At 72.8% G+C, this 54,517-nt stretch carries 57 protein-coding genes (2 of these 57 only partly in view); 35 read left to right on the top strand and 22 right to left on the bottom strand.

Going from position 1 to position 54,517, the window contains the following annotated elements; genetic code table 11:
- The 6 genes in view from nuoF to NBH00_RS22420 are tightly spaced (at most 50 nt apart) and all read right to left on the bottom strand, a layout consistent with a single transcriptional unit that may run on beyond the window.
- On the bottom strand, positions 1–484 hold the 5' end (the start) of the coding sequence (gene nuoF, locus NBH00_RS22445; RefSeq protein WP_254570797.1) for an NADH-quinone oxidoreductase subunit NuoF. Its footprint begins 842 nt before the window's first position; 484 of the gene's 1,326 nt are visible here — the first part of the coding sequence; the start codon lies at positions 482–484; the stop codon falls past the left edge of the window.
- A 27-nt stretch (positions 485–511) separates the two neighbouring features.
- Positions 512–1,189, bottom strand: a complete 678-nt coding sequence (locus tag NBH00_RS22440; protein WP_254570796.1) for an NADH-quinone oxidoreductase subunit NuoE family protein — start codon at positions 1,187–1,189, stop codon at positions 512–514.
- A complete protein-coding gene (gene nuoD, locus NBH00_RS22435; protein WP_367401354.1) occupies positions 1,189–2,418 on the bottom strand; it encodes an NADH dehydrogenase (quinone) subunit D in 1,230 nt (409 codons plus the stop codon). The genes NBH00_RS22440 and nuoD overlap by 1 nt, the downstream gene beginning before the upstream one ends.
- A 50-nt stretch (positions 2,419–2,468) precedes the next feature.
- Positions 2,469–2,984, bottom strand: a complete 516-nt coding sequence (locus tag NBH00_RS22430) for an NADH-quinone oxidoreductase subunit C (RefSeq protein ID WP_254570794.1) — start codon at positions 2,982–2,984, stop codon at positions 2,469–2,471.
- Positions 2,977–3,663 (bottom strand): NADH-quinone oxidoreductase subunit B, encoded by a 687-nt coding sequence (locus NBH00_RS22425; RefSeq protein ID WP_254570793.1) that lies wholly within the window; start codon positions 3,661–3,663, stop codon positions 2,977–2,979. The genes NBH00_RS22430 and NBH00_RS22425 overlap by 8 nt, the downstream gene beginning before the upstream one ends.
- A complete protein-coding gene (locus NBH00_RS22420; protein WP_254570792.1) occupies positions 3,654–4,013 on the bottom strand; it encodes an NADH-quinone oxidoreductase subunit A in 360 nt (119 codons plus the stop codon). The genes NBH00_RS22425 and NBH00_RS22420 overlap by 10 nt, the downstream gene beginning before the upstream one ends.
- Before the next feature lie 155 nt (positions 4,014–4,168).
- Between NBH00_RS22420 and NBH00_RS22415 the strand changes: the two genes are divergently transcribed.
- The 3 genes from NBH00_RS22415 to NBH00_RS22405 are packed head-to-tail and all read left to right on the top strand — an operon-like array spanning position 4,169 to position 6,368.
- On the top strand, positions 4,169–5,062 hold the full coding sequence (locus NBH00_RS22415; protein ID WP_254570791.1) for an ABC transporter ATP-binding protein: 894 nt from the start codon (positions 4,169–4,171) through the stop codon (positions 5,060–5,062).
- The gene (locus tag NBH00_RS22410) at positions 5,062–5,925 is read left to right on the top strand and encodes an ABC transporter permease (protein WP_254570790.1); all 864 of its coding nucleotides are present in this window, start codon (positions 5,062–5,064) and stop codon (positions 5,923–5,925) included. The genes NBH00_RS22415 and NBH00_RS22410 overlap by 1 nt, the downstream gene beginning before the upstream one ends.
- On the top strand, positions 5,922–6,368 hold the full coding sequence (locus NBH00_RS22405) for a hypothetical protein (RefSeq protein WP_254570789.1): 447 nt from the start codon (positions 5,922–5,924) through the stop codon (positions 6,366–6,368). Before NBH00_RS22410 ends, NBH00_RS22405 begins: the two co-directional genes overlap by 4 nt.
- 187 nt (positions 6,369–6,555) lie before the next feature.
- Here NBH00_RS22405 and NBH00_RS22400 read toward each other — a convergent pair whose 3' ends face one another.
- Positions 6,556–7,008: a hypothetical protein gene (locus NBH00_RS22400; protein WP_254570788.1), complete on the bottom strand. Its 453-nt coding sequence runs from the start codon at positions 7,006–7,008 to the stop codon at positions 6,556–6,558.
- A gap of 42 nt (positions 7,009–7,050) precedes the next feature.
- Here NBH00_RS22400 and NBH00_RS22395 point away from each other — a divergent pair, with 42 nt between their 5' ends.
- The 5 genes from NBH00_RS22395 (at position 7,051) to serS (ending at position 13,639) form a co-directional block, all read left to right on the top strand.
- Positions 7,051–7,482 (top strand): c-type cytochrome, encoded by a 432-nt coding sequence (locus NBH00_RS22395; protein WP_254570787.1) that lies wholly within the window; start codon positions 7,051–7,053, stop codon positions 7,480–7,482.
- Between the two features lie 134 nt (positions 7,483–7,616).
- Positions 7,617–10,493: a peroxidase family protein gene (locus NBH00_RS22390; protein ID WP_254570786.1), complete on the top strand. Its 2,877-nt coding sequence runs from the start codon at positions 7,617–7,619 to the stop codon at positions 10,491–10,493.
- A gap of 3 nt (positions 10,494–10,496) precedes the next feature.
- Positions 10,497–11,852: a cytochrome P450 gene (locus NBH00_RS22385; protein ID WP_254570785.1), complete on the top strand. Its 1,356-nt coding sequence runs from the start codon at positions 10,497–10,499 to the stop codon at positions 11,850–11,852.
- A gap of 49 nt (positions 11,853–11,901) precedes the next feature.
- Positions 11,902–12,351 carry a redox-sensitive transcriptional activator SoxR gene (soxR, locus tag NBH00_RS22380; protein ID WP_254570784.1) on the top strand — a complete coding sequence of 150 codons (450 nt, stop codon included), beginning with the start codon at positions 11,902–11,904 and terminating at the stop codon, positions 12,349–12,351.
- A 28-nt stretch (positions 12,352–12,379) separates the two neighbouring features.
- Positions 12,380–13,639, top strand: coding sequence for a serine--tRNA ligase (gene serS, locus NBH00_RS22375; protein ID WP_254570783.1), 1,260 nt, complete (start codon positions 12,380–12,382; stop codon positions 13,637–13,639).
- Positions 13,640–13,713: 74 nt separating this feature from the next.
- Here serS and NBH00_RS22370 read toward each other — a convergent pair whose 3' ends face one another.
- Positions 13,714–14,313 carry a hypothetical protein gene (locus NBH00_RS22370; RefSeq protein ID WP_254570782.1) on the bottom strand — a complete coding sequence of 200 codons (600 nt, stop codon included), beginning with the start codon at positions 14,311–14,313 and terminating at the stop codon, positions 13,714–13,716.
- A gap of 111 nt (positions 14,314–14,424) precedes the next feature.
- On the opposite strand from NBH00_RS22370, the gene NBH00_RS22365 reads away from it, so the two are divergent.
- The 3 genes from NBH00_RS22365 to NBH00_RS22355 all read left to right on the top strand — a co-directional run bounded on the left by NBH00_RS22365 (position 14,425) and on the right by NBH00_RS22355 (position 17,748).
- Positions 14,425–15,120: a response regulator transcription factor gene (locus NBH00_RS22365; protein WP_254570781.1), complete on the top strand. Its 696-nt coding sequence runs from the start codon at positions 14,425–14,427 to the stop codon at positions 15,118–15,120.
- Positions 15,117–16,481 (top strand): sensor histidine kinase, encoded by a 1,365-nt coding sequence (locus tag NBH00_RS22360; protein ID WP_254570780.1) that lies wholly within the window; start codon positions 15,117–15,119, stop codon positions 16,479–16,481. Before NBH00_RS22365 ends, NBH00_RS22360 begins: the two co-directional genes overlap by 4 nt.
- A 73-nt stretch (positions 16,482–16,554) precedes the next feature.
- Complete coding sequence (locus tag NBH00_RS22355) at positions 16,555–17,748, top strand: PucR family transcriptional regulator (RefSeq protein ID WP_254570779.1); 1,194 nt, start codon at positions 16,555–16,557, stop codon at positions 17,746–17,748.
- Between the two features lies 1 nt (position 17,749).
- Here NBH00_RS22355 and NBH00_RS22350 read toward each other — a convergent pair whose 3' ends face one another.
- The 4 genes from NBH00_RS22350 to NBH00_RS22335 form a co-directional block, all read right to left on the bottom strand.
- Positions 17,750–18,919: a fatty acid desaturase family protein gene (locus NBH00_RS22350; RefSeq protein ID WP_254570778.1), complete on the bottom strand. Its 1,170-nt coding sequence runs from the start codon at positions 18,917–18,919 to the stop codon at positions 17,750–17,752.
- A 49-nt stretch (positions 18,920–18,968) separates the two neighbouring features.
- Complete coding sequence (locus tag NBH00_RS22345) at positions 18,969–20,066, bottom strand: ferredoxin reductase (protein ID WP_254570777.1); 1,098 nt, start codon at positions 20,064–20,066, stop codon at positions 18,969–18,971.
- Positions 20,067–20,346: 280 nt separating this feature from the next.
- Positions 20,347–21,174, bottom strand: coding sequence for an FkbM family methyltransferase (locus NBH00_RS22340; RefSeq protein ID WP_254570776.1), 828 nt, complete (start codon positions 21,172–21,174; stop codon positions 20,347–20,349).
- A 31-nt stretch (positions 21,175–21,205) separates the two neighbouring features.
- A complete protein-coding gene (locus NBH00_RS22335; protein WP_254570775.1) occupies positions 21,206–21,400 on the bottom strand; it encodes a hypothetical protein in 195 nt (64 codons plus the stop codon).
- A 59-nt stretch (positions 21,401–21,459) separates the two neighbouring features.
- Between NBH00_RS22335 and NBH00_RS22330 the strand changes: the two genes are divergently transcribed.
- The 3 genes from NBH00_RS22330 to NBH00_RS22320 all read left to right on the top strand — a co-directional run bounded on the left by NBH00_RS22330 (position 21,460) and on the right by NBH00_RS22320 (position 23,925).
- Entirely contained in the window at positions 21,460–22,311 is an 852-nt protein-coding gene (locus NBH00_RS22330; protein WP_254570774.1) for a transglutaminase-like domain-containing protein, read from the top strand.
- 89 nt (positions 22,312–22,400) lie between these two features.
- Entirely contained in the window at positions 22,401–23,102 is a 702-nt protein-coding gene (locus NBH00_RS22325) for a molybdopterin-dependent oxidoreductase (RefSeq protein ID WP_254570773.1), read from the top strand.
- Positions 23,092–23,925, top strand: coding sequence for a cytochrome b/b6 domain-containing protein (locus NBH00_RS22320; protein WP_254570772.1), 834 nt, complete (start codon positions 23,092–23,094; stop codon positions 23,923–23,925). Before NBH00_RS22325 ends, NBH00_RS22320 begins: the two co-directional genes overlap by 11 nt.
- Here the strand turns inward: NBH00_RS22320 and NBH00_RS22315 are convergent.
- The gene (locus tag NBH00_RS22315; RefSeq protein ID WP_254570771.1) at positions 23,834–26,485 is read right to left on the bottom strand and encodes a penicillin acylase family protein; all 2,652 of its coding nucleotides are present in this window, start codon (positions 26,483–26,485) and stop codon (positions 23,834–23,836) included. The genes NBH00_RS22320 and NBH00_RS22315 overlap by 92 nt on opposite strands.
- 248 nt (positions 26,486–26,733) lie before the next feature.
- On the opposite strand from NBH00_RS22315, the gene NBH00_RS22310 reads away from it, so the two are divergent.
- A complete protein-coding gene (locus NBH00_RS22310; RefSeq protein ID WP_254570770.1) occupies positions 26,734–27,897 on the top strand; it encodes a fatty acid desaturase family protein in 1,164 nt (387 codons plus the stop codon).
- Positions 27,898–27,963: 66 nt separating this feature from the next.
- Here NBH00_RS22310 and NBH00_RS22305 read toward each other — a convergent pair whose 3' ends face one another.
- Genes NBH00_RS22305 through NBH00_RS22290 form a run of 4 tightly spaced genes read right to left on the bottom strand, consistent with a single transcriptional unit; the run spans position 27,964 to position 31,566 of the window.
- Positions 27,964–28,422 carry a GNAT family N-acetyltransferase gene (locus NBH00_RS22305; RefSeq protein ID WP_254570769.1) on the bottom strand — a complete coding sequence of 153 codons (459 nt, stop codon included), beginning with the start codon at positions 28,420–28,422 and terminating at the stop codon, positions 27,964–27,966.
- Positions 28,419–29,084, bottom strand: coding sequence for a lysophospholipid acyltransferase family protein (locus NBH00_RS22300; RefSeq protein WP_254570768.1), 666 nt, complete (start codon positions 29,082–29,084; stop codon positions 28,419–28,421). The genes NBH00_RS22305 and NBH00_RS22300 overlap by 4 nt, the downstream gene beginning before the upstream one ends.
- A gap of 33 nt (positions 29,085–29,117) precedes the next feature.
- On the bottom strand, positions 29,118–30,041 hold the full coding sequence (locus NBH00_RS22295) for a TolB-like translocation protein (protein ID WP_254570767.1): 924 nt from the start codon (positions 30,039–30,041) through the stop codon (positions 29,118–29,120).
- Between the two features lie 7 nt (positions 30,042–30,048).
- Positions 30,049–31,566 carry a flavin-containing monooxygenase gene (locus NBH00_RS22290; protein WP_254570766.1) on the bottom strand — a complete coding sequence of 506 codons (1,518 nt, stop codon included), beginning with the start codon at positions 31,564–31,566 and terminating at the stop codon, positions 30,049–30,051.
- A gap of 138 nt (positions 31,567–31,704) precedes the next feature.
- Between NBH00_RS22290 and NBH00_RS22285 the strand changes: the two genes are divergently transcribed.
- Positions 31,705–32,118, top strand: a complete 414-nt coding sequence (locus NBH00_RS22285) for a hypothetical protein (RefSeq protein ID WP_254570765.1) — start codon at positions 31,705–31,707, stop codon at positions 32,116–32,118.
- On the opposite strand, the gene NBH00_RS22280 is transcribed toward NBH00_RS22285, so the two are convergent.
- A complete protein-coding gene (locus tag NBH00_RS22280; protein WP_254570764.1) occupies positions 32,115–33,161 on the bottom strand; it encodes an SGNH hydrolase domain-containing protein in 1,047 nt (348 codons plus the stop codon). The genes NBH00_RS22285 and NBH00_RS22280 overlap by 4 nt on opposite strands.
- Before the next feature lie 243 nt (positions 33,162–33,404).
- On the opposite strand from NBH00_RS22280, the gene NBH00_RS22275 reads away from it, so the two are divergent.
- The 4 genes from NBH00_RS22275 (at position 33,405) to NBH00_RS22260 (ending at position 37,283) form a co-directional block, all read left to right on the top strand.
- On the top strand, positions 33,405–34,796 hold the full coding sequence (locus NBH00_RS22275; RefSeq protein ID WP_254570763.1) for an MBOAT family O-acyltransferase: 1,392 nt from the start codon (positions 33,405–33,407) through the stop codon (positions 34,794–34,796).
- 13 nt (positions 34,797–34,809) lie between these two features.
- The gene (locus tag NBH00_RS22270) at positions 34,810–35,841 is read left to right on the top strand and encodes a DUF459 domain-containing protein (protein ID WP_254570762.1); all 1,032 of its coding nucleotides are present in this window, start codon (positions 34,810–34,812) and stop codon (positions 35,839–35,841) included.
- A gap of 107 nt (positions 35,842–35,948) precedes the next feature.
- Entirely contained in the window at positions 35,949–36,818 is an 870-nt protein-coding gene (locus NBH00_RS22265; protein WP_254569017.1) for an IS982 family transposase, read from the top strand.
- Positions 36,819–36,902: 84 nt separating this feature from the next.
- On the top strand, positions 36,903–37,283 hold the full coding sequence (locus NBH00_RS22260) for an FKBP-type peptidyl-prolyl cis-trans isomerase (RefSeq protein ID WP_254570761.1): 381 nt from the start codon (positions 36,903–36,905) through the stop codon (positions 37,281–37,283).
- A 50-nt stretch (positions 37,284–37,333) separates the two neighbouring features.
- Here the strand turns inward: NBH00_RS22260 and NBH00_RS22255 are convergent, their stop codons facing one another.
- Positions 37,334–38,287, bottom strand: a complete 954-nt coding sequence (locus tag NBH00_RS22255; RefSeq protein WP_254570760.1) for an SDR family NAD(P)-dependent oxidoreductase — start codon at positions 38,285–38,287, stop codon at positions 37,334–37,336.
- 50 nt (positions 38,288–38,337) lie between these two features.
- On the opposite strand from NBH00_RS22255, the gene NBH00_RS22250 reads away from it, so the two are divergent.
- Positions 38,338–38,580: a hypothetical protein gene (locus tag NBH00_RS22250; protein WP_254570759.1), complete on the top strand. Its 243-nt coding sequence runs from the start codon at positions 38,338–38,340 to the stop codon at positions 38,578–38,580.
- Between the two features lie 7 nt (positions 38,581–38,587).
- Here the strand turns inward: NBH00_RS22250 and NBH00_RS22245 are convergent, their stop codons facing one another.
- On the bottom strand, positions 38,588–39,265 hold the full coding sequence (locus NBH00_RS22245; RefSeq protein WP_254570758.1) for a GntR family transcriptional regulator: 678 nt from the start codon (positions 39,263–39,265) through the stop codon (positions 38,588–38,590).
- Positions 39,266–39,390: 125 nt separating this feature from the next.
- Between NBH00_RS22245 and NBH00_RS22240 the strand changes: the two genes are divergently transcribed.
- From NBH00_RS22240 to hypF, 14 genes are read left to right on the top strand one after another with little or no spacing between them, the layout of a single operon-like run.
- Positions 39,391–39,669 (top strand): HypC/HybG/HupF family hydrogenase formation chaperone, encoded by a 279-nt coding sequence (locus NBH00_RS22240; protein WP_302182663.1) that lies wholly within the window; start codon positions 39,391–39,393, stop codon positions 39,667–39,669.
- Positions 39,666–39,923 (top strand): HypC/HybG/HupF family hydrogenase formation chaperone, encoded by a 258-nt coding sequence (locus NBH00_RS22235; protein WP_254570756.1) that lies wholly within the window; start codon positions 39,666–39,668, stop codon positions 39,921–39,923. Before NBH00_RS22240 ends, NBH00_RS22235 begins: the two co-directional genes overlap by 4 nt.
- On the top strand, positions 39,920–41,035 hold the full coding sequence (gene hypD, locus NBH00_RS22230; protein WP_254570755.1) for a hydrogenase formation protein HypD: 1,116 nt from the start codon (positions 39,920–39,922) through the stop codon (positions 41,033–41,035). The genes NBH00_RS22235 and hypD overlap by 4 nt, the downstream gene beginning before the upstream one ends.
- A 3-nt stretch (positions 41,036–41,038) precedes the next feature.
- The gene (gene hypE, locus NBH00_RS22225) at positions 41,039–42,127 is read left to right on the top strand and encodes a hydrogenase expression/formation protein HypE (protein ID WP_254570754.1); all 1,089 of its coding nucleotides are present in this window, start codon (positions 41,039–41,041) and stop codon (positions 42,125–42,127) included.
- Between the two features lie 11 nt (positions 42,128–42,138).
- On the top strand, positions 42,139–43,200 hold the full coding sequence (locus NBH00_RS22220; RefSeq protein WP_302182662.1) for an NADH-quinone oxidoreductase subunit B family protein: 1,062 nt from the start codon (positions 42,139–42,141) through the stop codon (positions 43,198–43,200).
- Between the two features lie 15 nt (positions 43,201–43,215).
- A complete protein-coding gene (locus NBH00_RS22215) occupies positions 43,216–44,994 on the top strand; it encodes a nickel-dependent hydrogenase large subunit (RefSeq protein ID WP_254570752.1) in 1,779 nt (592 codons plus the stop codon).
- A 4-nt stretch (positions 44,995–44,998) separates the two neighbouring features.
- On the top strand, positions 44,999–46,387 hold the full coding sequence (locus NBH00_RS22210; RefSeq protein ID WP_254570751.1) for a DUF5947 family protein: 1,389 nt from the start codon (positions 44,999–45,001) through the stop codon (positions 46,385–46,387).
- Entirely contained in the window at positions 46,387–47,055 is a 669-nt protein-coding gene (locus tag NBH00_RS22205; RefSeq protein WP_254570750.1) for a DUF6084 family protein, read from the top strand. Before NBH00_RS22210 ends, NBH00_RS22205 begins: the two co-directional genes overlap by 1 nt.
- Complete coding sequence (locus tag NBH00_RS22200; RefSeq protein WP_254570749.1) at positions 47,052–48,299, top strand: hypothetical protein; 1,248 nt, start codon at positions 47,052–47,054, stop codon at positions 48,297–48,299. Before NBH00_RS22205 ends, NBH00_RS22200 begins: the two co-directional genes overlap by 4 nt.
- The gene (locus tag NBH00_RS22195) at positions 48,296–48,811 is read left to right on the top strand and encodes a hydrogenase maturation protease (RefSeq protein WP_254570748.1); all 516 of its coding nucleotides are present in this window, start codon (positions 48,296–48,298) and stop codon (positions 48,809–48,811) included. The genes NBH00_RS22200 and NBH00_RS22195 overlap by 4 nt, the downstream gene beginning before the upstream one ends.
- 17 nt (positions 48,812–48,828) lie before the next feature.
- On the top strand, positions 48,829–49,176 hold the full coding sequence (locus tag NBH00_RS22190) for a hydrogenase maturation nickel metallochaperone HypA (protein ID WP_254570747.1): 348 nt from the start codon (positions 48,829–48,831) through the stop codon (positions 49,174–49,176).
- Complete coding sequence (gene hypB, locus NBH00_RS22185) at positions 49,164–49,847, top strand: hydrogenase nickel incorporation protein HypB (RefSeq protein WP_254570746.1); 684 nt, start codon at positions 49,164–49,166, stop codon at positions 49,845–49,847. The genes NBH00_RS22190 and hypB overlap by 13 nt, the downstream gene beginning before the upstream one ends.
- Positions 49,844–50,995: a D-sedoheptulose-7-phosphate isomerase gene (locus NBH00_RS22180; RefSeq protein WP_254570745.1), complete on the top strand. Its 1,152-nt coding sequence runs from the start codon at positions 49,844–49,846 to the stop codon at positions 50,993–50,995. Before hypB ends, NBH00_RS22180 begins: the two co-directional genes overlap by 4 nt.
- Positions 50,992–53,274, top strand: a complete 2,283-nt coding sequence (hypF, locus tag NBH00_RS22175) for a carbamoyltransferase HypF (RefSeq protein ID WP_254570744.1) — start codon at positions 50,992–50,994, stop codon at positions 53,272–53,274. Before NBH00_RS22180 ends, hypF begins: the two co-directional genes overlap by 4 nt.
- Positions 53,275–53,280: 6 nt before the next feature.
- On the opposite strand, the gene NBH00_RS22170 is transcribed toward hypF, so the two are convergent.
- Positions 53,281–53,646, bottom strand: a complete 366-nt coding sequence (locus NBH00_RS22170) for a hypothetical protein (RefSeq protein WP_254570743.1) — start codon at positions 53,644–53,646, stop codon at positions 53,281–53,283.
- Between the two features lie 149 nt (positions 53,647–53,795).
- Positions 53,796–54,517: the 3' portion of a zinc-binding dehydrogenase gene (locus NBH00_RS22165; protein WP_254570742.1), read on the bottom strand. 436 nt of this gene lie beyond the right edge of the window; 722 of the gene's 1,158 nt are visible here — the last part of the coding sequence; its start codon lies beyond the right edge, outside the window — the gene reads right to left on this strand; it ends in the stop codon at positions 53,796–53,798.

The raw sequence follows: 54,517 nt of genomic DNA, 5'->3' as shown, positions 1-54,517 counted from the left end.
GCACCCAGAGGGTGAGCGAGGTGTCGGTCCCCATCAGGCGGTCGCCGAGCAGGCCGGCCGCCTTGGCCTCCTCGATCGCGCGCTCGAGGATCTCCGCCTGCTGCTGGTACTCGCCGCGGATGTAGATGAAGGCCTTGTTCGCGCCCGCCGCGTACGCCGCGATGATCATGCCCTCGATGAGCATGTGCGGGCACTTCTGCATGAGCTCGCGGTCCTTGAAGGTGCCGGGCTCGGACTCGTCCGCGTTGCAGACGAGGTACTTGTCCATCTGGCCCTTGGGCAGGAAGGAGGCCTTCGTGCCCATCGAGAAGCCGGCGCCGCCGCGGCCGCGCAGGCCGGAGGCCTTGAGCTCCTCGACGAGGGCGTCCTTCGGCATGGAAAGGGCCTTGCGCAGGCGGTCGCCGTACCCGCCGCGGGCGCGGTAGACGTCGAGCGTCGCGAGACCGGGCTCGTCGATGTTCTTGAAGAGGATCTTCTGGCTCATGGCGGCGGGGGAGGCGGTAGCGGGGACTTAGGAGACGGCGCCCGGGTCCTGGCACGGGCGGCGCAGCAGCTGCTTCTCGGGGAGGGGGTCCTCGCCGGCGCGGATCTGCCGCGCGAGCTCGGCGATCTCCTCGGGGGACTCGACGGGACCGACGTAGACGCCCTCGACGGAGACCATCGGCGCGATGTCGCACGCGCCGAGGCACTCGAACCCCCGCAGGTTCACCGTCTCGTCGTCGTGCAGCTCGTCCTGCAGCGACGCGAGCAGCGCGTCGGCACCACGGAGCGAGCAGGAGATGTTCGTGCAGACGTAGACCGGGCGGTGGCCGACCGGGCGCGTCTCCAGCTGGTCGTAGAAGCCGGCCACGGCGGCGAGGTACCCGGGCGTCAGGCGCATGACGCAGGCGACCTGCTCGATCGCGTCCGGGGAGCACCAGCCGTACTTCTCCTGGGCGGCGCGCAGGGCCGGGATCGCGGCCGAGCGCGCGTCCGGGTAGCGCGACATGAAGTCCTCGATCTGCGCGCGCAGGTCCGCGGGGACCGCGACGACGGCCGGGTCCGGAACGCCGGCGGGGTCCTTCGTCAGGTCGACGGCGTCGTCCCAGCCGGGGACGCGGGAGCCGTGCGCGTAGCGCGGGACCGGCTGCAGGCCCTCGCCGGTGAGGTGGCCGGTCGCGGAGGACCGGACGGGGCGGTTGCGGGCCATCAGCGGTCGATCCCTCCGAGCACCGGGTCGATCATCGCGAGCGTCGCGATGAGGTCGGCGATGTAGGCGTCCTTGCACATGGGGGCCGTCGCCTGCAGGTTGACGAACGAGGGGTCGCGCATGTGGACGCGCGCGGGCTTGGAGGACCCGTCGGACCGGACGAAGCAGCCGAGCTCGCCACGGGGCCCCTCGATCGGGAAGTACGCCTCGCCCTCGGGGACGCGGAAGCCCTCGGTGACGAGCTTGAAGTGGTGGATCAGCGCCTCCATCGACGTCGCCAGCTCGTGACGCGGGGGCAGCGAGATCTTGCGGTCGCCGGTGATGTGCGGCCCCTCGGGCAGGCCCTCGAGGGCCTGGAGGATGATCTTCGAGGACTCCTTCAGCTCCTGCAGGCGGCACGCGTAGCGGTCGTAGTTGTCGCCGGTGGTGCCGACCGGGATCTGGAAATCGAAGTCCTCGTAGGAGGAGTACGGCATCGCCTTGCGCAGGTCCCACGGGTTGCCGGCGGCACGCAGGAGCGGACCGGTCACGCCGAGCTCGAGGAGCTCGGCCTCGCCCAGCGGGCAGACCCCGCGCAGGCGCTGCAGCAGGATCTCGTTCTTGTTCAGCAGCGCGCCGTACTGGTCGACGCGCGTCGGCATCTTCTCGGCGAACTCCTTGACCTTCGCGGCCCAGCCGGCGGGGATGTCCTCCATGACGCCGCCGACCTGGAAGTAGCGCGTGTGCATGCGCTGGCCGGTCGAGTACTCGAAGAGGTCGAGGATCGCCTCGCGCTCGCGGAAGCAGTACCAGAACATCGACATCGCGCCGAGGTCCAGGGCGCTCGTCCCGAGCCACACGAGGTGGCTCATGATCCGGTTGAGCTCCATGTGGATGACGCGGAGGTACTGCGCGCGCTTGGGGACCTCGCAGTCGAGGAGCGTCTCGACCGCGCCGCAGAACGCGTAGGAGTTGAAGAAGTAGGCGAGGTAGTCCATCCGCTCGACGACGGGGATGGCCTTCCAGTACGCCTTCTGCTCGGCGGTCTTCTCGATGCCGGTGTGGACGTAGCCGATGATCGGCTTGAGGTCGCGGACGATCTCGCCGTCGAGCGTGACGATGAGGCGCAGCACCCCGTGGGTGGCGGGGTGGTGCGGGCCCATGTTGAGCGTCAGCAGCTCGTGGGAGGCGCCGTCGCCGTAGCCCGTCAGCGGCTGCTCCATCGTGGAGAGGTCGATCGACTCCTCCATCTGGCGGTAGGCGCTCTTCGCGGGCGCGCCGGCCGGGCGATCGACGGTGCTCATGCGCGCACCTTCGGCGTGTAGTCGGTGTCCTGGTCCTTCGTGAAGAGGACCGGCTCGCCGCCGATGGGGAAGTCGCGGCGCTGCGGGTGGCCCTGGTAGTCCTCGGGCATGAGGATGCGGCGGGGGTCCGGGTGCCCGTCGAAGACGACGCCGAACATGTCGAAGACCTCGCGCTCCTGGTGGTTCGCGGTCGGCCACAGCGGGGTGACGGACGGGACGGTCGGCTCGTCGGCCGTGACGCGGACCTTCACGCGCACGCGGTCGAGCGCGGTCATGTCGAGCAGCTCGTAGATGACGCCGAGCCGCGGCTCCTCGGGGTAGTAGTCGACCCCGTGGACGCTGGAGAGCGCACGGAAGCCGGCGCCCTTGAGCGCCTGCAGCACGTCGTTGATCGCCCCCGGGGCGACCTCGATCGTGCCCTGCCCGCGGAAGTGGACGGTGCGCAGGACGCTGTCCGGGACGGCGTCGCCCACGGTCTGCGCGAGCAGCTCGAGGCCGGTCTGGTCAGGCACCCGGGACCTCCATCGCCGTGCCCGGGTCCTCCTGGGCGGCCGCCTTCAGCAGCTCGTCGCCCTCGTCGGGCAGGACCTCGATCGTGTTCTCGGCGCCGTAGCGCGAGCGCCAGCCGAGGGCCGGGTCGAGCTGGATCTGCTGGCGGAGCTTGAGGATCCCGTGCATGAGCGCCTCGGGACGGGGCGGGCAGCCGGGCACGTGGATGTCGACCGGCATGAACTTGTCGGCCGGCACGATGGCGTAGTTGTTGAAGACGCCCATCGACGAGGAGCACGCGCCCATCGCGATCGCCCACTTGGGCTCGAGCATCTGGTCGTACACGCGGCGGACGACCGGCGCCATCTTGATCGAGACGCGGCCGGAGAGGATGAGGAGGTCCGCCTGGCGCGGGGAGGCGCGGAATGCCTCGAACCCGAAGCGGGCGACGTCGACGCGCGCGGCGACGATCGACATCATCTCGATCGCGCAGCAGGCGAGGCCGAAGGTCGCGGGGAACATCGCGTTGCCGCGGGCCCAGGCGACGGCCTTGTCGAGCGTCGTCGTGATGATGCGCGACTGGACGTACGCCTCCAGCTCCTCGCCGTCGAGGTCACCGCGCAGGAGGTCCTGCGACCGGCGCTGCTGGATCCGGAAGTCCTCCTTGGAGGCCGGCGAGAGCTGCGAGCGGACTACCTCCATTCGAGGGCACCCCTTCTCCAGACGTAGATGAAGGCCACGAACAGCAGTACGACGAACACGATGATCTCGACCAGGGCGAAGGTGCCGAACGCACGGAGGTTCATCGCCACCGGGTAGAGGAACAGCACCTCGATGTCGAACAGGATGAAGAGCATCGCGATCAGGTAGAAGCTGATCCCGAACCGGAAGCGCTGCTGGATCTCCGAGGGAAGCCCGCACTCGTACGGGTCGTTCTTGGACTGGATCTTCTTCTTCTTGACGCCGACCAGCGAGTTGAGGGAGGCGAAGATGCTGCCGATCCCGACGCCGAGGGCCAGGAAGACGATCGCTGGGAGATATCCGCGCAGCATGCTCGACCGTTCTATCAGGTCTTTGTGACGCGCTGCTACTAAGTGGCAGACGGCGCGAGAAACGTGCCGGAAACCCGCACGAATGCTGCTCCTGTGCGGTTCCGCACTACCTTGTGTGACGGGGTGTCAGCCGGGTGACGCGTACCCTGCCCTGCGTGGCCTCCGCCCTCTCCGTGACCGCGCTGCGCAAGTCCTTCGGCTCGGTCCACGCCGTCGCGGGTCTGGACCTCGACGTGCCCGAGGGAACGTGCGTCGGGCTGCTCGGCCCGAACGGCGCGGGCAAGTCCACGACGATGCGGATGCTCACCGGCCAGACGCGCCCGGACTCCGGCGAGATCAGCGTGCTCGGCTTCCGCCTCCCCAGGGAGTCCAAGCAGGCGCGGGCGCAGATGGGCGTCGTCCCGCAGCTCGACAACCTCGACACGACGCTCAGCGCCCGCGACAACCTGCGGATCTTCGCCCGGCTCTACCGCGTGCCCGCCGCCGAGCGGGACGCGGCGGTCGCCCGCGGCCTGGAGATCGCGCGGCTCACCGCCCGCGCGGACGCCGTCGTCACCGCGCTCTCCGGCGGGATGCGGCGGCGCCTGCTCATCGCCCGCGCCCTGCTCCACGGCCCGCGGCTGCTGCTCCTCGACGAGCCGACGGTCGGCCTGGACCCCCAGGTGCGCCAGGAGCTGTGGGCGATGATCGACGGCCTGCGCACCGAGGGCACCTCGATCCTCATGACGACGCACTACATCGAGGAGGCGGAGCGCCTCGCCGACACGGTGACGATCGTCGCCGCGGGCGAGGCGGTCGACGAGGGCCCGCCCGCGGAGCTCGTCGCGCGCCACGCCGGCCGCGAGGTCCGCGAGGTCTACGGCCCGCCCGCCCGCCTGGAGGAGGTCGAGGGCGCCGCGCGCGCCGCCGGCTTCTCGACCCGGCGCACCGGCACCTCGGTCGCGATCCTCGGCGCGGAGGGCGCCGGCGACCGGCTGCCCGAGGGGGAGACGCGCGCCTCCCGCCTCGAGGACGTGTTCGTGAAGCTCACGGGAGAGGAGGTGGCCTGATGGCGACGCCGTCGGAACCCGCGCGCCGCGGGGACGAGCCCCCCGGGCGAGACCCCGCACGGGATCCGAGCCCTCCGGGCGAGGCATCCCGCCGCTTACGCCGCATCGAGTGGGACGCCATCACCGGCGTGATGATGCGCGAGGTCATCAACTTCGGCGCGGCGTGGAAGCAGGGCGTCTTCGCCTCGACGGTCCAGCCCGTCGTCTACCTGCTCGCCTTCGGCCTCGGCTTCGGGCAGCTCGTGCACCGCGTCGACGGCCACGACTACATCGACTACGTCTCGACCGGCACGGTCGCGACCGCCGTCCTCTTCTCGACGGCGTTCAACGCGATGTTCGGCTCGTTCGTCAAGCGGGAGTTCCAGCGCACGTACGACGCGATCCTCTCCACGCCGGTCGACGTCGAGGAGCTCGTGACCGCCGAGGTCCTGTGGCTCGCCGTCCGCGGGGGCCTCTTCGGCTCGGTCCCGATCCTCGTCGGCATCGCCTTCGGCCTGGACCCGGCGTGGACGACGATCTTCGTCCCGCTCGTCGCGATGCTCACCGGCTTCGGGTTCGCCGCCTCCGGCACGCTCATCAGCGCCGTCGTCGGCTCGATCGACGACTTCTCCTACGTGACGAGCGCGCTCTTCACCCCGCTGTTCCTCGTCGCGGGGACGTTCTTCCCGCTCACCGGGCTGCCGCTCGCGTTCCGGATCCTCGCCGAGCTCAACCCGCTGCACCACTGCGTCGAGCTCGTCCGCGACTGCACCTTCGGGGACGTCGACCCGACTGACCTCGCGCGGGTCGGCGCGCTCGTGCTCTTCGCCGCGCTCATGTGGTGGGGCGCGGTCGACCGCACGCGCCGGAGGCTCATCGCATGACCGGGGCGGCGCAGACGGTCGCCTACGTGGCGGCCGCGATCAACGTCGTGGCCGCCGCCTGGGGCGGGCTCCTCTGGTACCGGGTCGACGACGCGCCCCCGGCGGTGTGGCGCTTCATCCGCGTCGCGCAGGCGTCGCTCGCCCTGCACGCCCTCATCGTCGGCGGCCTGTACCTCGGCGGCCTGCGCCCCGCCTCGGGCCTGTACGCCCTCTACGTCGGGCTGCCGATCGCCGTGTCGTTCGTCGCCGAGCAGTTCCGCGCCCTCGCGGCCCAGACGATCCTCGACGCCCGCGGCCTGGAGGACGCCGGCGCGGTGGGGAAGCTCGACCCGGCGGCCCAGCGCTCGATCGTCGTCGCGATCCTCCGCCGCGAGCTCGGCGTCCTCGTCCTCGGCTGCGCCGTGTCCGTCTTCCTCCTGCTGCGCGCCGCCTCGACGGTCTGACGCGCGCCCCGCCCCCGCGTCGCGGGGACCGGGGGGAAGGGGATGCCCGGCGCCGACCTGGTTGCCGCCGTGTCGAGAGAGGTCGCGCGGAAACTGATGCTGCGACCGGTCAAGGGCCGGCGCCGGGCTCGGGTGCAGGATTCGCCGCGGGTGCAGCGGTTCCTTCCCGCGGGGTGCCCCGCTCGCGTCAGCCGCCGGGCGGCGGGTCGATCGTCAGCGTGCCGAAGCCGCCGAGGTTCTCGTGGCTGCCGATCGTGTCGGAGAGGAGGTACTTGCCGGGCGGCAGGTAGAACGGGTCGCCGATCATCCGCCCACCGGGCGGGACGTTGCCGACGCCGGCGCCCTTCACGACGAGGGACGGCTCGGTCGTGACGGCGTCGTCCTCGGGCTGGGGGTCCGGCTGCATCCGTTCGACCTTGACGGTGTGGGTGAGGCGGCCGACGTTGCGGACGACGATCCGCAGCCGGGTCGGGTTCGACGTCGCGGCGACCCGCACGTTCTGCGGCGAGATGCGGTATTCGGAGACGTCGAGGCGCAGCACGGCGTCCCGGTCGAGCACCGCCGCCGGCTCCCCGCCGCACCCGCCGAACACTGCGGCGGTGCCCAGCAGGACGAGCGTGACACGTCTGTCGGGGGTCATCACGTCGCACGATGATGCCTGTTCCGTATTATCCCCGCGGTCATGCGCCGTCCCGTCACCGCCGCCCTCGCCGTCACCAGCCTCGCCCTCGGGCTCGGGGCCTGCGGCTCCCAGGACAACTCCGTGCTGTCCTCCAACGCGTCGCCGCAGGTCAAGAACGGCTCCCAGCTGTTCGTCGACAAGTGCTCCGGCTGCCACACGCTCGACAAGGTGGGCGCCGAGGGCTCGACCTTCAAGGTGCGTGACAAGGAGCGCGTCGACGGCCCGAACTTCAACGTCCGCAAGGAGTGCGCGGACAACGTGCTCTACGCGATCCGCAACGGCGGCTACTCCGGCGCGATCATGCCCGAGAACCTCGTCGTCGGGAAGCAGGCGGAGGACATCGCGGCCTTCCTGCAGCAGTACTCGGGCCTGCAGAAGAAGTTCCCGCCCGGGGCCAAGCGCATCATCTGCCCGGCCACGCCGAGCTCCTAGGCACCCCGCCGGCGCCGCTCACGACCGTGTGAGCGCGCCCGCCCGGCCGCCGGGCTTGCGTCCGCGCTCCCGCGCGGCGAGACTCGCGCCGGAGCGTGGATGGTCCGCGCCCGGGGCGAGGGAGACGAGCAGGCATGACGTACTTGGTGACGGGCGGCACGGGGTTCATCGGTCGCTTCCTGGTTGAGCGGCTCGCGCAGCGCGACGGCGACATCCACGTCCTCGTCCGGGCGTCCTCGGTCCACAAGCTCGACCGCCTCGCCGCCCAGTGGAAGGCGCCCGCCGGGAAGATCAAGCCCGTCGTCGGCGACCTCTCGGAGCCGATGCTCGGCATCGATCCCGCCTGGATCGAGGAGCACACCGGGAAGATCGAGCATGTCTTCCACCTCGCGGCGGTCTACGACATGGAGGCCGACGAGGAGGCCAACCGCGTCGCGAACGTCGGCGGCACCCGCGAGGCCGTGAAGGTCGCGAACGCGCTCGAGGCCGGCCACTTCCACCACACGTCCTCCGTCGCCGCCGCCGGCCTGTACCGCGGCGAGTTCACCGAGGACATGTTCGACGAGGGCCAGGACCTCGACCACCCGTACCACGCGACGAAGTTCGAGTCCGAGCGGATCGCCCGCGAGGAGACGACCGTCCCGTGGCGGGTCTACCGGCCGGCGATCGTCCTCGGGCACTCGCAGACCGGCGAGATGGACAAGCTCGACGGCCCCTACTACTTCTTCAAGGCGCTGGCGCTCGCGGCCCGCCTCCCCGGCGTCATGCCCGCGATCGGGCCGCGGCTGGGGGAGACGAACGTCGTCCCCGTCGACTTCGTCGCCGCCGCGATGGACCACATCGCCCACGAGCCGGGCCTCGACGGGCAGGCCTTCCACCTCGTCAGCCCCGAGCCGCAGGGCTCGATCGAGGTGCTGAACATCTTCGCCCGCGCGGCGGGGGCACCGACGATCACGAGCGTCCTGCCGAAGGTCTCCGTCCCGCTCGCGCTGCGGGTCCCCGGGGTGAAGGGCGTCCTGCTCCAGCAGCTCGGGATCCCCGACGCGGCGCTCGAGTACGTCGACTTCACCGCCCGCTTCGACACCACCCGCACGGAGGCGGCGCTCGCGGGCTCGGGCATCTCGGTCCCGCCGCTCGAGTCCTACGCGCCGACGCTGTGGAGGTACTGGGAGCAGTACATCGACGGGGACGGCAGCGAGGCGCCGGCGCCGGCGCGCGACCCGCACGAGAACCCGATCCGGCGCCCGCTGCGCAAGGCGAACGCGACGTTCTTCACCCAGGTGAACAAGGTCGTCGAGTGGCACAGGCTGCCGCTGCCGCTCGCGCTGCTGAACCTCCGCGCCTTCCGCGACGAGATGCGCGAGGCGAACCTCTACGACCCCGCCTTCTCAGACCCGCCGCCCGAGAACGGCGCCGCGGGGAAGAACGGCGTCCGCGAGATCCCGAAGTTCCGCACCTACGACGGCGCGATGAACGACCCGGCCCACCCGGACATGGGCAAGGCGGGCGTGCTCTTCGGCCGCAACAACCCGGTCGGCGTGTCCGTCCCCGAGACGCCGCCGCGGCTCATGACGCCGAACCCGCGCCTCGTCGCCACCTCGCTGCTCGAGCGCGACGAGTTCAAGCCCGCGACGACGCTCAACGCGCTCGCCGCCGCATGGATCCAGTTCCAGAACCACGACTGGTTCAGCCACGGCGACAACTCGCCGACGGGCAGGATGGAGGTCACGCTCCCCGAGGGGGACACGTGGGACAGGAGCGGGAGGATGTCCGTCCGCACGACGGCCGACGCGACGCAGTACGTCAACACCGTCACGCACTGGTGGGACGGCTCGCAGATCTACGGCTCCTCGGAGGAGCGCTGCCGCGAGCTGCGCACCGGGGAGGGCGGGAAGCTCGCGATCGAGGACGGCCGCCTGCCGAACGAGACGAAGGACGGGCTCGACGGCATCGACCTCACCGGCTTCAGCGACAACTACTGGGTCGGGCTCTCGCTGCTGCACACGCTCTTCGCCAAGGAGCACAACGCGATCTGCGACCACCTCGCGTCGTACTACCCGACGTGGGACGACGAGCGCCTGTTCCTCATCGCGCGGCTCGTCAACAGCGCGCTGATGGCGAAGATCCACACCGTCGAATGGACGCCGGGCATCCTCGCGACGCCGGTCCTGAAGCGCGGCATGAACGCGAACTGGTTCGGCGCGCTGCCGGAGTGGGCGAAGACGCGGCTGCCGCGCATCGACCCGCTCGAGGGCGTCTTCGGGATCGTCGGCGGCGAGCAGGAGCACCACGCCGCGCCGTACGCGATCACCGAGGAGTTCGCCTCCGTCTACCGCTTGCACCCGCTGATCGCCGACGACTGGGCCTTCCGCTCCCACCGGACCGGCGCCCTCATCCGCGAGGAGGAGTTCACGAACCTCCAGGGCAGGGCGACCCGCAGCGTCGTCGACGAGTTCGGCTGGTCGGACGTGCTCTACACGTTCGGCGTCTCGAACCCGGGCGCGATCACGCTCCACAACCACCCGCGGGCGCTCATGAACCTCACGCGCGTCAACGGCGACCGCGTCGACATCGGGACGATCGACATCCTCCGCGACCGCGAGCGCGGCGTCCTGCGCTACAACGCCTTCCGGAAGAAGATCGGCAAGGGCCCGCTGAAGCGGTTCGAGGACATCACCGAGAACCAGACCTGGGCGAACGAGATCCGGGACATCTACGACGGCGACCTCGACGCGATCGACCTGCAGGTCGGGCTCATGGCCGAGACGCCGCCGAAGGGCTTCGGCTTCAGCGACACGGCCTTCCGGATCTTCATCCTCATGGCGTCGCGGCGGCTGAAGAGCGACCGCTTCTTCACGAACGACTACACCCCCGACGTCTACACGCACGAGGGCATCGACTGGGTCGCGCGCAACACGATGGGGTCGGTGCTGCTGCGCCACCACCCGGAGCTCGCCCCGGCGCTCGAGGGCGTCGAGAACGCCTTCGGACCGTGGAAGGCGCTGGCCTGACGCATGGCGCCGCGCGAGCTCCCCTCGGCGTCGATCGCCGACACCGTCCAGTTCAACCAGGCGATCATCGTCCCGAACGCCGTACAGGGCCTCTTCCGGCGGCGGCCCGGCCCGGTCGGCGTCGCGACGCGCCTCGGCCTCGACGGGCGGGCGGTCCGGCTCATGGAGGGGCTGCGCGCGCGCTACGCCCCGGGCCCGGTGTGGATCCGGGTCATGAAGGACCGGGTGCTCCTGTGCCTCGACGTCGAGGACGTCGCCCGGACGCTCGACGGCTCGCCGCACCCGTTCGCCTCCGACCCGCCGGCGAAGCGCACCGGCATGGGGCACTTCCAGCCGGACGCGCTGACGCTCTCGCGCGGCGAGCTGTGGGAGAACCGCCGCCGCTTCACCGAGGCGGTCCTCGAGACGCCCGCCGCGGTCCACTCCCTCGCGGGCGGCTTCCTCGACGTCGTCGTCGAGGAGACCGACCGGCTGCTCTCGGTCGCCGCGGCGGAGGGGGGCGGGACGCTGGACTTCGAGGCGTGGCACGCGATGTTCCGGCGGCTCACGCGCCGGATCGTCCTCGGCGACCACGCGGCCGAGGACGAGGAGGTCAGCGAGCTGCTCGCGTCGCTCATGAGCGAGGCGAACGGGCTGCCGTCCGAGCCGTCGGAGATCTATCCGGCCTACACCGAGCGCCTCGACGCGTACGTCGAGGCCGCCGAGCCGGGCTCGCTCGTGTCGCTCTTCGCGGGGGCGCCGCACGACGTCGACACGCGGGCGGCCGGGCAGGCGACGCACTGGCTCTTCGCGCTGCAGGACACGCTCGCGACGAACGCGCTGCGGGCGCTCGCCCTCGTCGCGACCCACCCGGCGCAGCGTGCCGTCGTCGACCGCGAGCTGGAGGGGGACGAGGCGCCGTACCTCGCCGCCTGCCTGCAGGAGGCGATGCGCCTCTTCCCGACGACGCCGCTGCTCTCGCGCGAGACGCTCGTGGACGTCGCCTGGCACGGGACGACCGTCCCGAAGGGCACGCAGGTCCTCATCGTCAACGGCTTCCATCACCGCGACCGCGCGCGGCTCGAGTACGCCGACCGCTTCGCGCCCGAGGCGTGGACCGAGGGGGACGCCGGCTCGGAGCGCGCCTTCAACCACTTCAGCTCCGGCCCGCAGGGCTGCCCGGGACGCAACCTCGCGCTGCTCGTGGGGACCGCCGTCCTCGCGCAGGTGCTCCGCGGGTGGCCGGCGGTCGTCGTCGCCGGCGTGGCGGACGGCCTGTCGCCCGACGCGCCGCTGCCCTACTCGCTGAACCCGTCCGCGCTGCGGTTCGCCGCCAGAGGGCCGGGAGGCTCGGGGGGCGGCGGCGTCGCGGACTCCTGAAAGCTCGAGTGAGCTTGAATGCGGCGGCGCGAGGCGTCACGCTGACGCGATGGACGACCTGCTCACGATCGGCGAGGTGGCGCGGCGCAGCGGCGTGGCCGCCTCGGCGCTGCGGTTCTACGAGGAGCGCGGGCTCATCACGAGCGAGCGGGCCGGGTCGGGCCATCGCCGCTACCCGCGGGCGGTGCTCCGGCGGATCGCCTTCGTCGTCTACGCCCAGCGGGTCGGGCTGACGCTCGAGGAGATCGGGACCGAGCTCGCCCGGCTGCCGCCGCACCGCGTCCCCGGCCGCAAGGACTGGGCGCGCCTGCAGGCGACGTGGAGCGCCCGCATCGACGAGCGGATCGCGGAGCTCGAGCGGCTGAAGCGCGGCCTCACCGAGTGCATCGGCTGCGGGTGCCTGTCGCTCCGGCGCTGCCGGCTCGCGAACCCGGAGGATCGCGCGGCCCGCCTCGGGCCCGGCCCGGCGGAGTGGGCCCGGCCCGTCGCCCGGCGCTGAGCCCGCGCCCGCGCTACTGTCCGCGCCGATGCTCGACCTGAAGCTGCTGCGGACCGAGACCGACGCCGTGCGGGCCGCCCTGTCGCGCCGCGGCCCCGGGGTCGCGGAGGCGGTCGACGGGGTGCTCGCGCTCGACGAGCGGCGGCGCGCGCTCATCCCCCGGACGGAGGCGCTGAAGGCGGAGCAGAACGCCGCCGGCGGCGCGATCGCGAAGGCCAGGCAGGCGGGCGAGGACGCGGCCGAGGCGATCGCCGCGATGGCGGACGTCAAGGCGCGCGGGCAGGCGCTCGGCGAGGAGCTGACGCAGGTCGAGGTCGAGCTGCAGGCGAAGCTCGCCACGCTCCCGAACCTCCCGGACCCGACCGCCGCGGACACCGACACCGTGCTCCGCGAGGAGGGGACGGTCCGCGAGCTCGGCTTCGAGGCGCGCGACCACCAGGATCTCGCCGGCGACCGCATCGACCTCGAGCGCGGCGCCCGGCTCTCGGGCTCGCGGTTCGCCTACCTCACCGGCGACCTCGTGTTCCTCGAGCTCGCCCTCGTCCGCTGGGCGCTCGACAAGCTGCACGGCCACGGCTTCACGCCCGTCGTCCCGCCGGTCCTCGTCCGGGAGGAGGCGCTCTTCGGCACCGGCATGCTGCCCGACACCGAGCAGCAGATCTACGCGCTGCCGGGCGACGACCTCTACCTCGTCGGGACGAGCGAGGTCGCGCTCGCGTCGCTCCACGCCGGGGAGATCCTCGACGACGAGCAGCTGCCGGTGCTGTACGCGGGCTTCTCGCCGTGCTTCCGCCGCGAGGCCGGCGCGGCGGGCCGCGACACGCGCGGCATCTTCCGCGTCCACCAGTTCGACAAGGTCGAGATGTTCGCGTTCGTCCGTCCGGAGGACTCGCCCGAGTGGCACGACAAGCTGCTCGCGATCGAGGAGGAGATCCTCGCCGAGCTCGGCCTGCCCTACCGCGTCGTGAACATCGCCGTCGACGACCTCGGCGCGAGCGCGGCGAAGAAGTACGACTGCGAGGCCTGGCTGCCCGGGCAGGGGAAGTACCGCGAGCTCACCTCGACGTCGAACACGACGGACTTCCAGGCCCGCCGCCTCGACATCCGCTACCGCCCCGCGGGCTCCAAGAAGCCGCTGACGCTCCACACGCTCAACGGGACCGCCGTCGCGGTCGGCCGCACGATCGTCGCGCTGCTCGAGAACGGCCAGCAGGCGGACGGATCGATCGCCCTCCCGGCGGCGCTCCAGGCCTACGGGCTGCCGGCGTCGCTGCCCGCGGCGGGCTGACCACGCCCCCTCGCGCCGCCGTCGACTGACAGCTGACGCAGGACAGGTCGGCGTGAGCTGTCGGTCGGCGCCGCTCAGGCGCCGGGCTCGAAGAGCGACGGCTGCCACGTCCGGGGCGTCGTGTCCCAGACGTCGCTCGCGCGGGCGAGCATCGTCACGTGCTCGGGCCACGCGGCGAGGCCGGAGCCGCCGCGGAAGTTCACGCGGCCGCTCTCGCTCACCGAGCTGACGACGAGCGAGGAGGGCAGCGGGCGCTGCGCGGGGTCGACGAGGAACGGGATGTCCGCGTCGTCGTCGTGGCGCGGCGGGCGGGCGACGCCGACGAGATCGCCGTGCGCGGGCCGCAGCAGCTCCAGGGCGTCCACCCGTCCGCGGCTGACGAGGACGCCGATGAGCGCCGACGAGACGCGGCGCGTCGCGCGCCACGGCGCCAGGCGCCACTCGTGGCCGAGGTCGTGGAGGTAGGCGAGCTGCCCGGGCGTCGGCGGCAGCGGGCCGTGGAGCGTCAGCGTCTCCGCGAGCGCGTCGAGGAGCAGGGCGGCGGCGACGTCGTGGGGCGTGTCGTCGGGGAGGTCGACGCCGGCGTGCGTGGCGAGCGCGACCTGCTCCGGGGTGGGAGGTCCGTACGACGCGGCCAGGCGCCGCGCCGGCTCACGCCAGTCGGAAAACGGCATCGCCTGGCTGATGCTGACCGCCGCGAGGGGTCACGTCAACCCGCGCGGCGTGCAGACCGCCGCCGGGCGCTCGTTCAGGTGCGGGTCAGGCGTGCCGCGTAGGCTGGTCACGTGACCGGTCGCATCGGCGTATGTGAGGACGATGCCGCGCTGCGCTCCGTCCTCGCACGGGCCCTCGCGGACGAGGGGCACGAGACGCTCGTCGTCGGCACGGGCCGCGAGGCGGTCGCGCGCTTCGTCCCCGGGGCGGTCGACGCGCTCATCCTCGACGTCGGCCTGCCGGACGCCGACGGCCGCGACGTCTGCCAGGCGCTGCGCGCGCACGGCGTCACCGCGCCGGTCCTGTTCCTCACCGCCCGGGACGCCGTCACCGACCGCGTGTCCGGCTTCCGCGCCGGCGGCGACGACTACCTCACGAAGCCGTTCGCGCTCGCCGAGCTCCTCGTACGGGTGCAGGCGCTGCTCAAGCGCTCCCCGCCGGCGGCCGGCGCGGAGCCGCCGGCCGCGACCGAGGCACCGGACGGCGCGTTCGCGCTGCGCCTCGACGCCGCCGCCCACGGGATCCGCTGCGGGGACGCCCACGTGACGCTGACGCCGACCGAGTTCCGCCTGCTCGCCCCGCTCGTCGCGCGCAGCGGGGAGGTCGTCCGCCGCCGCGAGCTCGTCGGCGCCGCCTGGCCCGACGGGGCGATCGTCCACGACAACACCCTCGACGCGTACATCACCCGCCTGCGCCGCAAGCTCCGGGAGGTCGGAGCGCCCACCGAGCTCGCGAACGTGCGCGGCGTCGGCTACGTCCTGCGATGAACCTCACGCCGCCCTCGCGGCTGCAGGCCCGTGTCGCCCTCGCGTCGGTGCTCGCCCTCGCGCTCGGCCTCGGGGTGCTGAGCGTCGCGATCAACCTCATGCTGCGCTCGCAGCTCGAGGACGACGCGACGTCCGTCCTCAAGGCGCGGGCGGCCGCCCAGATCGCGACGATCTCCACGACCGGCGGGAAGGTCGTCGTCCGCGACGGGACGAACGACCAGGTGCTCGACCGGCAGGCGTGGGTCTTCGTCGGCCGCCGGGCGCTCGTCCGTCCCGTCGCGACGGCGGACGTCCAGCGGGCGGCCGATGCGCTCGCGGGGACGACGCACGCGGTCGAGCGCGACGTGGCGGAGGACCGGTTCGCGCTGCGCGCCGAGCCCGTGCGCAACGACGGCCGCGGGCGTCCCATCGCGACCGTCGTCGTCGCCGTCTCCCGCGCCCCGTACGAGCACACCGAGCGGATCGCGCTGTTCGGCTCGCTCGTCCTCGACCTCTTCGTCCTGCTCGCCGTCGGGGGCATCGCCTGGCGCGCGGTCGGCACGGCGCTCCGGCCGGTCGGCGACATGGCGCGCGACGCGGAGGACTGGGGGGAGCACGACCTCGACCGGCGCTTCGACCTCGGGCCGCCGGTCGACGAGCTCACCGGCCTGGCGGCGACCCTCGACGGCCTGCTCGGCCGCATCGCGGCGAGCCGGCGGCACGAGCAGCGCTTCTCCGCCGAGATGGCGCACGAGCTGCGCACGCCGCTCGCCGGGATCCAGGCCGAGGCCGAGCTCGCCGCCCGCCCCGGTCGCCCGGCGGAGGACGTCCGGGCCTCGCTCGCCGCGATCGTCGACGGCACGAAGCGGATGACCGGCGTCATCGACACGCTCATGGCGGTCGCCCGCGGGGAGGTCGCCGGGGCGGACGGCTGCGACGCGCTCGAGGTCATCACCGACGCGCTCGACGGCCTGCCCGCCCACGGGCGCGTCACCGTCCGCGGGCCCTCGGGCGGCGCGTCCGCTCGGCTCGCCGCGGACGCCGACCTCGTCGCGCGGGCGCTGCTCCCGCTCGTCGACAACGCCGTCCGCCACGCCCGCACCCGCGTCGACGTGGCGCTCGCCGTCCGCGGCGGCGTCGCGCGGATCTCCGTCCTCGACGACGGCGACGGGGTGGCGGCCGGCGAGGAGGAGGCGATCTTCGCGCCGGGCTATCAGGGCCGCGCGCCCGCCTCCGCGCCGGGGGCGGGCAACGGCGGGGCCGGGCTCGGCCTCGCGCTCGCACGCCGGCTCGCGCGGACCGCCGGGGGCGACGTCGTCGCCGAGCCGGGGCAGGGCGGGCGCTTCGTCCTCAGCGTGCCGACGCTCGGCGCGCCCGTGTGACCTCGGCGGCGCCCGTGTGACCTCGGCGGCGCCCGGCCCTCCGGCGGGTGCCCGCGCATGGGACGATGGCGCCGTGGCCGACCCGCCCGGAGCACCGCCGCCCGACCGCTCGCCGTGGGCCGCGGTCCCGGCCGACCTCGCCGAGCGCATGCGGCCGCGCATCAGCGGGGCGGTCGAGCTCGTCATCGCCGCCGTCCGCGAGGAGGTCCCCGAGTACGACCAGCCGCTCGAGGGCGCGTTCGGCCGGCTCATCTCGCAGGGGGTCACCGCGGGCCTGGACCAGTTCGTCGGGCTGCTGGGCAAGGACGGCGAGGGCCCGGACGAATCGGTCTACGAGGCGCTCGGGCGGGCCGAGTACCGCGCCGGCCGGACGCTCGACGCGCTGCAGTCGGCCTACCGCGTCGGCGCCCGCGTGTCCTGGCGCGAGGTCGCGGCCTACGCCGAGGAGGAGGGGATGGACGTCGCGACCCTCGGCCGGCTCGCCGAGGCGATCTTCGCGTACATCGACCGGCTCTCGGCCGCCTCGGTGCGCGGCTACTCGCAGGAGCAGTCGCTCCGCGCCGGGTCGCTGCAGACGCGGCGCCAGGCGCTCGTCGAGCTGCTCGTCTCCGGCCCGGTGACCGATCCCGCCGCGGTCGAGGAGGCCGCGCTGGCCGCCGACTGGCCGCTGCCGTCCTCCGTCGCGGTGCTCGCGGTCGGGGACGCCGACCCCGGGGTCATCGCGCGCCGCATGCCGTCCGGCTCGATCGCCGCGGCGCTGCGGCCGGTCGCCGTCCTGCTCGTGCCCGACGCGGGGGCGCCCGGGCGCCGCGCCCAGATCCGTCGTGCCCTGCGCGACCGGCGTGGTGTCCTCGGGCCGGGCGGGCCGTGGGAGGAGGCGCACGTCTCGTTCGCGCGGGCCGTCGCGGCGTGGCCCCTGCACGCCGCCGGCGAGCTCGGGTCCGACAAGCTCGCCTACGCCCGCGACCATCTCCTGCCGCTGCTCCTCGCGGCCGACCGCGAGCTCACGGCCGACCTCGTCGCGCTCCGGCTCGGGCCGCTCGACGGCATGACGGAGGCGGCCTACGCGCGCGCCGTCGCGACGCTCACGGCGTGGCTCGACGCGCACGGGGACGTCGCGGCCGCGGCGGCCGCGCTCCACGTCCATCCGCAGACCGTGCGCTACCGGCTCGGCGGCCTGCAGGAGCGCTTCGGCTCGGTGCTCGAGGACCCGGCCCGCCGCCTCGAGCTCCAGCTCGCGCTGCGGGCCCGGGACCTCGCCGGCTGAGCTACGCGGTGACCGGCTGCGGTGCGGCCGGGCGGGTGGCCGCCGTCGTGGCCGGCACGGGGCTCCCGTTCTGCTTCCCGCCGCCCGGGAAGGCGAGGCGGGTGATCTTGCTCAGCACCTGGAAGTACTGCCGGGGCAGCGGGCCGCTCGTGTACGGGAGGTCGTAGCGCGCGCAGATCTCCCGGACCCGCGGCGACATCTCCTGGTAGCGGTTGGACGGCACGTCCGGGAACAGGTGGTGCTCGATCTGGTGCGACAGGTTGCCCGCCATGATGTGGAAGAGCCTGCCGCCGTCGAGGTTCGCCGAGCCCGCGAGCTGGCGCAGGTACCAGCCACCGCGCGTCTCGTCCTCGAGGTCCTGCTCGGAGTACTCGAACGTCTCCACGCCGTCGGGGAAGTGGCCGCAGAAGATGATCGCGTAGGACCAGAGGTTGCGGCCGAGATTCGCGGTGAGGTTGCCGAGCGCGTTCGGGACGAACGACGGGCCGGACAGCGCCGGGAACAGGAGGTAGTCCTTGAACAGCTGCTTGCGGGCCTTCTTCAGGAACCGCTTGAGGTCGACCTTCGCGACCTCCGGGTCCTTGTTGCCGCGCTTGACGTCGTGGACGCCGACGTCGTGCAGGGCGACGCCCCACTGGAACAGCAGCGCGAGCGCGACGTTGTAGACCGGCTGGGCGAGGTAGACGGGCTTCCACGGCTGGGCCGGGTCGATCCGCATGATCTCGTAGCCGAGGTCGCGGTCCTTGCCGACGACGTTCGTGAACGTGTGGTGCTCGAAGTTGTGGCTGTGCTTCCAGCCCTCGGCGCTCGACACGTTGTCCCACTCCCACGTGGAGGAGTGGATCTCCGGGTCGCGCATCCAGTCCCACTGACCGTGCATGACGTTGTGCCCGATCTCCATGTTCTCGAGGATCTTCGCGACGGTCAGGGCGGTCGTGCCGGCGACCCAGGCGGGCGGGAAGAGGCCGAACTGCAGGGCGCCGCGGCCGGCGACCTCGAGGGCGCGCTGGGTCGCGATGACCTTGCGGATGTAGCGCGCGTCCTGCTCGCCGAGGTCTGAGACGACCTCGTCGCGGATGGCGTCGAGCTCGCGGCCGATCTGCGCGACGTCCTCGGGGGTGAGGTGCGCGAACGGGGTGGGCTTCGGGGTGGTGACGGAATCGGTGTACATGGTGCGGTCTCCTCTGGGTTGAGGTCTGAAAGGTGGGGGCGCGGGGCGCCTAGAGGTCGATCTCGACGTCGCCGGCGGCGGCCGTCGTGCAGGTGCGGACCATGAGGTCGGGGGTGTCGAGCAGCTCGCCGGTGCGCAGGTCGCGCACGGCGCCGGAGCACAGGCGCCCGACGCACGAGTTGCAGATGCCCATGCGGCAGCCGCTGGGGAGCAGGGCGCCGGCGTCCTCGCCGGCGACGAGGATCGGGGTCGATGCGTCGGCGGTGGCGGTCCGCTGCTGCCTGGTGAAGGTCACGGTGCCGCCGGTGCCGGTCACGTTGACCACGACGGGCTTGAAGCGCTCGACGTTGAGCCGCTCGGGCACGCCCGCGGCCTCGAACGCCTCGGTCACGGCGTCGAGCAGGCCGGCGGGGCCGCAGGCCCAGGTCTCGTGCGCCGCCCACTCCGGGAGGAGCTGCTGCAGGCGCGCGGGGGAGAAGACGCCGTGCTCGTCGTCGTGGTGCTCGTGGAGCGTGAAGCCCGGGTGCTGGGCGGCGAGGCGGCGCAGCTCGTCGCCGAAGATGACGTCTCCGCGGTTCGGCGCGAGGTGCACGTGGGTGACGCCGTCGAGCCCGTGGCCGGCCGCGATGAGCGCGCGGAGCATGCCCATCGCGGGGGTGATGCCGCTGCCCGCGGTGAGGAGCAGGACGCGCTCCGGGCGGGCCTCGGGGAGCACGAACTCGCCCGCCGGCGGGCCGAGGCGGACGATCGTCCCGGGGCGCGTGTGGTGGACGAGGTGCTTCGACACGAAGCCGTCCGGCGTCGCCTTGACGGTGATCGCGACGCGGTGGTCGTCGCGGCCGGGGACGCTCGTCAGCGAGTACGTGCGCCAGTGGCGGACGCCGTCGATGTCGACGCCGACGCGCACGTACTGGCCGGGCGTGTGGAGCGGCCAGTCCGGGCCGACCTTCAGCCAGATCGTCGCGCTGTCGGCCGTCTCGGGGAGGACGGCGTCGACGCGGCCGCGCGGCTCGCGGGTCGACCAGAGGGGGTTGATGTACGTGAGGTAGTCGTCCGGGAGCAGCGGCGTGGTGAGCGCGGTGGCGGCGCGCAGGAGCCGGCGGGCGACGGGCCGCTGGGCGGCGGGGCGAGTGGCCGTGATCGACATGGATGGAGCGTACGATCAAGCTCCCGACACGATCTGCCGTCAAAATTCACGACTTGACATCCATTTCCGTGGCATAGGCAACAGAAATCGACGTCACATCGATCCGTGGTGTGCCGCCCGTCACACGACGGCCCATCCGCGCCGACTGACAGCTCACGCAGGACAGGTCTGCGCAGGTTGTCAGTCGGCGCGCGCGGGTGCGCGTCGGCGGGCGCGGGTGGGCGTCGGCGGGCGCGGGTGGGCGCGGGGGCGACGCGTGGGCGCGGGGCGAGCGGGGGGCTCAGCGCGGCCGCGCCACGAGGTACTTGCAGCGCGGGTCCTCGGCCGGCCACGGCCCGTCGAGCGCCTCGAACACATAGCCCGCCTCGCGGAGGACCGGCAGCGCCTCCTCGTGCGTGTCGTGCAGTTCGAGCACGACCACCGGGCGGTGGACGCGGAGGACCTCGGCCGCGCCGCGCAGCACGTCGCCCTCGGAGCCCTCGACGTCGAGCTTGATGACGTCCGGTGGCGGCGCGCCCCCGGCGACGACGTCGTCGAGGGTGACGACGGGCACGTCGATCGTGTCGACGAGGTCGCCCGGGTTGCCGCGGCTGGCCAGGTGCGACCAGCTGCCGTCCGCGACGACGTACAGCGCCTCCGTCCCGGCGGTCAGCGCGACCGCCTGCGCCCGCACCTCGACGCGCCCGGCGAGCGACGAGCGCTGCGCGGCCTCGCGCACGAGCTCGGCGATCGCAGGCACCGGCTCGAAGGCGATGACGCGCCCGCCGTCCCCCGCGAACCGCGCCGCCAGCAGGGCGAAGTAGCCGATGTTCGCGCCGACGTCGTAGACCGTCCCGCCGGGCGGGATCGACCGGCGCAGCGCCTCCTGGACCGGGATCTCGAGCTCGCCGGAGAGGATGAGCTGCGCGTGGGCGTGCCCGGGCTCGACCGCGCGGGCGGGGAACCACAGCCCCTGCGCCGCGCCCGCGAGGACGCACACGCCGCCGCGCTGCATGAGCGGCGTGAGCCGGGCCGCGTGGCGCAGCGGCAGGCGCCGCGCCACGCGCAGCACCGCCGTGCGGTCGCTGCGGCCGTGCCGCGCGACGAGGTCCTCTGACGTGTCGGTCATCGCCGCCATCATCGCGCGGGCGACGCGCGGACTACCGCTTCATCGTCCCCTTCAGCGCCACGAACGAGGCGACGGTCGCGATGAGGAGGAGCAGGAACAGCCCGAATCCGGCGGAGCCGAACACCATGAGCAGGAAGGTGACGCCGGTCGCGAGACCGAGTCCTCCGGTGCTCATCGTGAGGGCAAACGCGCGGGACTCCCGCTGGCGGCGCGTGATGTTGCTCATGCCGACGTTGTACCGGACCCAGGTGTACGCCGCCTAAGCGCGTCTATGGTGGAGCGCAGATGCACGACACCGAGCCGCCGGAGCGCCGACCCACCGACCCCACGCAGGCGCTCCGCCTCACGGTGGGCTGCCACTTCGACGTCGAGGCCGTGCTGCCCACCGCGGCGGTCATGCAGGTGGCCACCTACCCGCAGCCGGGCGTCCAGGTCGAGAGCGAGACGTGGGACACCGGCGCCGACCACCACGGCTACATCGACGGCTACGGCAACCGCTGCGAGCGGATGACGATCCCCGCGGGTCCGTCCCGCCTGAGCTACAGCGCGACCGTCCTCATCACGCACCCCGAGGACGTCCTCGAGCCCGATGTCCGGGAGACGCCGGTGGACGAGCTGCCCGACGACGTCCTCGTCTACACGATGCCGAGCCGCTTCTGCCTGCCCGACGAGCTCGGCCACGAGGCGTGGCAGCGCTTCGGCCACCTGGAGCCGGGCTGGGGGCGCGTGCAGGCGATCGCCGACATGGTCCACGACCACCTCGAGTTCGACCACTTCTCCTCGAACCCGTGGACGACGTCGAAGGACGTGTTCGTCGCCCAGCAGGGCGTGTGCCGCGACTACGCGCACCTGGCGATCACGTTCTGCCGCGCGCTGAACATCCCGGCGCGCTACGTCTTCGGGTACATCCCCGCGATCGGCCCCGGCGCGATCCACGAGGAGATGGACTTCGCCGCCTGGTTCGAGGTGTGGATGGACGGGCGCTGGCACACGTTCGACGCGCGCAACAACACGCCCCGCACCGGCCGCGTCGTCGTCGGCCGCGGGCGCGACGCGGTCGATGTCGCGCTCATCACCTCCTACGGGCCGCTGACCTTCCGCCACCTCACGGTCATCGCGGAGGAGCCGGCCGCCTGAGCTCGCCAGGGCGGCCCCTCCGGCCCCCGCCCGCCCCGCCGTCACCGTTCCGTAAGGGCGCGCCCAGCCGGCGGTGCCATCCTCGTGGGATGGCCGACACGGCGCCCACGGACGGGGAGGACGGCCGGCCCCTCGGCCGGCGGGCGTTCCTCGGCCTCGTCGCCGGCGGCCTGAGCTCGCTCGCCTGGGGCGGGCAGGCGCTCGACCTCGCCTCCCAGGCCACGCGCGTCCTGCCCGAGAGCGTCCGCGCGGCGATCCCGTTCGGGCAGGGCTGGCGGATCTACGCCGTCAACCCGCCGTACCCGGCGTTCGACCGCGCGACGTGGCGGCTGCGGATCGACGGCCTCGTCGAGCGCCCGGTGACGCTGACCTACGCGCAGCTGCTCGCGCTCCCGCAGGCCTCGCAGAAGACCGACTTCCACTGCGTGACCGGCTGGTCGGTCGACGGTGTGCGCTGGCGGGGCGTCCGCTTCCGCGACCTCTTCGCCCTCGCGAGCCCGCTGCCGTCCGCGCGGGCGATCGACTTCGTCTCGATGGAGGCGCCGTACGTCGACTCGCTGACGCTCGGACAGGCGCTGGCCCCGGACGCGATGCTCGCCCACGCGATGGACGGCCGGCCGCTGGCCCGCAAGCACGGCGCGCCCGCGCGGCTCGTCATGCCGCAGATGTACGGGTACAAGGGCGTGAAGTGGGTGCAGCGGCTGACGTTCACGTCCGGCGTCAACGACGGCTACTGGGAGCAGCGCGGGTACGACCGCGACGCCTGGGTCGGGGGCTCCAATGGCCGCTGACGCGCGCGTGCACCGCTTCGGGCGGACCGAGCGCGTCCTGCACCGCGCCTTCGCGGGCTGCTTCCTCGCCATGCTCGCGACGGGGCTCGTCCTCTACCTTCCGTTCCTCGCGCAGATCGTCTCGGCGCGGCCGCAGGTGAAGGCCGTCCATCTCGTGGCGGCGGTCGGCTGGGTGGCGACGATGCTGCTCGTCCCGCTCCTCGGGGACCGGCGCGCGCTGCGCGCCGCCCGCCGTCAGCTCGAGCGCTTCGACGAGGACGACCTCGCGTGGCTGCGCGCCCGCGGCACCGACCGCCGCATCCCGCAGGGACGCTTCAACGCCGGGCAGAAGGTCCACGCCGTCGCGCAGGCGGCGCTGACCGTCCTGTTCCTCGTGTCCGGCACGCTGCTGTGGCTCGGGGAACGCCACACGCAGCTGCGCCTCGGCGGGACGATCGCCCTCCATGACGTGAGCATGCTCGTCGGCGGCCTCTTCGTCGCCGGGCACGTCTTCATGGCCTTCGCGCCCGAGACGCGCGCCGCCCGCGAGGGGATGCGCCACGGGACCGTCCCGCGGAGCTACGCCCGCGCCCACCACGCGAAGTGGGCGGCGACGGCGGTCGACCCGCCCGTGCCGCCCGCCCGGCCGGCGGCGCCGCGGCTCGCGGCCGCGGCGCTCGTCGCGGTGCTCGCGCTGACGGGTGCCGCGCTGCTCGTGCGCGACACCCTCGGCCCGTCGGCGCGCCGGCCGCCTAGCGCGGCAGCCGCTGCGTCAGCGTCACGACCTGCTGGAACGTCGGCCGGTTCTGGAACGGGAACGGCGGCTGCGAGATCGCCCCGGTGATCGTCGACCGATTCTGGTCGAAGCACGCCGGGTCGGGCGTCTTCGCGCAGTCGCCGCGCCCGTACAGCTGCGCGGCCGTCACGGTCAGCGCGTCCTTCAGCGACGCGCGCAGCGCCCTGCGGCACCCGGCCGCCGTCCCGCCGCCGCAGTACCGCAGCGACCAGCGGCCCTTGACCGTCCTCGGCGAGAAGATGTCGCGCAGGTCCTTGTTGACGAAGGCGAACCAGCCGTCGTCGTAGTCGGGGGCCTTCGGGTCGCCGCCGGGCGGGGTGGAGGACGGCGCGACGAGGCCGCGCAGCGCCTTGTCGGCCGCGGGCCCGATGCGGTCGGAGATGACGACCTGCGACAGGCGCGGCCACCACGCGTCCATGAGCGTGATCGCCGGCGTGTCCTCGTCCTTGCCGTTCTTGTCGAGGTCACGGCGATGGGCTCCGCCCGCGGTCCAGTCGCCGAGCAGCTTCAGCGCGGCCTTCAGCGCCGGGTCGCTCGGGTTGCCGATCGCCTTCTTGAGGATCGGGAAGTCCGCGACGGCCTCGAGGTCCTGGCTGGCGGGCTCCTCCATCGCCTGCACGAGCTGGGCGATCGTCGCCTTCTTCCCGCCCGCGTACGTCGCCCGCACGCGCGCGTCGATCATCTGCGAGCGGAAGACCGGCCCGTAGGTGAACTTGTCGTCGGCGGCGGCGAACCCGGGCGCCTGCTTGTTGTTCCACGAGACGAGCGAGTCGGGGTTCACCGCGTGCGGGCGCTGGTTGTAGCCGACGGTCTTCTCGGTCCGGTCGGCCGGGTCGAAGCCCTGCCAGTCGTACGCGCCGGTGCCGAACACCGGGAAGTCCGGCGACGTCCCCTTCGCCCGCACCGGCAGCGCGCCGGAGAGCTGGTAGGCGATGTTGTCGCCGTCGATGTACGCCCAGTTGAAGAGGAACGAGATGCCGTCGACGGCCCTGCGGAACGACGCGGGCCCCGTGACGTAGCCCGGGTCGTTCAGCCGCGAGAAGCCGATCGCCGAGTCCGCCTCGTGGCCGTACGTCGTGCGCGCCGAGGCGAAGGCGACCTTCTTGCCGCGGACCGTGCCGCGCGCGGTGACGATGCCGTGGACCGTGCGGTAGGAGGTCAGGGTCTCCGAGCCGGGCGGCGTGTGGTCGCTCGCGTTCGGGATCCAGCTGTTCGTGCGCTGGAGCTTGTCCATCGCGAGGCACTTGCCCTTGTAGAGGTAGTGCACGTCGTCCTGGCAGAGGACCTCGGCGAACGTGTCGACGTTGTCGCTCGTCGCGGTCGTCGCCGACCACGCGTAGTCACGGCCGTGGCCGAGGAGGACGTACAGGTTCGCGCCCGCGAAGGCCGCGCCCTGGGCGTCGATCCCCGGGCCGTGGAGGTCCTCCTCCATGAGGATCTGCGGGATGTAGTAGCCGACCTGCGGGCCGAGGACGCCGAGCGGGTGGCCGGTCGCCGAGTGGCGGGCGGCGATGAGCTCCCAGTTCGAGGCGTGGGGGTGGGCGCGGAAGCTGCGCAGGAGGCGGGCGCCGAGGTCGGCGGCGCCGGCCCGGGCCTGGGCCGCGGTGATCGGCGGGCCGACCTCCGCGTCCTTCACCGAGCCGGGGTCGGGCATGGCGAGGCCCCGCTTCGAGAAGGCGCTCGCCGTCTCGTAGGGGAAGCGCCGCGCGACGGTCGTCGGCGCCTCGGGGTCGTTCTTCGAGCGCAGGTCGCTCCACGCCTTGCGGCCCTTCGCCTTGCCGAAGCGCTGCTCGAGCGAGCGCTCGAGGAGCGCGGACTTCACCTCCGACCCGCCGCCCTTGCCGAAGATGCCGCCGACGAGCGAGGCGGTCGCGAGCACGTCCTCGACCTTCCACGGCTCGAGTGTCTTGCCGAGCAGCGTGTACTCGGCGGGGAGCTTCGCCCGGCCGGACTTCGCGTCCGCGATGTAGGCGTTGATGCCGTCGACGTAGGCCGTGGCGTCCGCGATGAGCGCGGCGCCCTCGGCCCCGTACAGGCGCGGGGCGTTGACGATCTGCTCGTGCAGGTCCGCCTCGGTGTAGGGCGCGAGGCCCCACTGCACGCGGTCCATCTGGCGGTTGCCCGCCGAGCCGCCGACGAACGAGGAGAGCTCCGCGTAGCCGGTGTGGCGCAGGACGTCCATGAGGAAGAGGCGGTCCTGCGCGCCCGCGTACCCCGCGCCGAACTCCGTGTCGGCCCGCGTGTCGCCGTACACGTGGGGGACGCCGTAGGCCTTGTCGCGGAGGATCGTCACGCCCGCGCGCGGCGAGATCGACGACGCGACGTCCCCGTCCCTGACGCCGAACGTCGCGTCCTTGAAGTAGTCGGGGACCTGCGCGTCGGTGAGCGTCGGGGACGCGTACTCGAGGTCGCGGTAGAGCGGCAGCTGATCCATCGAGTGCGCCGGCCGCGTGCCGGCGAGCGTGAACGCGGCGAAGTCCGCGAGGTCGTTCGTCCCCGCCGTGCCCGGCGGCAGGACGTTGCGGAAGCCGCCCGCGTCGTTCGTCCCGTACGGCGTGACCGCCGCGCTCGCCGTGTGCGCGCCGACCGCCGCGACCACGAGTGTCATCGCCGACGCCATCCCGGCGCGGGCGATCCGTCCCCATCCTCCATGACCCATGACGGCGACCCTATCCGATGAACTGGCCAGCGGGCCAGTTTGGCGTCGGGGCGCTCCGGGCGCGGGCGCCGACCCCCCCGAGCGTCGGTCGCGGGGGAGATATTTAGCTTCGGTCCGTAGGGTTGCCGCTGCGCGTGCGCCGGCAGGGATCGAGTGTGCGACGTGACCCCGCCCGACCCGATCGACGAGACCACGCCATGAGCACCGCCTCCGCTGACCCCATGCAGCACCTGACGCCTGCCGACCTCGACGCAATCGCGCTCGAGCTCGACGCCATCGCCGACCGCGTGCGCGCCGACCTCGGCGAGCGCGACGCGCGCTACATCCGCCGTGTCATCGCCGCGCAGCGCGCGCTCGAGGTCGCCGGGCGCGGCCTCCTCGTCCTCTCGCGCAAGCGGCCCGCCCTCGTGCTCGGCACCGCGGTCCTCGCCGTCGCCAAGGCGATCGAGAACATGGAGATCGGCCACAACGTCATGCACGGCCAGTACGACTGGATGCGCGACCCGGCCATCCACTCGTCGAGCTGGGACTGGGACGCCGTCTCAACCGCAAGGTCGTGGAAGTACTCGCACAACTACCAGCACCACACGTACACGAACGTCGTCGGGAAGGACCGCGACCTCGGCTACTCGGCGATGCGCGTCGACCCCGAGCAGCCGTGGCACCCGATCTATCTCCTGCAGCCCGTCTACGGGATGCTCATGGCGGCGACCTTCGAGTGGGGCATCGCGCTCTACGACATGGAGCTCGACGCCGTCCGCCGCGGCGAGAAGACGAAGGAGCAGGCCCGCGAGGAGGTCGTCGCCTTCCTGCGCAAGGCCGGGCAGCAGATGACGAAGGACTACCTCGTCTTCCCGGCGCTCGCCGGGCGCAAGGGCTTCAGGAAGGCCGTGATCGGCAACGCGATCGCGAACGTCGCGCGCTCCACCTGGGTCCACACGATCGTCTTCATGGGCCACATCCCGGAGGGCGCGCACACCTTCACCGAGGACCAGCTCGACGGCGAGAGCCGCGGCGCCTGGTACGTCCGCCAGCTCCTCGGCTCGTGCAACCTCGAGGGGACGCCGCTCTTCCACCTCATGACGGGCAACCTCTCCCACCAGATCGAGCACCACCTCTTCCCGGACCTCCCGGCGAGCCGCTACGCCGAGATCGCCCCGGAGGTCCGCGCCGTCTGCGCGCGCTACGGCCTGCCGTACCTCTCGGGCCGCCTCGGCAGGCAGTACCGCTCGGTCGGCAAGAAGATCCTCCGCCTCTCGTTCCCGGGCGGGGCGAGCGTCGCGAAGGTCGCCCCGACGGTGCCGCCGCTGCCGCGCGAGGACGCGGCCGCCGCCGAGCCGCCGGTGCCGATCGCGGCCTAGGGCCCCAGGGGACCGCGGCGTGCGGCCGGAACACGCTCATGAGCGTGACTGGGCCGCACGCCGCGCTCAGAGGGCCCGCGCCAGCTGGTGCGCGGGCCCGAAGGCGGTCGGGACCTCGCCGACGGGGCGGAAGCCCGCCCGCTCGTAGAACCCGACCGCGCCCGGGCCGGAGACGACGAACAGCTCGCGCGCGCCCGCCGCGCGCACGCGCGCCGCGACGTCCTCGAGCAGGCGCCGGCCGAGTCCGCGGCCGTGGAGGACGGGCTCGACGAAGAGCGCGTCGAGCTCGCACTCCCCTTCGGTGACCGGGAGGACGAGCGCGAAGCCGAGCGGCGTGTCGTCCGGCGCGGCGGCGACGCGGACGCGGCGCTCGCGGACGGCGTCGAGCGGGACGGCGACCGCCTCCGGATGCGCCTCGAGGATCGCGCGGTCCTCCTCCCAGACCATCGCGGCCCGGCGCTGCAGCTCGGTGAGGACGCCGACCTCCTCCGGGCGCCCGTCGCGCAGCCGGACCTCCGTGCTCACGGAGCGTCGGCCTTCCGCCCGGGCCTGCGCCCCGCGGCGACGACCGGCGCCTTCGCACGGACCTCGTCGAGCAGCCGCTGGGCGAACGCCTTCTGGCTCTCGCCCTCCTGCAGCCCGCCGCCGGCGGGACGGAAGAACTCGACGCGGATGCGCGGCCGCGTGAACGGGCCGCGCACGAGGTCGACGGTCCCGGTGACCGCGACGCAGACGACCTCCGCCTCGGGCACGTTCGCCGCGAGGCGGCCGATGCCGCTGCGGGCGCGCAGCGGCCCCCCGCGGCTCAGCGTCCCCTCGGGGAAGATGCCGATGCACGCGCCGTCGCGGAGGATCTCCGTCGCCCGGTCGAGGGCGCCGACGTCCCCCGCGCCACGCTCGATGGGGATCTGGCCCATCCCGTCGAGGATGTGGCGCAGGCCGGGACGCTTCCACATCGACGCCTTGGCGAGCGCGCAGATCTGGCGGCGGGACTTGCCGGCGACACCGATCGCGACGGGGTCCCAGTGGCTGTCGTGGTTGCCGCAGATGAGGACCGGGACGCCGACCGGCAGCTCGTCGAGCCCCACGACCTCGAGCCGTCCCCACCAGCGGATCGCCGGGGCGCAGGCGGTCATCGCGAAGCGGTACGTCTTCGACAGCGGTTCGTGCTCGTGCGTGGTGGCCACGTCAGGACCCTACGAGAGGACTCGCCGGTCGGCTCAGCCGGCGCGGCGCAGCCACGCGAGCGAGAGGGTCGACAGCGGGCTCACGAGGACGGGGCGGGGCGTCCCCGACGAGGCGGCGTAGAACGTCCCCGCCGGCGTGCTGAACGCGATGCGCCCGCCGCCCGGCGCCCACGCGACGGCGTACGCCGCGCGCTGGACGAGCGCCGGGATCGACGGCCCGCTCAGGCGCACGCGGTAGGCGGCCGTGCGCACCGCGCCGTCCGGGGACGGCCGCGCCGGGTCGGGGTCGCCGGTGAAGGCCGCCCCGTCGCCGCCCGGCGACAGCGCGAGGGTCACGACGCACGGCCGGCCGGGGGTGCGTCCCGCGGGGTAGACGGCCGCGTCGGCCGCGCCGTCGGCCCGGACACGGCGCAGCGACGCGCAGCCCACCTGCGTGCCGGCGCTTGGGGCGCCGGCGTACACGAGGGAGCCGCCGTCTGGCGTGAACCGCAGGTCGTAGACGAAGCGCGTGCGCGTGCGCAGACGGCGCAGGTCGCGGCCGTCAACCCGCGCGAGGTACGGGAAGAGGTGGCCGGGATACGGCTCGGCGTTGCGGAACGCGGTGAGCGCGAGCGTGCGCCCGTCGGGCGAGATGTCGAGGGAGTGCACGACGATGCCGCCGAACGCGAAGCGGCGGATGACCCGGCCGCCGGGCGTCGTGATCGTCACGTCCCCGCCCGCCCCGCTGGAGAGGGCGACGAGCCCGCCGCCGCGCGAGGTCCCGACGATCGAGACGCCGGGCCCGGCGGCGCGGCGCGCGCTGCCGCCCCCGACCGGCTGCAGCACGAACTGCCCGCCGGTGGCCAGCGCGAGGCTGCCGTCGCGGGCGGTCGCCGCATCCGCGACCGGCGCGCCGACGGCGCCGGCCCCGGCGAGGGCCGCCGCCGCCACGAACCCGGTCAGCCGGCGGCGCGGCACGCGCGCGTCAGCCCGGCTCGCCCGCGCCGACGGTCGCGCCGGCCTGGACGTGCTCGTCCCCGTCGGCGCGCAGGAGGACGAACTGGCTCGCGTCGAGCGTCCGCGTGCGCTCCTCGTACTCGCGCATGTAGCCCGGCCAGTTCGCGACGATCCGCCCGTCGTCGGTGCGGTACCAGGAGTCGCAGGCGGTCCACGCCGTCCCCGCGAAGCGCGCCTGGACCTCGCGGTCGCTCGCGGCCTCGACCTCGGGCCGCACGTCGATCGCCTGCGCGCCGGCGTGGCGGACGTGCTCCAGCGCCTGCCGGATGTAGCGCGCCTGCGCCTCGAGGTAGACGATGATCGAGCCGCCGGAGGTGTTCGTGTTCGGCCCGTACATGACGAACAGCGACGGGTAGCCCGGGACGCTCAGGCCGAGGTGCGCGTGCGCCCCGTCGGCCCAGTCGGTGGCGAGATCGCGGCCCCCGACGCCGGTCACCCGCATCGGGAACATGAAGTCGGTCGTCCGGAAGCCGGTGCCGTAGATGACGCAGTCGACCTCGTGCAGGCGGCCGTCGTCGGTCCGCACGCCCTCGGGCTCGAGGCCGGTGACGCGGTCGGTCACGAGCTCGACGTTGGGCCGCTGCAGCGCCGGCAGCCACTTCGAGCTGAACAGGACGCGCTTGCACCCGAACGTGTAGTCCGGCCACGCCTTGCGCCGCACCTCGGGGTCGCGCAGCTGCCAGCGCATGAAGGCGGCGCTGCGCGCGGCGCCGATGCGGCCCCACGTCTTCGGATGGCGGATCGCGAGCGTCAGCACCTCGCCGTAGTGGTAGAGGTAGCGCCGCCGCGCGGCCTGCAGGCCGGGGACGTACCGGATCGCCGCGGCGACAGCCTTCGGGTAGCGGCGGTTCCTGCGCGGCAGGAACCAGTTGCCCGAGCGCTGGAAGACCGACAGCCGGCCCGCGACCTCCGCGATCTCGGGGACGAACTGCACCGCGCTCGCACCGCTCCCGATGACCGCGATGCGCTTGCCGCGCAGGTCGTAGTCGTGGTCCCACCCGGCCGAGTGGAAGCTGTGGCCGGCGAACGTCTCGACGCCCGCGATCCGCGGGTAGGCGGGCTGGTGCAGCTGCCCGGTCGCGATGACGACGGCGGAGGCCTCGTAGGTCGGACCGTCCTCGGTCGTGACCGACCAGCGGCGGGCGGCGTCGTCCCAGCTCACCGCGGTGACCGTCGTGTCGGTCACGATCTGCCGGTCGACGCCGTGCTCGCGGGCGACCTCGTGGATGTAGTCGAGGATCTCGCTCTGCGGCGAGCACAGCCGCTTCCAGTCGCGCCGCGTGGCGAACGAGTACGAGTACAGGTGGCTCGGGACGTCGCACGCCGCGCCCGGGTAGCTGTTGTGGAACCAGGTGCCGCCGGACTGCGGGGCCTTCTCGAGGAGCTTGACGTCCCGGAAGCCGTGTTGCCCGAGCTCGATCGCGGCCGCGATCCCCCCGAAGCCCGCACCGACGATGACGACCTCTGCCTGAACGCTCGCGGACACGCGCTCAGGGTACCGGCGGACGCGCCGTCAGGCGGGGCGCGGGGGCCGTGCGCCACGTGACCGGCTTCGTGAGACGTTCGTGAGATGTGTAACCCGCACCGCATCGAAGCGGTTTACCTCACTGTTACGTTCCCGAAGATGCCCCGATCCAAGGAGTTCCACCTGATGCTCAGCCGCCTCCCGCGCGCGCGGTCCCTCGCCGTCGCCGCCTGTATCGCGGGCGCCGTCCCGGTCCTCGCGGCCGACACGGCGGCCACCGCCAGCCCCGTGACCGCCTCGGCCGCCGCCAGCTGCAAGACGCCGAAGTACCCGGGCGTCGGCTACTACACGTCGCTGAAGGTCTCGCACGTCAGCTGCAGGACGGGCACGAAGGTCATGAAGGACCACTACCGGTGCCGCACCCGGCACGGCAAGACCGGCACGTGCTCACGCGTCGACGGCTACAAGTGCACCGAGAAGCGCGTCAAGAGCGCCATCGAGTACGACGCCCGCGTCACCTGCACGCGCGGCAGCAAGAAGGTCGTCTACACCTACCAGCAGGACATCTCCTAGCCGGTCCTCGACGGCGCCGCGCCCGGATCCGGCTTCGGCCGGAAGGGCGCGAGCGCCTCGATCGCGCGCTGCAGGTACGGGCCCAGCGTCTCGCCGTAGACCCGCGTGATGTGCCCCGGGTCCTTGAAGACGAGCGCGCCGCCGATGACCGGCGGGCAGGAGCGCGCGGAGCAGAAGTACGAGGTCATGTCGATCGCGAGGTAGCGGCTGGAGTGCAGTCGCCGGACCGCCTCGACCGCCGGGTCCGGCTTGATCGCGAAGCTCCGCGGGATCGCGCAGGCCGCGCCGGCGCGCTCCTTCTTGTGGAGGGCGTTCGTGACGCAGTCGGCCGTGTTGCCCGTCGCGCGCGGCGTGTCCTTGATGACCACGACGTGCTTGACCGTGCTCGGCAGCGCGCGCCACTGGTTCATGTAGCCGCGGACCTTCGCCTCGAACTGGCCGCGGTGCCTCGAGTCCTTCACGCGCACCTGGATGTGCTCGGAGGTGAAGACCGTCGAGACCTCCCTGTGGCGGCGGAACCACGCCTGCACCTGCGGGTTCCACTTCACGCACGCGCGCGCCGTCGCCTTGTCGAGGACGGGGGTCGTCGTGGAGAACGGGCAGCTCGAGCGGGTGAGGGAGACGCCGGCCCACTCCTCGCTGCGGGCGACCGGGTCCAGCGCGGCGCGCCAGTGGGTCGCGTGGCTGTCGCCGACGAGGGCGACGGTCGTGTCGGCGCGGGCCGCCTCCGGCGGGACGAACCCGAACGTGCAGACGAACGGCCGCGCCTTTGTGACGACCGGGGTGCACTCGGCGTTCGGCTCGATGACGGCGTCGTCGGGCGTCGGGAGGACCTTGTAGCGGAGCTGCGCGTTGCTGCAGGGGTGCTGGTGGTCACGGGCGGCCGCGCCGAAGCACGGGGGATTCGTCGCGGCACTGGGGAGCGTCGTGGTCGTCACCTGGCCGGACGCCTGGCCGACCGCGACCGCCACGGTGAAGGCGACACCGCAGACCGCGACCGCGCGCCCGTCCCGCCGTGCGAGGCGCGCCCCTGCCGCCGCCATGCGCCCAAGTCGAGAAGCCGTCATGTGTGCTGAAACGCTACAAGACGCTCCGGAGTACCGGTCCGCCTGCGCACAGTGCCGCGCCGGGGCGCCATCCGGCCACGGGCGCGACCGCGTGGGGGACTCGCAGCGGCGGGTCGCTTCTCTATCATCCGCCGCTGGCCAGGGGGCGCCCGAGCACGTCGTGTGCCGCTGTGTCCGCCCTCGGCGTGCGCCCGCCGCCCGCACGTCCGCCGTCCCACGATGCTCTTCCCCACCGTTCAGTTCGCGATCTTCTTCCCCGTCGTCCTGACGCTGTCGTGGGCGCTCATGTCGCGCCCGCGGTACTGGAAGCCGTTCATCGTCCTCGCGAGCTACGTGTTCTACGCGGCGGCGAACCCGCGGTTCTGCCTCCTGCTCGGCGGCGTGACGCTCGTCAACCAGGGCTTCGCGAAGCTCATCGCGCGGACGGACGACGAGCGGCGCCGCAAGCAGCTCATCGTGAGCGTCGTCACCATCGACCTCGCCGCCCTCGGCGTGTTCAAGTACTACTCGTTCTTCGTCTCGAGTCTGAGCGACACGCTCGACAAGATCGGGCTCGGGTCGCCGCTGCCGCTGCTGACGATCGCGCTCCCCGTCGGCATCAGCTTCTTCACCTTCCAGGCGATCTCCTACGTCGTCGACGTCTACCGCCGCCAGGTCGAGCCGTCCCCGACGCTCGACGTCGCGCTGTACCTGAGCTTCTTCCCGCACCTCGTCGCCGGGCCCATCGTCCGGGCGAAGGAGTTCCTCCCGCAGCTGCTCAAGCCGCGGGACCCCAGCCGCGTCGCGGTCGGGGCCGGCATCTCGCTCATCGCGCTCGGCCTCGTGAAGAAGGTCGTCATCGCCGACTACCTCGCGCGGTCGGTCGTCGACCCGGTGTTCGGCGTGCCGCAGCAGTTCCACGCGCCCGACGTCCTGCTCGCGGCGTACGCGTACACGGCGCAGATCTACTGCGACTTCTCCGGCTACACGGACATGGCGATCGGCCTCGCGCTGCTCATGGGCTACGTCTTCCCGCAGAACTTCAACAGCCCGTACAAGGCGACCGGGTTCCAGGACTTCTGGCGCCGCTGGCACATGACGCTGTCGCGGTTCCTGCGCGACTTCCTCTACATCCCGCTCGGCGGCAACCGGGGCGGGAAGTGGTTCGTCTACCGCAACCTCATGCTCACGATGCTGTTGGGCGGCCTGTGGCATGGCGCGGCGTGGACGTTCGTCATCTGGGGTGGCCTGCACGGGCTCTACCAGGTGCTCGAGCGCATGTGGGGCGGCCGCGTGAAGCTCCCGGTCTTCGTCCGCTGGTTCGTCACCTTCCACGGGGTCGTGCTCGGGTGGATCGTCTTCCGCGCGCAGGACATCGGTCAGCTCGGTGACTTCCTCAAGCGCCTGGCCGACCCCGGGGCGCTCACGCTCCTGACGCCCGGCGTCGCGCTCGCCGTCGGCCTGACGATCGGGCTGCAGCTCGTGCCGACCGGCTTCCTGCAGCGGGCGACGATCTGGTTCGAGGGGCTGCGGCCCGTCGCCCTCGGCGCGGGCCTCGCCGTCCTCGTCGTCGTCGCCACCGCGACGATCTCGAGCCAGGGCGTCGCCCCCTTCATCTACTTCCGCTTCTGAGAGGACCGACCACATGGCCGACGACGACGCCCTGATGGACCGCTTCGAGAAGAACTCGCAGCGCTTCCGCGCGCGCGACGCGATCATCACGGTGTTCGTCGCGGCGTTCGTGCTCGTCCTCATCCAGGGCCGCTCGATGAAGCACACCGGCGAGCAGCTCTCGCCCGGCTGGCAGCGCGACGTCGTCCTCGCCGTCGCGAAGCCCTCGGGCTGGGTCGGCAAGCTGCTGCCGCTGCACCACGCCGCGCACGAGCTGACCGCCGGGCTCTCGCCCGATCAGGAGCTCGCGAAGACCGGTGGCTTCGACCAGGCGCCGCCCGCGGGTGCCGCGGGCGCGGGCGTGGCGAACGCCGTCCCCCTCGTCACCCCGGACGCGTTCAACCCGGCGTCGATCGGCGCGAAGCCCGACCCGAAGCTCCCGCTCAAGACGCTCGTCGTCGCGGGCGACTCGCTCTCCCAGCTGCTCGCGCCGGCGCTCGGCCGCGCGCTCGCGCCCAAGGGCGTGAAGGTCGTGCAGGACTTCAAGCTCGGCTCCGGCATCTCCAAGACCGACCTCGTCGACTGGGGCCGCCTCGCGGTCACCGAGAAGCAGAAGGACAAGCCGGACGCGGTGATCATGTTCATGGGGGCCAACGAGGGCTTCCCGATGAAGAACGCCGCGGGCAAGGACGTGCCGTGCTGCGGCGCCGACTGGGCGGCGATCTACGCCAACCGCGCGCGGCAGATGATGAACACGTACCGCGCGGGCGGGAAGACGCACGTCTACTGGCTCACGATCCCGGCGCAGCAGCGGTCCGCGCGGCAGGCGATCGCGAAGGTCGTCAACGAGGCGCTGCGCGTCGCCGCCGCGCCCTACGGCCGGCAGGTCACGATCTTCGACACGATCCCGACCTTCAGCCCGGGCGGGAAGTACCAGGCCGCGATCCCGATCGGCGGCAAGGACACGATCATCCGCCAGCCCGACGGCATCCACCTGAACGACGCCGGCGCCAACCTGCTGAGCCAGATCATGGTCAAGCAGCTGCAGACCGGCTTCACCTTCTAGATGGTTCGTTCCACGGCGGGGGCGGAGGAGTCGGGTAGGCAGGTGACATAAGCAGGCAGGTCGAAGTCGGCGGTGCTATCTCGCCAACGCCGACCCTGGGGGCCTCGATGGACGCCGACCTCGACCTGCTGCTGATCGCTGTTTACTGCACCTGCGACGATCTCCTGCCTGCGAAGGGCAAGAACGCCAAACGGATCTTGACCGACGCGGAGGTCGTCACGTTGAGCGTGGCTCAGCAGGTACTGCGGATCAGCTCTGACGAGCAGTTCTGGGCGATGGCACCGCATCGCTTGGGGCACCTGTTCCCGCGACTGCCCAAGCGCCCGGGTTTCGTCAAACGCCGCCAGCGCCTGTCGGACAAAATCGAAGCGCTGATCCTCGAGTTCGCCCGCCACACCAACGGCTTTGACGACGACCTGCTCGTGGTCGACAGCACACCGGTCGAATGCGGTCGCTCGGTCGAAACGACGCGCCGCAGCGCCCTGGGCAACGCCGCGGAGTACGGCTACTGCGCCAGCCATTCCCGCTTCTTCTGGGGCTTCCGCCTGCACGGCCTGTTCGCGACCGACGGCACTCCACGCGCCCTTGCCCTGACCTCCCCGAAAACGGGCGAACGAGACGTCGCGCTGGACATGCTCGCCCGCTGCCACCGCAACGGCCCGGTCACCGTCATCGGCGACAAGGGCTACTCCGGCCGCGACTTCCACGCCCAAGCCTCCGCGCTCGGCGCCACGATCGTCCGCCCCCGACGCAAGGACGAGGCCGGCAAAGAGCCGCACCTGGCCCCGATCCGGCAATGCGTGGAATCGATCTTCTGGACATGCAAAGACATGCTCAACCTCGAGGACCACCGCGCCCGCGAGCTCCACACGCTCCGCACCCGCCTGGCCGCCAAGTTCCTCGCTCTCACCGCCGCGATCGCTCTCAACGAACGCCTCGGCCGCCCACCACGCAACCTCACTGCCTACTACGCCTGACCGATCCGTGGAACGAACCATCTAGGGGGATGAGGGCAGGGGAGGACACGCCCCGGCGGTACCGCGCGGCATAGACTCGCGGGCATGTCCACTGACGAGAAGCCCACCGTCGACGTCCCGGTCGGGACCGACCCCTCCTACCAGCTCGAGCTCGACGACCTCGTCGTCGGCGACGGCCCCGAGGCCCAGGCCGGCCACACGGTCGAGGTCCACTACGTCGGCGTCTCGTGGTCCAGCGGCAAGCAGTTCGACGCCTCCTGGGACCGCGGCGACACGTTCAAGTTCGGTCTCGGCAAGGGCCAGGTCATCCAGGGCTGGGACCAGGGCGTCGCCGGCATGAAGGTCGGCGGCCGCCGCCGCATCACCATCCCGCCGATGATGGGCTACGGCAAGCGCGGCGCCCCGCCGGTCATCGGCCCGGACGAGACGCTCGTGTTCGTGGTGGACCTGGTGGGGGTGCGGTAGGGCTCGGTGCTCGGCGCTCAGGCACCCGTTCGCCGGGCGGTCGGGCCCCGCTACCCCACCAGCCCCCGGCACTCCGCCACGAGCCGTGCCCCGTCACCCGGCTTCGCCCGCGTCGTCGGCAGGAGGTTCACCGGCCGCCGGCGCCGGTCGTGCCAGAAGCCGCCGCTCGACCGTCCCGGCTCCGCCGCCGCGCCGAGCCAGACGATCGTGTCGGCGCCCTGCTCGGGCGTGCGCAGCGCCGGACCGAGGACGCGGTGGAAGCGCGGGAGGGAGTCGCGGACGCCCGGGGTGTCCGCCCAGCCGGGGTGCATCGCGTGGGCGACGACGCCGGTGCCGGCGAGCGCGACGGCCCACTCCTGCGTGAGCAGGACCTGGGCGCGCTTCGTCCGCGCGTAGACCGCAGCGGGGGCGTACTCGGCCCGCTCGGTCTGCAGGTCGCCGAGGTCGAGCTTCTGCCCGTACATGCCGCCGGAGGAGACGGTGACGATGCGCGCCGGGGCGCTCGAGCGCATGAGAGGCAGCAGGCCCTCGGTGAGCGCGAACGTGCCGAGGACGTTCGTCGCGAAGGTCAGCTCGATGCCGTCGGCGGACAGCGTGCGCTCGGGGGCCATGACGCCGGCGTTGTTCACGAGGACGTGGAGGGCCGCCTCGTGCTCGGTGATGCGGGCGACGGCCTCCCGGATCGAGCCGAGGGACCCGAGGTCCCCGAGGACGACCGCGACGTCCGGGTTGCCCGTCGCGGCCGCGATCTCCGCGCGGGCCCGCTCGCCCCGCTCGGCGCTCCGGGCGAGCAGCAGCGTCCGCGCCCCGAGGCCGGCGAAGCGCTCGGCGGCGGCGCGGCCGATGCCCGCGGTCGCCCCGGTGACGAGGACGGTCCGTCCCTCCATCTGCGGCAGGTCGGCCCCGCCGCCGGGCCACGAGCGGCGCCGCAGCTCGTAGCCCACCCGCGAGTAGCCGGGGGCGATCGTCAGGTCCAGGGCGCGGTCCAGCGCGGCGTCGAGCATCACCTTCTCTCCGTGCCCGGCGGCCCGGTGGATCAGTCAGACTCCCGCCCATGGCGAGACAGCGCAGACGCGGACGGGAGGCACAGCGCCAGGCGGAGACCGAGGAGCGGATCCTCGCGCTGCGCAAGGCGGGGCGCGCGTGGTGGATCCGCGGGGTCCTCGCGATCGTATTCGGCGGCCTGCTCGGTCTCCTCGTCCCGATCATGTTCGCGGCGGGCATCGTCGCGTTCGTCGTCTGCGTGTACCTCGGGCTCCGCGAGGGCATCGCCGCGCAGCGCCTCGAGAACGGGTGAGGGGCGCTCAGTTCGCGGCGGGCGGCGCGAGGGACTGCTCGACGAGCGCGCCGAGCGTGAGCCAGTTCGCGCGGGCGGCGCTCGCCGCGGCGGCGGCGTTGCCGGCCCGCGCCCGCTCGATGATCGCCGTGTGCTGCGCGACCGACCGGCCGCCGGGGAGGGTCCGGAGCGCGAGGCGCTCCATCCGGTGCACCGTCGGGTCGAGCCGCTCGAGCGCCCGGACGACGTAGGCGTTGTCGGCCCGCGCGACGAACACGCCGTGGAAGCGGTCGTCCGCCGCGAAGGCCCGCGGTCCGTCCTGGGCGTGCAGCGCGGCGAGGAACGCCTCCTGCGCGGACTCGAGCGTCGTGACGTCCCGCGCCGTGAGGTGGGGGACCGCGAGCTCCGTGGCGAGGCCGTGGACCGCGGCGAGCATCGGGAAGGCGTCGTGCGCGGCCGGCCCCGTGATCTCCGTGACCCGCGTGTAGCGCTGCGGCGAGGACTCGACGAGGCCCTCGTCGGCCAGCCGGTGCAGCGCCTCGCGGACCGGGGTGCGGCTCAGGCCGAGCCACGCGCACAGCTCGGGATCGTGCAGGTGCTCGCCCGGTTCGAGCGTGCCGTCGACGATCGCGGCGCACAACCTCACGTACGCGGCGTCCCGCAGAAGCTCGCGTTTGCTGCCGAGGCGTTCCTCCGGAACAGGCATCTCACATATCAGTAGACCACCGCGGTCAAGTTGTTTGCGTCACGAAGTCCGGCGGGCGCATGATGGCTCGGACAGGCCGGTCTCAGACGGAGGCGGCCGTGGACTGAGCACCAGGGGAACGACATATGTGCCTGGCCATCCCGGGAAGGGTGATGGAGATCGTGGACGAGGCGAACCGCCTCGCCCGGGTCGATGTCGCCGGGGTCCAGCGCACGGTGAACGTCGGCCTGATGGACGCCGAGGGCGACCCGATCGAGCCAGGCGACTGGGTGCTCATCCACGTCGGCTTCGCGATCTCGAAGGTCGACGAGGCCGAGGCGGCGCAGACCCTGCTCATGCTCCGCGGGATGGGGCAGGACTTCGAGACGGAGCTCGCGGAGCTCCGGGAGAGCCTCATCGAATGAGCTCCCTCGACGCCTCGGCCGCGATCGCCCTGGCCTGCGCGACCGACCACGCTAACCACTGCATCACCTGCAGCGACGAGGGGACGCCGATGGTCGTCCTGCAGCTCGACGAGGCCCGCGGCCTCGCACTCTGCGAGGACCTCGCCGGCGAGCACCATACCGTCGAGGTCGCCCTCGTCGACGCCGAGCCGGGCCACACCCTGCTCGTGCACGCCGGCACCGCGCTGCTGAACCTGAACGGAGACCGCGCATGAGGTTCGTCGACGAGTTCCGCGACCCCGAGCTCGGCCGTGCGCTCGCCGCCGAGATCCGCCAGACGGTGGACCCCGGCACGCACCTGAAGCTCATGGAGGTCTGCGGCGGACACACGCACTCGATCTACCGCTACGGCGTCGACGATCTCCTCCCCGAGAACGTCGAGCTCGTCCACGGCCCCGGCTGCCCGGTCTGCGTCATCCCGATGGGCCGCGTCGACGACGCGATCGCCATGGCCCACGAGCCGGGCGTCATCTTCACGTGCTTCGGCGACATGATGCGCGTGCCCGGCTCGAACGGGACGCTCATGGAGGCGAAGGCCGCCGGCGCCGACGTGCGGATGGTCTACTCGCCGCTCGACGCGCTGCGGATCGCCAAGAGCGAGCCCGGCCGCGAGGTCGTCTTCTTCGCCATCGGCTTCGAGACGACGGCGCCGTCGACCGCCCTGACGCTCAAGCGGGCGAAGGCCGAGGGCGTCGAGAACTTCTCCTGCTTCTGCAACCACGTGACGATCGTGCCGCCGCTGCGCGCGCTGCTCGACTCGCCCGACCTGCGCCTGGACGGCTTCATCGGCCCCGGCCACGTCTCGACCGTCGTCGGCGCCCGCCCGCTCGAGTTCATCCCCGCCGACTACGGCAAGCCCGTCGTCGTCAGCGGCTTCGAGCCCGTCGACATCCTGCAGTCGGTCCTCATGATCCTGACCCAGCTGCGCGACGGGCGCTGCGAGGTCGAGAACCAGTACTCGCGCGTCGTCCCGTACGAGGGCAATCTCCGCGCGCTGGAGGTCATGGCCGAGGTCTTCGCGCTGCGCCCGCACTTCGAGTGGCGCGGCCTGGGCTTCATCTCCCAGAGCGGCCTGCGGCTGTCGGACGCCTACGCGGACATGGACGCCGAACGGCGCTTCTCCGTCCCCGGCGTCCGGATCGCCGACCCGAAGGCGTGCCAGTGCGGCGAGGTGCTCAAGGGCGTCATCCGGCCGTGGGAGTGCAAGGTCTTCGGGACCGCGTGCACGCCCGAGCGCCCGATCGGCACGTGCATGGTCTCGAGCGAGGGCGCCTGCGCCGCCTACTACAACTACGGCCGCTTCTCCCGCGAGCGCGAGGTGGTCTGAGCCATGGCGACCCCGGTGACCGACCGCGAGACGCGCATCCTCGGGATCATCGAGAAGACCCGCGCGAAGCGGCCGAAGTTCCGCGACGAGCGCATCACGATGTCCCACGGCGCGGGCGGCAAGGCGACCGCCGCGCTCATCGAGGGGCTGCTGCTGCCCGCCTTCGCGTCGCCCGCGCTCGACCGGCTCGGCGACGCGGGCGAGCTCACCGTCGGGACCGCCGAGCTCGCGATGACGACCGACAGCTTCGTCGTCAGGCCGATCGTCTTCCCCGGCGGCTCGATCGGGGAGCTCGCGGTCAACGGCACGGTCAACGACCTCGCGATGGCCGGGGCGCGGCCGCTCGCCCTCACGCTCTCGCTCATCCTGGAGGAGGGCCTGGGGGCCGACGTCCTGAAGGCCGAGATCGCCGCCATCGCCCGCGCCGCGGAGGTCGCCGGCGTGAAGATCATCGCCGGCGACACGAAGGTCGTCGAGCGCGGCCACTGCGACCAGATGTACATCTGCACGACGGGCCTGGGACGGCGCGACCCGCGCGCGACGCTCAGCCCGGCGTCCCTCAGGCCGGGCGACGCGATCCTCGTGTCCGGCCCGATCGGGGAGCACGGCACCGCGATCATGCTCGCCCGCGGCGAGTTCGAGCTCGGCGCGGAGATCGTCTCGGACACGCGCTGCCTGTGGCCGCACGTCGACGCGCTGCTCGACGTCTGCGGCCCGGAGCTGCGCTGCCTGCGCGACGCCACCCGCGGCGGCGTGGCGTCGGTGCTCAACGAGCTCGCGCGCGCGTCCGGCGTGGCGATGCTCGTCCGCGAGGCGGCGGTGCCCGTGCACCCCGCCGTCGCCGGCGCCGCGGAGATTCTTGGCATCGACCCGATGCATGTCGCGAACGAGGGCGTGTTCGTGGCGGTCGTGCAACAGGAGAAGGCGGAGGCGGCACTCGCCGCGCTCCGGGCGATGGAGGGCGGCGAGCAGGCCGCGCACATCGCGGACGTGAGGACCGAGCCCCCAGGGATGGTGCTCGTTGAGACGGCCTTTGGCGGCCGGCGGGTCATGGATCAGCTCGTAGGCGACCCGCTGCCGAGAATCTGCTGAGGAGGCGACGCATGTCGGCGACGGAGTTCGTACCGAACCAGGCAACGACGGAGGCGATCACCGCACACGTGCTGTGGATGACCGTCGGGCTCTCGTGTGAAGGCGATTCGGTGGCCATGACCTCGGCCACCAACCCGAGCCTGGAGGACATCATCACCGGGGCGATCCCCGGGATGCCGAAGGTCGTGGTCCACAACCAGGTGCTCGCCTACGAGGTCGGCGACGACTACGCGCAGGCGTGGTACGACGCGGAGAAGGGTCTCCTCGACCCGTTCGTCCTCATCATCGAGGGCTCGCTCGGCAACGAGAGGATCAACGGCGATGGCCACTGGACCGGCTTCGCGTACGACAAGACGACGAAGCAGCCGATCACCGTCAACGAGTGGATCGACCGGCTCTCGCCGCAGGCGTCCGCCGTCGTCGCGATCGGGACGTGCGCCACGTACGGCGGCATCCCGGCGATGAAGAACAACCCGACCGGCGCGATGGGCGTCCGCGACTACCTCGGCTGGGGCTGGAAGTCGAAGGCCGGTATCCCGATCGTGAACATCCCGGGCTGCCCCGCCCAGCCGGACAACATGACCGAGATGCTCATGCACCTCGTGTTCGCGCTCGCGGGGATGGCGCCGGTGCCGGAGCTCGACGAGGCCGGCCGGCCGACGTCGCTCTTCGGGCGCACCGCGCACGAGAGCTGCAACCGCGCGGCCTTCTACGAGCAGGGCAACTTCGCCACCGAGTACGGCTCGGACCACCGCTGCCTCGTGAAGCTCGGCTGCAAGGGCCCGGTCGTGAAGTGCAACGTCCCGCTGCGCGGCTGGCAGAGCGGCGTCGGCGGCTGCCCGAACGTCGGCGGCATCTGCATGGCCTGCACCATGCCCGGCTTCCCCGACAAGTACATGCCGTTCATGGACGAGGACCCCAACGCGAAGCTCTCGTCCAACCTCGCGAAGTTCAGCTATGGCCCGATCCTGCGCTGGGGCCGCGGCCAGTCCATCAAGCGCAAGTTCGACAAGGAGCCCGACTGGCGACACAACCGTCCCGAGCTCACCACCGGCTACGCCAAGCGCTGGTAACGGGAGACGATGAACATGGCCACCACCGAAACCTCAACCTCACAGAAGGTCGTCGTCAAGGAGATGTCGTGGGATCCCATCACCCGCATCGTCGGGTCGCTGGGCATCCACACGGAGATCGACTTCACGAACCAGCGCGTGAACAAGTGCTACTCGACGTCGATGCTGTTCCGCGGCTTCGACATCTTCATGAAGGGCATCGACCCGCGTGACGCGCACTTCATCACGAGCCGCATCTGCGGCATCTGCGGTGACAACCACTGCACGTGCTCCTGCCTGAACCAGAACATGGCGTACGGCGTGAAGCCGCCGAAGCTCGGCGACTACGCGTTCAACCTCGCCGAGTCGGCGGACTTCATGTTCGACCACGCGATCTACAACGACTGCATGGCGAACGTCGACTACTCCGAGCAGATGGTGAAGGAGACGAACCCGGGCGTGCTCGCGAAGGCGGAGCAGACGAACGCGCCGCACGCGGCGATCCACGGCTACAAGACGATCGCCGACATCATGCGCGCGCTCAACGCGTTCACCGGCGACTTCTACCTGGAGACCCTCCAGGTGGCGCGCTACACGCGCGAGATGTACTGCCTCTTCGGCGGCCGGCACACGCACCCGTCGACGATCCTCCCCGGCGGCTGCAGCGCGGACATCACGCAGCAGACGCTGACGGAGTACTACGTGCGCCTCATGCGGTACATGGACTACTGCAAGCGCACGGTCCCGATGCACGACGACCTCTACGACTTCTTCTACGAGGCGCTGCCCGGCTACGAGATGGTCGGCTACCGGGACACGAACATCATCTGCTGGGGGGCGTTCGACGACCCCGAGCACGTCGACTACAGCTACCGGAACATGACCGACTGGGGCCGCGCCCGGTTCGTCACGCCGGGGCTCGTCTTCGACGGCGAGCTCGTCTCCACCGACCTGGTCGAGATCAACCTCGCGATCCGGATCATGCTCGGCTCGTCCTACTTCGACGACTGGGCGGGCCGGGAGGCGCCGTTCGTCACGAAGGATCCGCTCGGCAACGCGGTCGACCCGCGCCACCCGTGGAACAAGGTGACGCTGCCCAAGCCGCAGGCGCGGGACTTCGCCGACAAGTACTCGTGGGTCGCCTCGCCGCGCATGTACAACGCGAAGAAGGACACGTTCGTCGCGAGCGACACCGGCGGCGGCCCGTTCGCCCGCCAGTGGGTGACGGCGAAGGCCGGCCTGCTCGACATCGGCTACCTGAAGGCGACGGGCGACTCGATCAGGATGGTCCTGCCGAAGACGGGCTTCATGCCCGAGATGGAGCTCGAGTGGAAGGTGCCGAAGTGGTCCAACGCCATCGAGCGGCAGCGGGCCCGGACCTACCACCAGGCGTACTCGGCGCTCGTCGGCCTCTACAACCTCGAGAAGGCGCAGGTCGAGGTGCGGGCCGGCCGGACGAAGTCGTGGAACGACTTCAAGGTGCCGGACGAGGCGGTGAGCGTCGGCTTCCACGAGGCGGCGCGCGGCGTCCTCTCGCACCACATGGTCATCCGCGACGGGAAGATCGCGAACTACCAGCCGTACCCGCCGACCCCGTGGAACGCGAACCCGCGTGACACGAACGGCACGCCCGGCCCCTACGAGGACGCGGTGCAGAACACCCCGATCTTCGAGGAGAACGGCCCCGAGGACTTCAAGGGGATCGACATCATGCGGGCGGTGCACTCGTTCGACCCGTGCCTGCCGTGTGGCGTGCACATGTACGGGAAGGGGAAGGTCCGGAAGGTCGTCCACACGCCGACGGGGATGTGCTGAGCAGATGCACGACGGGGCACCGAGCACCGAGGACCCGGGGGCCCTCGCGCTGCGCGTCCAGGAGCTCTCGGAGCGTCTGGACGCGGTGGCGGACGAGGAGGTCCGCGCGCTGGCCGACGAGCTGGCTGCGGCCCTCGTCGCGATGTACGGCGAGGGTCTGGAGCGGATCCTCGCCGTGGTGCCCGAGGAGACGGTGCAGGCGCTGGCCGGCGACGGGGTCGTCGCCAGCCTCATGCTCATGCACGGGCTGTACCCGGTCCCGCTCGAGGACCGGGTGCGGGAGGCGCTCGACGCCGTGCGGCCCTACCTGCGGTCGCACGAAGGGGACGTCGAGCTCGTCTCGCTGACCGACGGCGTCCTGCGGCTGAAGCTGCTCGGAAGCTGCAACGGCTGCGGGGCGTCGGCGGCGACGCTCGAGGTCGCGATCGAGGACGCGCTGGCGGAGGCGGCGCCGGACCTGCTCGGGCTCGAGGTCGCCGGCGTCGTCGCGCCGCGCGCGGTGACGCCGAGGACCGCGCCGGCGGACGTCGACTGGGTCGTCCTCGGCGGGGCGAAGGACCTCGCCCGTGGCGCCCACGCGGCCCTCGCCGACGGGCTCTTCGTCGCCAACATCGCCGGCACGCTGCTCGCCTACCGGGACGCGTGCGCCGCGTGCGCCGCGCCGCTGAGCAGCGGCATGCTCGTCGGCGGCGCGCTGACCTGCACGTCCTGCGGCCGCGCCTACGACCTGCCGCGGGCGGGGCGGGCGAAGGACGACTCGGGCCTGCAGCTCGAGCCGGTCCCGCTGCTGCGCGGCGGCGGCGAGGTCAAGGTGGCCATCGAGCAGACCGGCGACGCCGGGCACGGCACGGGCGGCTGCGAGCTGTGCTCGTCCGGGGTCGGTGACGACCATCGCCACCTCCTGCACCTCACCGATCGGCGCATCGTCTGCGTCTGCGAGACGTGCTGGTCGGTGCACTCGGGCGACGCCGAGTACCGTCCGAGCGGCGCCCGCCGCCTGTGGCTCGAGGACTTCCACCTGGGCGAGGAGGAGTGGCGTGCGCTGGAGATCCCGATCGGCCTGGCGTTCCTCATGCGCAGCGGCGTCAGCGGCGAGATCGTCGCCCTCTACCCGAGCGCCGTCGGGGCGACGGAGTGCCAGCTCGACCTCGCCGCCTGGGACCGCCTCTGCGAGGCCAACCCGGTGCTCGCGCGGCTGGAGCCGGACGCCGAGGCGCTGATCGTCAACCGCCTCGCGTCCCCGCCGCAGCACGCGATCATCCCGATCGACGAGTGCTACCGGCTCGTCGGGCTCATCAAGTCCCGCTGGGAGGGCATCTCGGGCGGCCGCGCGATCGAGGGCGCGGTGGCCGACTTCTTCGCGACCCTCGAGCGCCAGGCGATCGCGGCCTGATGTCGACCTTCGCCCGCGTCGAACCGCCGACCGCGTCCGAGCCGCAGCTCAGCGTGCTCGACGCGGGTCCCGTCCCGCACGCGGCGACGCCGACGCTGCGCTTCCAGCTGCACCTCACCGAGCCGCTCGGGCGCGAGGTGTACGTCGGCGCGCTCACGATCCAGGTGCAGATCGACCCCGCCCGCCGCGTCTACGACGACGCGACGCGCGCGAAGCTCGTCGAGCTCTTCGGCGCCCCCGAACGCTGGGCGGCGACGACGCACCCGTTCCAGTGGGCGCAGGTCTCGACGCTCGTGCCGGGCTTCACGGGCGCGACGTCGTTCACCCTCGACGTCCCGGTGACGTACGACCTCGAGGTCGCCGCGAGCCGGTACTTCCACTCGCTGCCGGACGGGATGGCGCCGCTCTCCTTCCACGTCACCGGGATGCTGCTGCTCGTCGGGTCCGGCGACCGCATGCAGGTCGTCCAGGTGCCGTGGAGCTGCTCGGCGCGGTGGAGCATGCCCGTGGCGACGTGGCGGCGGACGATCGCCGCGTACTACCCGGGGGGCGGCTGGGTGCGGCTGCAGACCGAGACGCTCGACGCGCTCGGGGCCTACAAGGCCGTGGCCGGCCATCACGACCACGACGCGTGCGTGCGGGCGCTGCTGGAGGGGGCCGGGCGATGACCGGCACCGACGTCGACGAGCTCGTCCGCACCCTCCTCTACGAGGGCTACGCGCTCTACCCGTACACGCCGGGCGCGACGAAGAACGCGACGCCGACTCCGTTCGGGATCGTCTACCCGCCGGCCTACGCGGCCCGCAGCCCGCACACGTTCGACCACCTGCGGATGGTCGGCCTCGTCCAGGGGCCGCCGGCCGCGCGGCTGCGGGTCGCGGTGCACTTCCTCGAGCCGAGCGGGACCCGTCACGAGGCCGACGCCAACGAGGTCCTGCTCCCGCCGACCACCCTCGCGGCCCTCGCCGAGGCGCCCGCCGGCGTCCCCTTCGCCGGGTACGGCGTGCGCGGTCGCGTGACGATGCAGGCGCAGGCGCTCGGCCCCGACCTGTGGCGCGTGACGACGGCGGTCCACAACCTCACGGATGTCCCGGACGGCCTCGACCGGGCGGGCGCGCTGCGCCACAGCCTCATCTCGACGCACGTGCTCGCGCGCGTCGGCGGCGGGGCGCGCTTCCTCTCGCTCATCGACCCGCCCGAGCACGCCGCCGGTGCGGTGATGACGTGCGTGAGCGTCAACACCTTCCCGGTCCTCGCGACCGACGACGACGACGCGCTGCTCGGCGCGGCGATCATGCTGCCCGACCACCCGCAGCTCGCGCCCGAGTCGCAGGGCGACCTCTTCGACGGGACCGAGATCGAGGAGGCGCTGCTGCTGCACGTGCTCGCGCTCTCCGACGAGGAGCGCGACGCGGTCACCGCGCAGGACCCGACCGTCCGGGCGATGATCGAGCGCGCCGTCGCCGCCACGCCCGAGGCGATCAGGCGCCTGCACGGCCGCGTGACGATCCGCGACCCGGACCCGGCCGGCTTCGGCGCGGGCGCGACGGCGAACGCCGGCGGCGAGGGCCGCGAGGTCAAGGGCGAGACGACGCTGCTCGTCGACGGGACGACCTACCGGCTCGGCGCCTCCGTGCGCCTGCGCGCGGGGGACGACCACGCCGCCCACGACCACCTGCTCGACGGCCGCCCCGCCACCATCGAGCGCATCTACGTCGACTACGAGGACCAGGTCCACCTCTGCGTCACCGTCGACGACGACCCCGGCCAGGAGCTCATGCGCGACATCGGCCGGTACCTGTACTTCAAGCCCTCGGAGGTCGAGCTGATCTCGCCTGGCGGCTCGATCAGCTCGGCGAGTTCCTCGCCCGGGGGCTCGGAACATCGCGCGACCAAAGGGATGGAACCATGAGCGACGACAAGCCCGTCAAGCAGATCCTCGTCGCCGGCGTCGGGAACGCCTGGCTGCAGGACGACGCGTTCGGCGGGGAGGTCGCCCGGCGCCTGGAGGCCGAGGGAGTCCCCGACGGCGTCACGGTCATGGACTTCGGCACCGGCGGCCTCGACCTCGCCTACGAGCTCATCCGCGGGTACGACGCGCTCCTGCTCCTCGACGCGAGCCGCCAGGGCGGCGAGCCGGGGACGCTCTACGTCATGGAGCCCGACCGCGCGGAGTTCTCCGGCGAGCTGAAGGACGGCGAGAACATCGACCCGCACGACATGAACCCGATGACCGTCCTGCGCTTTGTCAGCGCCGTCGGCGGCTGGCCGGGCCGCGTCATGGTCGTCGCCTGCGAGCCGGGGGAGATCGCCGAGCCGGGCTTCGGCCTCACGCCGCCGGTCGCGGCCGCCGTCGACGTCGCCGCGTCCTTCGTCCGCCAGACGATCGGCGAGCTGCAGACCGACGCCGCGTACACGGCCTGAGGGCGCGCATGCACGAGATGTCGATCGCATCCGCCGTCCTCGACACCGCCGCGCGCCACGCCGCCGGGCGCCGGGTGACGGTCGTCCGCGTGCGCGCGGGGCAGCTGCGGCAGGTCGTCCCCGACTCGCTCGCGTTCTACATCGAGCTGCTCGGGCGCGGCGGGCCGTGCGAGGGCGCGCGGCTGGAGATGGAGGTCGTCCCCGCCCGCCTGCGCTGCGCCCCGTGCGCGCGTGACTGGGCGATCGACGTCCCCGCCTTCCGCTGCCCGCAGTGCGGTGGCGCCGAGGTGAGCGTGCTGGCGGGCGAGGAGCTGGAAGTGGAGTCCATCGAGGTCGAACAGGAGAGCACCGCATGCACCGCGTGAAGGTCCGGGTCGTCGAGGACGCCCTCGACGCCAACAACACGATCGCGAAGGCCAACCGCGAGGACTTCGACCGGCACGGCGTCACCGTCGTGAACCTCATGAGCGCCCCCGGGGCCGGCAAGACGACGCTCCTCGAGCGGGTCCTCGGGCCCGGGATGCCGGGGCTGCGGACCGGCGTGCTGGAGGGCGACGTGCAGGGCTCGCTCGACGCCGACCGCCTCGCGCATCTGCACGTCAACGTCACCCAGCTGAACACCGGCGGGGGCTTCGGCGGCGAGTGCCACCTCGACGCGAACATGGTCCGCTCGGCGCTTCCCGCCGTCGGGCTCGAGGACCTCGACCTGCTCATCATCGAAAACGTCGGCAACCTCGTCTGCCCCGCGGAGTTCCGGGTGGGGGAGGATGTCCGCATGATGGTCTCGTCGGTGGCCGAAGGGGCGGACAAGCCGCTCAAGTACCCCCTGATGTTCCGGGCGTGCGAACTCGTCGTGCTCAACAAGATCGACCTGCTGCCGTACGTCGACTTCGACCTCGAGAAGTTCCGCTACTGGGTCGACCAGGTGCACCCCGGCGTCGCCGTCATGGAGACGAGCGCACGGACCGGCGAGGGGGTGGACGAGCTGCGGGCCTGGCTCGCCACGCTCCCGGAGAGGGCCGGCGCGGCGGTATGACGACGGCCGCGCAGCCGCTGTCAGGTCGCCTCGCGGGGACGGCGGCTGCGCGGGCCGAGCCCTGTGCCCGGTTCTTCGCCGCGCAGGCCCCGGCCCTCGCGGAGCTCTGCCACGCGATGGCCGAGCGCTTCCTCCGCGGCGGCCGGCTGCTCGCGTGCGGGACCACGGCGGCCGACCGCTCCGACGTGCGCCACGTCGCCGTCGAGTTCGTCCACCCGGTCATCGTCGGCAAGCGCGCGCTGCCGGCGCTCGGGCTCGAGGCGGCGGAGGTCGCGCTCCTCACCGGGCCCGAGGACATCGTCATGCGCTTCGACGACGGGACGCTGACGGTCGAGCTCGGCGAGCGCCGCTGGACGCTCGCGCCGCACAGCGGCGACCGCTTCGTCGACCAGGAGCTCATCGAGCAGAGCTACCACGTGCTGTGGGAGCTCGTGCACGTCTTCTTCGAGCACCGCGGCCTGCTCGGCGGGCGGCGCCAGGAGCGCCTGCACGACAGCGGCGCGTCGAGCTTCCTCTACCCGTTCCTCGCGCAGACCGAGGACGACCTGCCCGGCGTGCTCGCGGACGTCCGCGCCTCCGTCCTCACCAAGGCGGCCGAGACGACGGAGCTGCGCGCCGCGACGCTCGCAGGGAGCGCGGACGCGATCGCGGCGGCGACGGCGACGCTGCGGACGGCGCTCGACGCCGGCGGGACGCTGCTCGCGCTCGGCAACGGCGGCTCGGCGACGGACGCGCAGGACGTCGTCGCCGACCTGCGCCACCCGCCCCCGCCGGCCGCGCCGCGCCGCGCGCTCGACCTCGCCGAGGACCCGGCGATCCTCACGGCGATCGCGAACGACGTCGGGCACGAGGCGGTCTTCGCGCGGCAGGTCATCGCGCACGCGCGGCCCGGCGACGTCGTCCTCGGGATCTCGACGAGCGGCGGCTCCGCGAACGTCCTCAGCGCCCTCGCCGAGGCGCGCCGCCGGCGCCTGCCGACGATCGCGCTCGTCGGCTACGACGGCGGCCGCGTCCTCGCCGAGGGGCTCGCCGACCACGTCGTCGTCTCGCCGTCCGAGCACATCCCGCGCATCCAGGAGGCGCAGGCGACGGTCCTGCACCTGCTCGTCGCGGCCGTCCTCGCCCCCGGAGCGGCCGAGCAGCGATGACCGTGATCCCCGCGCTGCACGCCCGGCGGGTCGAGATCCGGGTGGAGGGCGTCGTGCAGGGCGTCGGCTTCCGCCCGTTCGTCTACCGCGTGGCGGGCGAGCTCGGCCTCGCGGGTTTCGTCCGCAACGACACGCGCGGGGTGCTCATCGAGGCGGAAGGGGACCCGGAGGCGATCGCGGAGCTCCTCGTCCGCCTGCGCCACGACCCGCCGCCGCTCGCGCGCGTCGAGGAGACCGCGGTGAGCGACCGCGCGCCGACGGGCGAGACGGGGTTCGCGATCGTCGGCAGCGACGGGGCGGGGACGCCCGATGCCCTCGTGAGCGCCGACACCGCGACCTGCGCCGACTGCCTGGCCGAGGTCCGCGACCCGGACGCCCGCCGCCACCGCTACCCGTTCACGAACTGCACGAACTGCGGGCCGCGCTTCACAATCGTCCGTGACGTCCCCTACGACCGCTCGCGGACGACGATGAAGGCGTTCCCGCTGTGTGCCGACTGCCGGCGCGAGTACGAGGACCCGCGCGACCGGCGCTTCCACGCACAGCCGATCGCCTGCCCCGCCTGCGGGCCGCGCGTACGCCTGCTCGGCGCACCGGTGCCGGCGGCCGGCGGGGCCGACGCGATCGCCCGGGCCGCGGCCCTCCTGCGCGGCGGCGCGATCGTCGCGATCAAGGGCCTCGGCGGGTACCACCTCGCCTGCCGCGCCGACCATCAGGGCGTCGTCGCCGAGCTCCGTGCCCGTAAGCACCGTGAGGACCGGCCGTTCGCGCTCATGGTCGTCGACGTCGTCGCGGCGCAGTCGCTCGTCCTGCTCGCGGAGGAGGAGCTCGCGCTCCTGCGCAGCGCCGAGCGGCCGATCGTCCTCGGCCGGCGGCGGACGACCGCGGGGGTGGCGGACGCGGTCGCGCCGGGCCTGCGCGAGCTCGGCGTCATGCTCCCGTACACGCCGCTGCACCAGGTGCTCCTCGACGACCTGCGGCTGCCGCTCGTCCTCACGAGCGGAAACCTCAGCGACGAGCCGATCGCCTACGCCGACCGCGACGCGCTCGAGCGGCTGCAGCCGATCGCGGACGCCTTCCTCGTCCACGACCGCCCGATCCACATGCGCACCGACGACTCGGTCGTCCGCGTCGTCGCGGGCCGCCGGACCGCGCTGCGGCGCTCGCGCGGGTACGTGCCGGAGTCGCTGCGGCTGCCGGTCGCAGCGACGCCGCCGGTGCTCGCCGTCGGCGCCCAGCTGAAGAACACGTTCTGCGTCGCGCGCGGCGGGCGCGCCTGGGTGAGTCACCACGTCGGGGACCTCGACGAGGCCCGCACGCGGGCGTCGTTCGCGGCGGGCGTCGAGCACTTCGAGCGGCTCTTCGCCGTCACCCCGGAGGTCGTCGCCCACGACCGCCACCCCGACTACGCCTCGACGGCCTACGCGCTCGACCGGGACGGCGTGCGGACCGTCGCGGTGCAGCACCACCACGCCCACCTCGCGGCGTGCCTCGCCGAGCACGGTGAGACCGGGACGGCGGTCGGCGCGATCTACGACGGGTCCGGCCACGGCGAGGACGGCACCGTGTGGGGTGGCGAGATCCTCGTCGGCGACCTGACCGGCTTCCGCCGCGCCGGGCACCTGCACCCGGTGCGCCTGCCGGGCGGGGACCACGCGGCGCGCCAGCCGTGGCGGATGGCCGCATCGTGGATGATCGCCGCCGAGCATCCGCACGTGCCCGACGAGCTGCACGCGGCGATCCCGCACGAGCAGTGGGACCTCGTCGGGCAGATGGTGCGCCGCGGCTTCTCGGCCCCCGTGACGACGAGCATGGGCCGGCTGTTCGACGCGGCGGCGGCGCTCTGCGGGCTGCGGGCGCGGTGCAGCTACGAGGGGCAGGCAGCCGTCGAGCTCGAGGCGCGCGCGGACGTCTCGCACAAGGGGGCGTACACGCTGCCGGTGGGGGACGACCTCGTCCTCGACGCGCGCACGGCGATCCGCGCGCTGCTCGGCGACGTCGAGTCCGGCGTCGACGTCGCGCTCATCTCCGCGCGGCTGCACCGCGCGATCGCCGAGGCGACGGCGACCGCCTGCGAGCGGGCGGCCGAGGGCGCGGGGACCGACCTCGTCGTCCTCAGCGGCGGCGTCTTCCAGAACCGCCTGCTGCTGACGTGGACGATCGCGGCCTGCGAGCAGCTGCGGCTGCGGGTCCTCGTGCCGTCGCGGCTGCCGGCGAACGACGGCGGGATCTCCTTCGGGCAGGCGGCCGTGGCGGCGGCGCGCGGCGCGCGGGCCTGACGGCGCCTACGCGCCGTGCGGCGGGGGCTGGCGGATCGGCCGGTTGTGCCCCTGGATGCCGCGGCTGAGCTCGCGGGCGCGCTGGGTCCCGCGGCGGCCGCGCCACGGGTGCGGGCCCTTCGCCCACGGGTGCCACCCGAGCGTGCCGTACGTCTCGCGCAGCTGCGCCTTCAGGTCGCCGCGGTGGTCCCCGCACGAGTAGCGGTTGGCCCCGTACAGGCCGCGCCCGTGCCAGGTGAGCCAGTTCCCCGGGCCCGAGTCGACGTACTCCCCGTGGCGCATGTCGAGCATCTGCGCCTCCAGGGCGGCCTGCGTCTCGGCGTCCGGGCGGGCGTCGCAGTAGTCACAGCGGAAGATGACGGCAACGGGCACCTCGTCGACGGTAGCGCGCGATCGGCGTATCCATAACCCCCTGGACGGAGGTTCGGGACCCTCGGTTGACGGAGGGACCGCTACGCCTCAGCGGGCGGTGGGTGACAGCTCACCCGCGCAGGGCGCGTGTCAGCTGTCACCCACCGGTCTCACGGCGCGGTGGCCGCCGACCGGGGGTCGATGAGGATCTTCGCGTGGGCCTCCGGATCGCCCAGGGCCGTGAACGCGGCCGCGACCCCGTCGAGCCCGACGGTGCCGGTGATGAGCGGGCGCGGGTCGACCTTGCCCTCCGCGAGCATGTGGAGCGTGTCGCGGAACTCGAGCGGTGTGTAGCCGAGGACGAACCGCAGGTCGATCTCCTTGTTGATCGCCATCATCGGCGTGATCTCGTCGCGGCCGACGCAGACGCCGACGACGACGACGCGCGACCAGAACGGGGCGCCGGTGATGAGCGAGTCGATGACGCCCGGGACCCCGACGCACTCGAAGACGACGGGGAACTTCGGCTTGCCGCCGAGCGCCTCGCCGAGGCGCCACGCGTGCCACCAGTCGACGGGCAGGCGCTCGAGCTTCTCGCGCGTGCCGACGGCGAGCTCCAGCACCGAGGGGATGTCCTTCAGCTGGCCCTTGCCCGGCGTCCGGTCGAACGGCGAGCCCTGCGCAGGGTCGACGACGACGTCCGCACCGCAGGCCTTGGCGAGCGCGCGGCGGCCGGGGGAGTAGTCGCTCGCGACGACGGTCCGCACGCCCTTGGCCTTGAGCATGAGGATGACGCCGAGCCCGACCGGCCCGCAGCCGATGACGACCGCCTCGGTCCGCTTGCCCACCTCACCGCGCTGGACCGCGTGCCAGGCGACGGCCATGGGCTCGG

Origin of the sequence: Paraconexibacter antarcticus (genome assembly GCF_024220175.1) — a bacterium.
GTDB lineage: Bacteria > Actinomycetota > Thermoleophilia > Solirubrobacterales > Solirubrobacteraceae > Paraconexibacter > Paraconexibacter antarcticus.
This window is presented reverse-complemented; position numbering and strand designations above follow the sequence as displayed.

What these genes read in the sequence shown, in the direction of transcription:
- NBH00_RS22200 (WP_254570749.1), top strand. Translation starts at nt 47,052, where the DNA reads ATGACCGGCACCGACGTCGACGAGCTCGTCCGCACCCTCCTCTACGAG.
- NBH00_RS22360 (WP_254570780.1), top strand. Translation starts at nt 15,117, where the DNA reads ATGAACCTCACGCCGCCCTCGCGGCTGCAGGCCCGTGTCGCCCTCGCG.
- NBH00_RS22285 (WP_254570765.1), top strand. Translation starts at nt 31,705, where the DNA reads ATGCCCCGATCCAAGGAGTTCCACCTGATGCTCAGCCGCCTCCCGCGC.
- NBH00_RS22400 (WP_254570788.1), bottom strand. Translation starts at nt 7,008, where the DNA reads ATGACCCCCGACAGACGTGTCACGCTCGTCCTGCTGGGCACCGCCGCA.
- hypF (WP_254570744.1), top strand. Translation starts at nt 50,992, where the DNA reads ATGACCGTGATCCCCGCGCTGCACGCCCGGCGGGTCGAGATCCGGGTG.
- NBH00_RS22205 (WP_254570750.1), top strand. Translation starts at nt 46,387, where the DNA reads ATGTCGACCTTCGCCCGCGTCGAACCGCCGACCGCGTCCGAGCCGCAG.
- NBH00_RS22310 (WP_254570770.1), top strand. Translation starts at nt 26,734, where the DNA reads ATGAGCACCGCCTCCGCTGACCCCATGCAGCACCTGACGCCTGCCGAC.
- hypB (WP_254570746.1), top strand. Translation starts at nt 49,164, where the DNA reads ATGCACCGCGTGAAGGTCCGGGTCGTCGAGGACGCCCTCGACGCCAAC.
- NBH00_RS22210 (WP_254570751.1), top strand. Translation starts at nt 44,999, where the DNA reads ATGCACGACGGGGCACCGAGCACCGAGGACCCGGGGGCCCTCGCGCTG.
- NBH00_RS22335 (WP_254570775.1), bottom strand. Translation starts at nt 21,400, where the DNA reads ATGAGCAACATCACGCGCCGCCAGCGGGAGTCCCGCGCGTTTGCCCTC.
- NBH00_RS22195 (WP_254570748.1), top strand. Translation starts at nt 48,296, where the DNA reads ATGAGCGACGACAAGCCCGTCAAGCAGATCCTCGTCGCCGGCGTCGGG.
- NBH00_RS22255 (WP_254570760.1), bottom strand. Translation starts at nt 38,287, where the DNA reads ATGCTCGACGCCGCGCTGGACCGCGCCCTGGACCTGACGATCGCCCCC.
- NBH00_RS22240 (WP_302182663.1), top strand. Translation starts at nt 39,391, where the DNA reads ATGTGCCTGGCCATCCCGGGAAGGGTGATGGAGATCGTGGACGAGGCG.
- NBH00_RS22325 (WP_254570773.1), top strand. Translation starts at nt 22,401, where the DNA reads ATGGCCGACACGGCGCCCACGGACGGGGAGGACGGCCGGCCCCTCGGC.
- NBH00_RS22385 (WP_254570785.1), top strand. Translation starts at nt 10,497, where the DNA reads ATGGCGCCGCGCGAGCTCCCCTCGGCGTCGATCGCCGACACCGTCCAG.
- NBH00_RS22260 (WP_254570761.1), top strand. Translation starts at nt 36,903, where the DNA reads ATGTCCACTGACGAGAAGCCCACCGTCGACGTCCCGGTCGGGACCGAC.
- NBH00_RS22425 (WP_254570793.1), bottom strand. Translation starts at nt 3,663, where the DNA reads ATGGAGGTAGTCCGCTCGCAGCTCTCGCCGGCCTCCAAGGAGGACTTC.
- NBH00_RS22250 (WP_254570759.1), top strand. Translation starts at nt 38,338, where the DNA reads ATGGCGAGACAGCGCAGACGCGGACGGGAGGCACAGCGCCAGGCGGAG.
- nuoD (WP_367401354.1), bottom strand. Translation starts at nt 2,418, where the DNA reads ATGGAGGAGTCGATCGACCTCTCCACGATGGAGCAGCCGCTGACGGGC.
- NBH00_RS22270 (WP_254570762.1), top strand. Translation starts at nt 34,810, where the DNA reads ATGGCCGACGACGACGCCCTGATGGACCGCTTCGAGAAGAACTCGCAG.
- NBH00_RS22265 (WP_254569017.1), top strand. Translation starts at nt 35,949, where the DNA reads ATGGACGCCGACCTCGACCTGCTGCTGATCGCTGTTTACTGCACCTGC.
- NBH00_RS22315 (WP_254570771.1), bottom strand. Translation starts at nt 26,485, where the DNA reads ATGACACTCGTGGTCGCGGCGGTCGGCGCGCACACGGCGAGCGCGGCG.
- NBH00_RS22405 (WP_254570789.1), top strand. Translation starts at nt 5,922, where the DNA reads ATGACCGGGGCGGCGCAGACGGTCGCCTACGTGGCGGCCGCGATCAAC.
- NBH00_RS22320 (WP_254570772.1), top strand. Translation starts at nt 23,092, where the DNA reads ATGGCCGCTGACGCGCGCGTGCACCGCTTCGGGCGGACCGAGCGCGTC.
- NBH00_RS22180 (WP_254570745.1), top strand. Translation starts at nt 49,844, where the DNA reads ATGACGACGGCCGCGCAGCCGCTGTCAGGTCGCCTCGCGGGGACGGCG.
- NBH00_RS22280 (WP_254570764.1), bottom strand. Translation starts at nt 33,161, where the DNA reads ATGGCGGCGGCAGGGGCGCGCCTCGCACGGCGGGACGGGCGCGCGGTC.
- NBH00_RS22245 (WP_254570758.1), bottom strand. Translation starts at nt 39,265, where the DNA reads ATGCCTGTTCCGGAGGAACGCCTCGGCAGCAAACGCGAGCTTCTGCGG.
- NBH00_RS22440 (WP_254570796.1), bottom strand. Translation starts at nt 1,189, where the DNA reads ATGGCCCGCAACCGCCCCGTCCGGTCCTCCGCGACCGGCCACCTCACC.
- NBH00_RS22190 (WP_254570747.1), top strand. Translation starts at nt 48,829, where the DNA reads ATGTCGATCGCATCCGCCGTCCTCGACACCGCCGCGCGCCACGCCGCC.
- NBH00_RS22410 (WP_254570790.1), top strand. Translation starts at nt 5,062, where the DNA reads ATGGCGACGCCGTCGGAACCCGCGCGCCGCGGGGACGAGCCCCCCGGG.
- NBH00_RS22220 (WP_302182662.1), top strand. Translation starts at nt 42,139, where the DNA reads ATGTCGGCGACGGAGTTCGTACCGAACCAGGCAACGACGGAGGCGATC.
- NBH00_RS22235 (WP_254570756.1), top strand. Translation starts at nt 39,666, where the DNA reads ATGAGCTCCCTCGACGCCTCGGCCGCGATCGCCCTGGCCTGCGCGACC.
- NBH00_RS22330 (WP_254570774.1), top strand. Translation starts at nt 21,460, where the DNA reads ATGCACGACACCGAGCCGCCGGAGCGCCGACCCACCGACCCCACGCAG.
- NBH00_RS22420 (WP_254570792.1), bottom strand. Translation starts at nt 4,013, where the DNA reads ATGCTGCGCGGATATCTCCCAGCGATCGTCTTCCTGGCCCTCGGCGTC.
- serS (WP_254570783.1), top strand. Translation starts at nt 12,380, where the DNA reads ATGCTCGACCTGAAGCTGCTGCGGACCGAGACCGACGCCGTGCGGGCC.
- NBH00_RS22350 (WP_254570778.1), bottom strand. Translation starts at nt 18,919, where the DNA reads ATGTACACCGATTCCGTCACCACCCCGAAGCCCACCCCGTTCGCGCAC.
- soxR (WP_254570784.1), top strand. Translation starts at nt 11,902, where the DNA reads ATGGACGACCTGCTCACGATCGGCGAGGTGGCGCGGCGCAGCGGCGTG.
- NBH00_RS22345 (WP_254570777.1), bottom strand. Translation starts at nt 20,066, where the DNA reads ATGTCGATCACGGCCACTCGCCCCGCCGCCCAGCGGCCCGTCGCCCGC.
- hypE (WP_254570754.1), top strand. Translation starts at nt 41,039, where the DNA reads ATGGCGACCCCGGTGACCGACCGCGAGACGCGCATCCTCGGGATCATC.
- hypD (WP_254570755.1), top strand. Translation starts at nt 39,920, where the DNA reads ATGAGGTTCGTCGACGAGTTCCGCGACCCCGAGCTCGGCCGTGCGCTC.
- NBH00_RS22395 (WP_254570787.1), top strand. Translation starts at nt 7,051, where the DNA reads ATGCGCCGTCCCGTCACCGCCGCCCTCGCCGTCACCAGCCTCGCCCTC.
- NBH00_RS22215 (WP_254570752.1), top strand. Translation starts at nt 43,216, where the DNA reads ATGGCCACCACCGAAACCTCAACCTCACAGAAGGTCGTCGTCAAGGAG.
- NBH00_RS22370 (WP_254570782.1), bottom strand. Translation starts at nt 14,313, where the DNA reads ATGCCGTTTTCCGACTGGCGTGAGCCGGCGCGGCGCCTGGCCGCGTCG.
- NBH00_RS22340 (WP_254570776.1), bottom strand. Translation starts at nt 21,174, where the DNA reads ATGACCGACACGTCAGAGGACCTCGTCGCGCGGCACGGCCGCAGCGAC.
- NBH00_RS22390 (WP_254570786.1), top strand. Translation starts at nt 7,617, where the DNA reads ATGACGTACTTGGTGACGGGCGGCACGGGGTTCATCGGTCGCTTCCTG.
- NBH00_RS22275 (WP_254570763.1), top strand. Translation starts at nt 33,405, where the DNA reads ATGCTCTTCCCCACCGTTCAGTTCGCGATCTTCTTCCCCGTCGTCCTG.